The sequence below is a fragment of the Asanoa siamensis genome (genome assembly GCF_016862555.1).
Lineage (GTDB): Bacteria > Actinomycetota > Actinomycetes > Mycobacteriales > Micromonosporaceae > Asanoa > Asanoa siamensis.
This window is the reverse complement of record NZ_BONE01000022.1, coordinates 57,672-112,588: the sequence shown is the minus strand read 5'-3', so window position 1 is coordinate 112,588 and position 54,917 is coordinate 57,672. Positions and strand designations below refer to the sequence as shown.

At 72.8% G+C, this 54,917-nt stretch carries 56 protein-coding genes and 1 pseudogene (2 of these 57 cut by a window edge); 31 read left to right on the top strand and 26 right to left on the bottom strand.

Annotated elements, in window-relative coordinates:
• Positions 1-508, bottom strand: the 5' portion of a protein-coding gene (locus Asi02nite_RS15845; RefSeq protein WP_203713655.1) for a dihydrofolate reductase family protein. 32 nt of this gene lie to the left of the window's left edge; 508 of the gene's 540 nt are visible here — the first part of the coding sequence; it begins with the start codon at positions 506-508; its stop codon lies beyond the left edge, outside the window.
• Positions 509-598: 90 nt separating this feature from the next.
• Between Asi02nite_RS15845 and Asi02nite_RS15840 the strand changes: the two genes are divergently transcribed.
• From Asi02nite_RS15840 to Asi02nite_RS15815, 7 genes are all read left to right on the top strand, one after another.
• Positions 599-925, top strand: a complete 327-nt coding sequence (locus tag Asi02nite_RS15840; protein WP_239126747.1) for a YciI family protein — start codon at positions 599-601, stop codon at positions 923-925.
• Positions 926-928: 3 nt separating this feature from the next.
• On the top strand, positions 929-1,270 hold the full coding sequence (locus Asi02nite_RS42570) for a sigma factor (protein WP_308440158.1): 342 nt from the start codon (positions 929-931) through the stop codon (positions 1,268-1,270).
• Positions 1,258-2,163, top strand: coding sequence for an RNA polymerase sigma factor (locus tag Asi02nite_RS15835; protein WP_308440157.1), 906 nt, complete (start codon positions 1,258-1,260; stop codon positions 2,161-2,163). Before Asi02nite_RS42570 ends, Asi02nite_RS15835 begins: the two co-directional genes overlap by 13 nt.
• Positions 2,164-2,230: 67 nt before the next feature.
• The gene (locus tag Asi02nite_RS15830; protein WP_203713653.1) at positions 2,231-3,460 is read left to right on the top strand and encodes a CehA/McbA family metallohydrolase; all 1,230 of its coding nucleotides are present in this window, start codon (positions 2,231-2,233) and stop codon (positions 3,458-3,460) included.
• 124 nt (positions 3,461-3,584) lie between these two features.
• Positions 3,585-4,223: a hypothetical protein gene (locus Asi02nite_RS15825; RefSeq protein ID WP_203713651.1), complete on the top strand. Its 639-nt coding sequence runs from the start codon at positions 3,585-3,587 to the stop codon at positions 4,221-4,223.
• Positions 4,224-4,381: 158 nt separating this feature from the next.
• The gene (locus tag Asi02nite_RS15820; protein WP_203713649.1) at positions 4,382-4,711 is read left to right on the top strand and encodes an STAS domain-containing protein; all 330 of its coding nucleotides are present in this window, start codon (positions 4,382-4,384) and stop codon (positions 4,709-4,711) included.
• Positions 4,712-4,748: 37 nt separating this feature from the next.
• Entirely contained in the window at positions 4,749-6,236 is a 1,488-nt protein-coding gene (locus Asi02nite_RS15815) for a CYTH and CHAD domain-containing protein (RefSeq protein WP_203713647.1), read from the top strand.
• 219 nt (positions 6,237-6,455) lie between these two features.
• Here the strand turns inward: Asi02nite_RS15815 and Asi02nite_RS15810 are convergent, their stop codons facing one another.
• From Asi02nite_RS15810 to Asi02nite_RS15795, 4 genes are all read right to left on the bottom strand, one after another.
• Positions 6,456-7,361 (bottom strand): class I SAM-dependent methyltransferase, encoded by a 906-nt coding sequence (locus Asi02nite_RS15810; RefSeq protein WP_239126746.1) that lies wholly within the window; start codon positions 7,359-7,361, stop codon positions 6,456-6,458.
• A 194-nt stretch (positions 7,362-7,555) separates the two neighbouring features.
• Positions 7,556-8,833 carry an MFS transporter gene (locus Asi02nite_RS15805; protein WP_203713644.1) on the bottom strand — a complete coding sequence of 426 codons (1,278 nt, stop codon included), beginning with the start codon at positions 8,831-8,833 and terminating at the stop codon, positions 7,556-7,558.
• 37 nt (positions 8,834-8,870) lie between these two features.
• Complete coding sequence (locus Asi02nite_RS15800; protein WP_203713642.1) at positions 8,871-9,443, bottom strand: ArsR/SmtB family transcription factor; 573 nt, start codon at positions 9,441-9,443, stop codon at positions 8,871-8,873.
• Between the two features lie 57 nt (positions 9,444-9,500).
• Positions 9,501-10,328: an SDR family NAD(P)-dependent oxidoreductase gene (locus Asi02nite_RS15795; RefSeq protein ID WP_203713640.1), complete on the bottom strand. Its 828-nt coding sequence runs from the start codon at positions 10,326-10,328 to the stop codon at positions 9,501-9,503.
• A gap of 44 nt (positions 10,329-10,372) precedes the next feature.
• Between Asi02nite_RS15795 and Asi02nite_RS15790 the strand changes: the two genes are divergently transcribed.
• Positions 10,373-11,545: a serine hydrolase domain-containing protein gene (locus tag Asi02nite_RS15790; protein ID WP_203713638.1), complete on the top strand. Its 1,173-nt coding sequence runs from the start codon at positions 10,373-10,375 to the stop codon at positions 11,543-11,545.
• Here the strand turns inward: Asi02nite_RS15790 and Asi02nite_RS15785 are convergent.
• On the bottom strand, positions 11,542-12,585 hold the full coding sequence (locus Asi02nite_RS15785; RefSeq protein ID WP_203713636.1) for an amidohydrolase family protein: 1,044 nt from the start codon (positions 12,583-12,585) through the stop codon (positions 11,542-11,544). The genes Asi02nite_RS15790 and Asi02nite_RS15785 overlap by 4 nt on opposite strands.
• Before the next feature lie 58 nt (positions 12,586-12,643).
• Between Asi02nite_RS15785 and Asi02nite_RS15780 the strand changes: the two genes are divergently transcribed.
• The 6 genes from Asi02nite_RS15780 (at position 12,644) to Asi02nite_RS15755 (ending at position 20,287) form a co-directional block, all read left to right on the top strand.
• Positions 12,644-13,102 (top strand): hypothetical protein, encoded by a 459-nt coding sequence (locus Asi02nite_RS15780; RefSeq protein ID WP_203713629.1) that lies wholly within the window; start codon positions 12,644-12,646, stop codon positions 13,100-13,102.
• A 75-nt stretch (positions 13,103-13,177) separates the two neighbouring features.
• A complete protein-coding gene (locus tag Asi02nite_RS15775) occupies positions 13,178-14,644 on the top strand; it encodes a M28 family peptidase (RefSeq protein ID WP_203713627.1) in 1,467 nt (488 codons plus the stop codon).
• 167 nt (positions 14,645-14,811) lie between these two features.
• Positions 14,812-18,504, top strand: coding sequence for an ABC transporter ATP-binding protein/permease (locus Asi02nite_RS15770; RefSeq protein ID WP_203713625.1), 3,693 nt, complete (start codon positions 14,812-14,814; stop codon positions 18,502-18,504).
• 72 nt (positions 18,505-18,576) lie between these two features.
• Positions 18,577-19,017 carry a hypothetical protein gene (locus Asi02nite_RS15765; RefSeq protein WP_203713623.1) on the top strand — a complete coding sequence of 147 codons (441 nt, stop codon included), beginning with the start codon at positions 18,577-18,579 and terminating at the stop codon, positions 19,015-19,017.
• Positions 19,014-19,889 (top strand): MFS transporter permease, encoded by an 876-nt coding sequence (locus Asi02nite_RS15760; protein WP_203713621.1) that lies wholly within the window; start codon positions 19,014-19,016, stop codon positions 19,887-19,889. The genes Asi02nite_RS15765 and Asi02nite_RS15760 overlap by 4 nt, the downstream gene beginning before the upstream one ends.
• Positions 19,889-20,287 (top strand): thiol-disulfide oxidoreductase DCC family protein, encoded by a 399-nt coding sequence (locus Asi02nite_RS15755; protein ID WP_203713619.1) that lies wholly within the window; start codon positions 19,889-19,891, stop codon positions 20,285-20,287. Before Asi02nite_RS15760 ends, Asi02nite_RS15755 begins: the two co-directional genes overlap by 1 nt.
• Positions 20,288-20,308: 21 nt before the next feature.
• Here Asi02nite_RS15755 and Asi02nite_RS15750 read toward each other — a convergent pair whose 3' ends face one another.
• Positions 20,309-20,683: a RidA family protein gene (locus Asi02nite_RS15750; RefSeq protein WP_203713618.1), complete on the bottom strand. Its 375-nt coding sequence runs from the start codon at positions 20,681-20,683 to the stop codon at positions 20,309-20,311.
• 87 nt (positions 20,684-20,770) lie between these two features.
• Here Asi02nite_RS15750 and Asi02nite_RS15745 point away from each other — a divergent pair, with 87 nt between their 5' ends.
• Both Asi02nite_RS15745 and Asi02nite_RS15740 read left to right on the top strand, forming a co-directional pair.
• The gene (locus Asi02nite_RS15745; protein WP_203713617.1) at positions 20,771-21,136 is read left to right on the top strand and encodes a YciI family protein; all 366 of its coding nucleotides are present in this window, start codon (positions 20,771-20,773) and stop codon (positions 21,134-21,136) included.
• A 21-nt stretch (positions 21,137-21,157) separates the two neighbouring features.
• A complete protein-coding gene (locus Asi02nite_RS15740; RefSeq protein WP_444541771.1) occupies positions 21,158-22,402 on the top strand; it encodes an RNA polymerase sigma factor in 1,245 nt (414 codons plus the stop codon).
• Here Asi02nite_RS15740 and Asi02nite_RS15735 read toward each other — a convergent pair.
• The 4 genes from Asi02nite_RS15735 to Asi02nite_RS15725 all read right to left on the bottom strand — a co-directional run bounded on the left by Asi02nite_RS15735 (position 22,356) and on the right by Asi02nite_RS15725 (position 25,842).
• On the bottom strand, positions 22,356-22,979 hold the full coding sequence (locus Asi02nite_RS15735; protein WP_203713615.1) for a hypothetical protein: 624 nt from the start codon (positions 22,977-22,979) through the stop codon (positions 22,356-22,358). The two genes, Asi02nite_RS15740 and Asi02nite_RS15735, sit on opposite strands and share 47 nt — an antisense overlap.
• Positions 22,976-23,110, bottom strand: a complete 135-nt coding sequence (locus Asi02nite_RS42330) for a hypothetical protein (RefSeq protein ID WP_275410344.1) — start codon at positions 23,108-23,110, stop codon at positions 22,976-22,978. The genes Asi02nite_RS15735 and Asi02nite_RS42330 overlap by 4 nt, the downstream gene beginning before the upstream one ends.
• A 97-nt stretch (positions 23,111-23,207) precedes the next feature.
• A complete protein-coding gene (locus Asi02nite_RS15730; RefSeq protein WP_203713614.1) occupies positions 23,208-24,476 on the bottom strand; it encodes a cytochrome d ubiquinol oxidase subunit II in 1,269 nt (422 codons plus the stop codon).
• A 4-nt stretch (positions 24,477-24,480) separates the two neighbouring features.
• The gene (locus tag Asi02nite_RS15725) at positions 24,481-25,842 is read right to left on the bottom strand and encodes a cytochrome ubiquinol oxidase subunit I (RefSeq protein ID WP_203713613.1); all 1,362 of its coding nucleotides are present in this window, start codon (positions 25,840-25,842) and stop codon (positions 24,481-24,483) included.
• A gap of 94 nt (positions 25,843-25,936) precedes the next feature.
• Here Asi02nite_RS15725 and Asi02nite_RS15720 point away from each other — a divergent pair, with 94 nt between their 5' ends.
• Genes Asi02nite_RS15720 through Asi02nite_RS15710 form a run of 3 tightly spaced genes read left to right on the top strand, consistent with a single transcriptional unit; the run spans position 25,937 to position 28,493 of the window.
• Positions 25,937-26,632, top strand: a complete 696-nt coding sequence (locus Asi02nite_RS15720; protein ID WP_203713612.1) for a response regulator — start codon at positions 25,937-25,939, stop codon at positions 26,630-26,632.
• Positions 26,629-28,041, top strand: a complete 1,413-nt coding sequence (locus Asi02nite_RS15715; protein WP_203713611.1) for an ATP-binding protein — start codon at positions 26,629-26,631, stop codon at positions 28,039-28,041. The genes Asi02nite_RS15720 and Asi02nite_RS15715 overlap by 4 nt, the downstream gene beginning before the upstream one ends.
• Positions 28,038-28,493, top strand: coding sequence for a GerMN domain-containing protein (locus Asi02nite_RS15710; protein ID WP_203713610.1), 456 nt, complete (start codon positions 28,038-28,040; stop codon positions 28,491-28,493). The genes Asi02nite_RS15715 and Asi02nite_RS15710 overlap by 4 nt, the downstream gene beginning before the upstream one ends.
• On the opposite strand, the gene Asi02nite_RS15705 is transcribed toward Asi02nite_RS15710, so the two are convergent.
• The 3 genes from Asi02nite_RS15705 to Asi02nite_RS15695 form a co-directional block, all read right to left on the bottom strand.
• Complete coding sequence (locus Asi02nite_RS15705) at positions 28,444-29,436, bottom strand: D-alanine--D-alanine ligase family protein (protein WP_203713609.1); 993 nt, start codon at positions 29,434-29,436, stop codon at positions 28,444-28,446. The two genes, Asi02nite_RS15710 and Asi02nite_RS15705, sit on opposite strands and share 50 nt — an antisense overlap.
• Entirely contained in the window at positions 29,433-30,590 is a 1,158-nt protein-coding gene (alr, locus tag Asi02nite_RS15700; RefSeq protein ID WP_239126745.1) for an alanine racemase, read from the bottom strand. The genes Asi02nite_RS15705 and alr overlap by 4 nt, the downstream gene beginning before the upstream one ends.
• A gap of 87 nt (positions 30,591-30,677) precedes the next feature.
• Positions 30,678-31,313: a DUF6962 family protein gene (locus tag Asi02nite_RS15695; protein ID WP_203713606.1), complete on the bottom strand. Its 636-nt coding sequence runs from the start codon at positions 31,311-31,313 to the stop codon at positions 30,678-30,680.
• Positions 31,314-31,414: 101 nt separating this feature from the next.
• Between Asi02nite_RS15695 and Asi02nite_RS15690 the strand changes: the two genes are divergently transcribed.
• A complete protein-coding gene (locus Asi02nite_RS15690; RefSeq protein ID WP_203713605.1) occupies positions 31,415-32,392 on the top strand; it encodes a glycosyltransferase family 2 protein in 978 nt (325 codons plus the stop codon).
• On the opposite strand, the gene Asi02nite_RS15685 is transcribed toward Asi02nite_RS15690, so the two are convergent.
• Complete coding sequence (locus tag Asi02nite_RS15685) at positions 32,364-33,896, bottom strand: glycosyltransferase family 2 protein (RefSeq protein WP_203713603.1); 1,533 nt, start codon at positions 33,894-33,896, stop codon at positions 32,364-32,366. The two genes, Asi02nite_RS15690 and Asi02nite_RS15685, sit on opposite strands and share 29 nt — an antisense overlap.
• 139 nt (positions 33,897-34,035) lie before the next feature.
• On the opposite strand from Asi02nite_RS15685, the gene Asi02nite_RS15680 reads away from it, so the two are divergent.
• The 3 genes from Asi02nite_RS15680 to Asi02nite_RS15670 all read left to right on the top strand — a co-directional run bounded on the left by Asi02nite_RS15680 (position 34,036) and on the right by Asi02nite_RS15670 (position 36,533).
• Positions 34,036-34,476: a hypothetical protein gene (locus Asi02nite_RS15680; RefSeq protein WP_239126744.1), complete on the top strand. Its 441-nt coding sequence runs from the start codon at positions 34,036-34,038 to the stop codon at positions 34,474-34,476.
• A 66-nt stretch (positions 34,477-34,542) separates the two neighbouring features.
• Positions 34,543-35,496 (top strand): FUSC family protein, encoded by a 954-nt coding sequence (locus Asi02nite_RS15675; protein ID WP_203713601.1) that lies wholly within the window; start codon positions 34,543-34,545, stop codon positions 35,494-35,496.
• 59 nt (positions 35,497-35,555) lie between these two features.
• Entirely contained in the window at positions 35,556-36,533 is a 978-nt protein-coding gene (locus tag Asi02nite_RS15670; RefSeq protein WP_203713599.1) for a beta-ketoacyl-ACP synthase 3, read from the top strand.
• Positions 36,534-36,592: 59 nt separating this feature from the next.
• Here the strand turns inward: Asi02nite_RS15670 and Asi02nite_RS15665 are convergent.
• Positions 36,593-38,083 (bottom strand): annotated as a pseudogene (locus Asi02nite_RS15665) (glycine hydroxymethyltransferase); the annotation flags it as partial.
• Positions 38,084-38,155: 72 nt separating this feature from the next.
• On the opposite strand from Asi02nite_RS15665, the gene Asi02nite_RS15660 reads away from it, so the two are divergent.
• Positions 38,156-38,545: a TIGR03618 family F420-dependent PPOX class oxidoreductase gene (locus Asi02nite_RS15660; protein ID WP_203713595.1), complete on the top strand. Its 390-nt coding sequence runs from the start codon at positions 38,156-38,158 to the stop codon at positions 38,543-38,545.
• Between the two features lie 23 nt (positions 38,546-38,568).
• Positions 38,569-39,300: a VOC family protein gene (locus Asi02nite_RS15655; protein ID WP_203713593.1), complete on the top strand. Its 732-nt coding sequence runs from the start codon at positions 38,569-38,571 to the stop codon at positions 39,298-39,300.
• An 11-nt stretch (positions 39,301-39,311) separates the two neighbouring features.
• On the opposite strand, the gene Asi02nite_RS41625 is transcribed toward Asi02nite_RS15655, so the two are convergent.
• The 4 genes from Asi02nite_RS41625 to Asi02nite_RS15635 form a co-directional block, all read right to left on the bottom strand.
• Complete coding sequence (locus Asi02nite_RS41625) at positions 39,312-39,482, bottom strand: RICIN domain-containing protein (protein WP_239126743.1); 171 nt, start codon at positions 39,480-39,482, stop codon at positions 39,312-39,314.
• Between the two features lie 312 nt (positions 39,483-39,794).
• Complete coding sequence (locus Asi02nite_RS15645; RefSeq protein ID WP_203713591.1) at positions 39,795-41,243, bottom strand: MFS transporter; 1,449 nt, start codon at positions 41,241-41,243, stop codon at positions 39,795-39,797.
• Between the two features lie 54 nt (positions 41,244-41,297).
• Entirely contained in the window at positions 41,298-41,783 is a 486-nt protein-coding gene (locus Asi02nite_RS15640) for a MarR family winged helix-turn-helix transcriptional regulator (protein ID WP_203713590.1), read from the bottom strand.
• Positions 41,784-41,825: 42 nt separating this feature from the next.
• Positions 41,826-43,670: a M48 family metallopeptidase gene (locus Asi02nite_RS15635; protein WP_203713589.1), complete on the bottom strand. Its 1,845-nt coding sequence runs from the start codon at positions 43,668-43,670 to the stop codon at positions 41,826-41,828.
• A gap of 185 nt (positions 43,671-43,855) precedes the next feature.
• Between Asi02nite_RS15635 and Asi02nite_RS15630 the strand changes: the two genes are divergently transcribed.
• Positions 43,856-46,795 carry a M36 family metallopeptidase gene (locus Asi02nite_RS15630; protein ID WP_239126742.1) on the top strand — a complete coding sequence of 980 codons (2,940 nt, stop codon included), beginning with the start codon at positions 43,856-43,858 and terminating at the stop codon, positions 46,793-46,795.
• A gap of 23 nt (positions 46,796-46,818) precedes the next feature.
• On the opposite strand, the gene Asi02nite_RS15625 is transcribed toward Asi02nite_RS15630, so the two are convergent.
• Genes Asi02nite_RS15625 through Asi02nite_RS15610 form a run of 4 tightly spaced genes read right to left on the bottom strand, consistent with a single transcriptional unit; the run spans position 46,819 to position 48,698 of the window.
• Positions 46,819-47,403 carry a DinB family protein gene (locus Asi02nite_RS15625; protein ID WP_203713587.1) on the bottom strand — a complete coding sequence of 195 codons (585 nt, stop codon included), beginning with the start codon at positions 47,401-47,403 and terminating at the stop codon, positions 46,819-46,821.
• On the bottom strand, positions 47,393-47,689 hold the full coding sequence (locus Asi02nite_RS15620; protein WP_203713586.1) for an alpha/beta fold hydrolase: 297 nt from the start codon (positions 47,687-47,689) through the stop codon (positions 47,393-47,395). The genes Asi02nite_RS15625 and Asi02nite_RS15620 overlap by 11 nt, the downstream gene beginning before the upstream one ends.
• The gene (locus Asi02nite_RS15615) at positions 47,686-48,186 is read right to left on the bottom strand and encodes an alpha/beta fold hydrolase (RefSeq protein ID WP_203713585.1); all 501 of its coding nucleotides are present in this window, start codon (positions 48,184-48,186) and stop codon (positions 47,686-47,688) included. Before Asi02nite_RS15615 ends, Asi02nite_RS15620 begins: the two co-directional genes overlap by 4 nt.
• The gene (locus tag Asi02nite_RS15610; RefSeq protein WP_203713583.1) at positions 48,186-48,698 is read right to left on the bottom strand and encodes a PadR family transcriptional regulator; all 513 of its coding nucleotides are present in this window, start codon (positions 48,696-48,698) and stop codon (positions 48,186-48,188) included. The genes Asi02nite_RS15615 and Asi02nite_RS15610 overlap by 1 nt, the downstream gene beginning before the upstream one ends.
• A 251-nt stretch (positions 48,699-48,949) precedes the next feature.
• Between Asi02nite_RS15610 and Asi02nite_RS15605 the strand changes: the two genes are divergently transcribed.
• Complete coding sequence (locus tag Asi02nite_RS15605) at positions 48,950-49,447, top strand: lamin tail domain-containing protein (RefSeq protein ID WP_203713582.1); 498 nt, start codon at positions 48,950-48,952, stop codon at positions 49,445-49,447.
• A 68-nt stretch (positions 49,448-49,515) separates the two neighbouring features.
• On the opposite strand, the gene Asi02nite_RS15600 is transcribed toward Asi02nite_RS15605, so the two are convergent.
• Both Asi02nite_RS15600 and Asi02nite_RS15595 read right to left on the bottom strand, forming a co-directional pair.
• Positions 49,516-50,127, bottom strand: coding sequence for an alpha/beta fold hydrolase (locus Asi02nite_RS15600; protein WP_239126741.1), 612 nt, complete (start codon positions 50,125-50,127; stop codon positions 49,516-49,518).
• Positions 50,128-50,134: 7 nt separating this feature from the next.
• A complete protein-coding gene (locus tag Asi02nite_RS15595; protein ID WP_203713581.1) occupies positions 50,135-50,947 on the bottom strand; it encodes an SAM-dependent methyltransferase in 813 nt (270 codons plus the stop codon).
• Positions 50,948-51,167: 220 nt separating this feature from the next.
• Between Asi02nite_RS15595 and Asi02nite_RS15590 the strand changes: the two genes are divergently transcribed.
• The 4 genes from Asi02nite_RS15590 to pstA all read left to right on the top strand — a co-directional run.
• Positions 51,168-51,893: a hypothetical protein gene (locus Asi02nite_RS15590; protein WP_203713580.1), complete on the top strand. Its 726-nt coding sequence runs from the start codon at positions 51,168-51,170 to the stop codon at positions 51,891-51,893.
• Between the two features lie 220 nt (positions 51,894-52,113).
• A complete protein-coding gene (gene pstS, locus Asi02nite_RS15585; RefSeq protein ID WP_203713579.1) occupies positions 52,114-53,211 on the top strand; it encodes a phosphate ABC transporter substrate-binding protein PstS in 1,098 nt (365 codons plus the stop codon).
• 33 nt (positions 53,212-53,244) lie between these two features.
• The gene (pstC, locus tag Asi02nite_RS15580) at positions 53,245-54,213 is read left to right on the top strand and encodes a phosphate ABC transporter permease subunit PstC (RefSeq protein WP_239126740.1); all 969 of its coding nucleotides are present in this window, start codon (positions 53,245-53,247) and stop codon (positions 54,211-54,213) included.
• A protein-coding gene (gene pstA / locus Asi02nite_RS15575; protein WP_203713577.1) for a phosphate ABC transporter permease PstA crosses the window boundary here: on the top strand, positions 54,210-54,917 show its 5' portion. Its footprint extends 375 nt past the window's final position; 708 of the gene's 1,083 nt are visible here — the first part of the coding sequence; the start codon lies at positions 54,210-54,212; the stop codon falls past the right edge of the window. Before pstC ends, pstA begins: the two co-directional genes overlap by 4 nt.

The following is a 54,917-nucleotide window of genomic DNA, read 5'->3' as shown; positions in this document are numbered from 1 at the left end:
CCGAGGCGAACACGTCGACCGACGACAGCTTCAGCCGCACCCGCGGGCCGTCGTCGGCGAAGAGCCGGGTGCCGCTGCCCACCACGATCGGGTGCACCAGCAGGCTCAGGCAGTCGATCAGGCCCGCGACCAGCAGGGCGCGGACCAGGGTGATGCTGCCGATCACCGAGATCGGCCCGCCGGGGCCGGCCTTCAGCTCGGCGACCCGCTCCGCCACGTCGCCGGCCGGCAGCAGGCGGGAGTTGCGCCAGTCGAGGGCGCCCAGCGACGCGGACACCACGACCTTCTCCGGGCGGTGCATCGGGCCGGCGACCGGGTCGTCGTCCGGCAGGTGGGCGAAGGCCCCCGCGAAGGTCTCGTAGGTCACCCGCCCCAGCAGCATCGTGTCGGCCGGCTCGGACCAGATGGCGGACATCATCTCGGCGTCCACGTACGGCATGTGCCAGGTTTCCGGCGACGAGACGACGCCGTCCAGTGAGACGAACTGGCCGACCGTGAGCGTGCGCATATCGAAGCCTCCTGAGGCAGTGGGGAACCGTCACCCATGCCGCGAACGGGCCGCCCGGATTTCGACAGACCCCTCGGCTAGATTTCTCGGGTGCGCTTCCTGATGACGCTGAACGCCCCGGTCCGCCCGCCCGACCAGGAGCTCTACGCCGAGATGGGGCGGTTCGTCGAAGAGCTGTCCCGGGCCGGTGTGCTGATCGCCACCGGCGGGCTGGCGCTCGACGGCACCCACGTCAGCTCCAAGGCCGGCAAGGTGACGGTCGTCGACGGGCCCTATCCGGAGACCAAGGAGACGATCATCAGCTTCGCGCTGGTCGACGTCGCCGACAAGGCCGCGGCGGTCGAGCTCGGCCGGCGGTTCTTCGCGATCCAGGGTGACGGCGAGGGCGACCTACGCCAGGTGTACGGGCCGGAGTAGCCCGTGGAAACCGTCGCGGCCGTCTGGAAGGCCGAGTCGGCGCGGATCGTCGCCGCCCTGACCCGGCTGGTCCGTGACGTCGGCCTGGCGGAGGACCTCGCCCAGGACGCTCTGCTCGCCGCCCTGGAGGAATGGCCCGTCAAGGGCGTCCCGGCCAATCCCGGCGGCTGGCTGATGCTGACCGCCAAGCACCGGGCGATCGACCGCCTGCGCCGCGACGACCGGCTGCGCGCCAACCTCGCCGAGCTCGCCCGGCGGCGGAGCAGGAGCAGGCGCAGGCGCAGGAGCGACAGGCCGGCGAGTACGACGACGGCACCGGCATCGACGACGACGTGCTCCGCCTGATCTTCATCGCCTGCCACCCGGTGCTCTCCCGCGAGGCGAGCGTCGCCCTCACGCTGCGGATGATCGGCGGCCTGACCACCGCCGAGATCGCCCGCGCTTTCCTGGTGCCGGAGCCGACGATCGGCCAGCGGATCTCCCGCGCCAAGCGCACCCTCGGCGAGCGGCGGATCCCGTTCGAGGTGCCACCGCCGGAGGACCGCGCGGCCCGGCTCGACGCCGTCCTCGAAACGATCTATCTGATCTTCAACGAGGGGTACGCCGCGACGGCGGGCGGCGACTGGATGCGGCCCGCCCTGGCCACGGAGGCCGTCCGGCTCGGCCGGATGCTGGCCGGGCTGGCGCCCGCCGAGGCCGAGGTCCACGGCCTGGTCGCGCTGATGGAGCTGCACGCCTCGCGGATGGCCGCCCGGCTGGGCCCGGCCGGCGAGCCGGTGCCGCTTCTCGAACAGGACCGCACCCGCTGGGACCAGGATCTCGTCCGTGACGGGTTCGCCGCGCTCCTGCGGGCACAGCGGGACACCACCGAGCCGGGCCCGTACGTCCTGCAGGCCGCCATCGCGGCCACCCACGCCCAGGCCCGCCGGGCCGAGGACACCGACTGGCGGCGCATCGCGGGCCTCTACGAGATCCTGGTGCGCCGCACCCCGACGCCCGTGGTCGAGCTGAACCGCGCGGTCGCCGTGGCGATGGCCTTCGGCCCGGCCCGCGGCCTGGCGATCGTCGACCAACTGCGGGCCCCGCTGCGCGACTATCACCTCCTCCCCGCCGTCCGCGGCGACCTGCTGCGCCGGCTCGGCCGCGAGGACGAGGCCCGGGCCGAGTTCGCCCGCGCGGCCGCGCTCGCCCGCAACACCCGGGAGCGTGACGTGCTGCTCGCACGCGCCGCGATGTAGCCGGAGTTTCCCATCAATCCATCTACACGTATCGACATGTTGTGCGGCATCCGGTCAACTGGTCCTCGTGAGCGGACACCACCACACCCACGCAGATGACCACGGCAGCAGCCTCACCCGGCGCGGCCTCCTCGCCGGAGCCGCCGCGACCGGCGGGCTGATCGTCCTCGGCGCGACGCCGGGCACCGCGCAGGCCGCCAAGGTCCAGGTCGCCCCCGGCCTGGCCGCCGGCGCCGACCGGGCCTCCCGGATCACCACGGGCACGACCCTGGTGCACGGCGACATGCACAACCACTCCCTGATGTCGGACGGCGACGGCAACCCCGACCTCGTCTTCGGCTCGATGCGCGATGCCGGCCTCGACGTCGCCGCCCTCACCGACCACGCGACGCTCTTCGCCATCGAGGGCATCAGCAGGTCGGAGTGGAACCGGGCCGGCGCGCTCGCCGACGCGGCCAACGTGCCGGGCACCTACACCGCGCTGCGCGGCTTCGAGTGGAGCCACCCGCTGCTCGGCCACGCCAACGTCTGGTTCACCAACAACTATGTCGACCTGGGCGGCGCGAGCAGCATGGGCCGGTTCTTCACCTGGCTCACCGGCAACGGCGGCGTCGCCGGCTTCAACCACCCGGGCCGGGAGATCCTGCGCTTCGACAACTTCACCTTCAACAGCGGCGCCCGCGAGCAGATGGTCTCCATGGAGATCTTCAACCGCGGCGACGACTACCTGTTCGACGGTTGGTCCGACACCGGCTCCTCGCCGCTGGTCGCCTGCCTCAACGCGGGCTGGCGGACCGGCCTCATCGGCGTCACCGACGAGCACGGCACCAACTGGGGCTTCCAGGAGGGCCTCGGCCGGGCCGGGCTCTGGGTCACGGGCAACACCCGCAACGAGGTGCTCAACGCGATGCGGGCCCGGCGGTTCTTCGCCACCCGGGTGAGCGGCTTCCGGCTCGACGCCACCGCCGGCGGCGTGCGGATGGGCGGCGTGCTCGGCATCACCGCAGGCGCCGTGCAGTTCCAGGTCGACCTCGACCGTGGCGCCGAGTGGGTCGGCAAGCCGCTGCACATCCAGGTGCTGCGCCCCGACACCCGGGCGCCGCGCGTGGTCGACGTGATCGAGACGACCGCCGGCTCGGTCGCGACGTTCACCGTGCCGCTGAACGTGGCCGACGGCAACTGGGTCGTCCTGCGGGTCTCGGACCCGAGCCGGCCCAACCCGTCGCCGGGCCCGGCCGGCCACCCCTGCAACGACTTCGGCGTGGCCTACTCGAGCCCGTGGTGGCTGCAGCCCTGACGGTCCCACCACTTCGGAGCGCCCGCCTGATCGAGGCGGGCGCTCCGTCGTGTTCACCTGCGCGCCGTCTGGCGCGCGCCTTCGCTATCGCCCGCTGTCGTCGGCGCTGACTAGACCGACGGGTGTGAACCGACACCTTCGCCGCATCGCGTCCGCCGTGGCGGCCGCCGGCGCACTCGCCGTCCCCGCCCTCGTCCTGCCCGCGCCCGCGGCAGCCGCACCGCTCGGTCAGGTCCGGCTGTCGCAGAGCTCCGGCTCGGTCGACGACAACCCGATCTTCGCCACGGCCGAGGCGAGCGGGCCCTGCCCGACCGGGTTCGGGGCCGACACGATGATCCGGATCGGCCCCGTCGGTGGCCCGTACGCGAACGTGGTCAAGCCGTTGACCGCCGGCGGCTACGACCGGAAAGCGCCGTCCGGCAAGCCGAACCGCTCGTTCAGCATGGCCCTCGGCAACGTCAAGCCGGCCGACGGCGAGTGGCAGGTCGTGGTGGAGTGCTACAGCATCACCGACGGCATGCATCCCGAGCGGTTCGTCACCCCCGTCACGGTCTCCGGAACCGTTGGCGCACGGTGCGCGGCGTCGTCGCCGCCGGACGTCAGCGGGCCCGACCAGGCCGAGATCGACGCGCGGCTCGCGGCGAACAATCGGACCGGAAGGCCTCCTTCGGCAACGCGTGGTCGATCGCCGGACTCGTTGTTGTTCTTCGCGGGTTCGGGGTGGTTTCCGTTGACCCGCCGAAGCCTCGGCAAACCCCGCTGAGTTTCCAGCGCGTGCTTCGCGGTCTGTGTCGCCGCCGTGGCGTTCGGCATATACACCCTTGTGTAGCTGAACACCTAGCGAACCGGCGGGTGGTGCGAGCTTGCCGGCACGGATACCGTGAAGGCGCCGAAAAAGCGGGCCGACCCGGAGGTATCCCCGTGGGTACGGTGCTCGTAACGGAGCGCGACAAGCTGGGCGTCGTCGTCATCGAGGTGCGCGGCGACGTGGATCCGACCGGCGCGGCCGAGCTGCGCACGGCGCTGATCCGTGCCCTCCGGCACCTCGACCCGACGCGGGTGGTCGTCGACCTGTCCCGCGCGGGCCACATCGAGTCCGAGGGCATCGGGGCGGTGGTCGCCGGCGCCGACGTGGCCACCGACAGCGGCATCTCGATGTCCGTCCGCGACGCCGCGCCCCTGGTGGCCGAGGAACTGCTCTTCGCCGGCCTGCCCGAGGCCCAGGTCAGCACGGCTGCCGCCCCTGTCTGACCCGCATACCCGCGCCGCCACGGGGTAGGTGTGGGTTATGCGTACGGTCGTGGAACGCGAGCGCAAGTTCGAGAGCCATGGGGATTTCCGGGTGCCGGACCTGGTCGGCGACAGCGTCGCCGCGCTGGGCGAGCCCGACGTGGTCACGCTCGACGCCACCTACTACGACACGCCCGAGCTCTGGCTGACCCGCGGCGCCCTGGCGCTGCGTCGCCGTACCGGCGGGGCCGACGAGGGTTGGCACCTCAAGGTCGGGTCCGCGGGCGGCGCCCGCACCGAGCACCAGCGGCCCCTGACCGCGGCGACCAAGCCCCCGCCCGACCTGATGCGCCTCGTCCGGGCGGCGGCCCGCGGCGGGTCCGTGGAGCCGGTCGCCCGGGTCGAGACCCGGCGCCGCGAGTGGCAGCTGCGGGCCGCGGACGGTGCGGTGCTGGCCACGCTCGCCGACGACGCGGTGGTCGCGCACGACCTGGTCGAGGGGCGCCGGATCGCCTGGCACGAGATCGAGGTGGAGCTCGTCGACGGCGACGAGGAGCTGCTCGACAGCGTCGAGGCGCGGTTGCGCGAGGCCGGCGCGCGGCCCGGCTCACCGGCCAAGATCCGCCGGGTGCTCGACGAGCGGCTCCGCGACCTCACGGCGATCGACGCCGGTGCCGCCACGCCCGTGCTGGCCTACGCCGCCGCGGTGCGGGACAGTCTCGTCGCGCACGACCCGGCCGCGCGCGAGGGCGACGTCGACGGCGTGCACGACATGCGGGTGGCGGTGCGCCGGCTGCGCAGCACGTTCCGTACCTTTCGCGGGCTGTGGGACCGCGAACAGATCGATGGCGTACGGGCGGAGCTCAAGTGGCTCGGCGAGCAGCTCGGCGGAGTCCGCGACGCGCAGGTGATGGGACCGCGGCTGGCGAAGGCCGTGCGCCACCAGCCCGGCGAGCTGGTGCTCGGCCCGGTGGCCGCCGACCTGGCCGAGCGGTTCGCCGCCGACGAGGCCGCCGCGCTCACCCGGCTGCGGCGGGCGTTGAGCTCGCCGCGCTACGTCAAGCTTCTGTCCACACTGGATGAACTGATCGCGGCGCCGCCGGTCACCGAGGTCGGCAAGCGCTGGGTCGACAGCCGGATCCACAAGGCGGTCCGACGGGCCGACGGTCTGCTCGACACCGCGCTCGACCGGCAGGGCGAGGCCGGTGCCAGCGACGACGACCCGGCGCTGCACGAGGCGCGCAAGGCCTACAAGCGCGGCCGGTACGCCGTCGAGGTGCGCAAGGAGGCCGGCGACAAGAACGCCCGGCGGCTCGTCCGCGGCCTCAAGGGTCTGCAGGATTTGCTCGGGGACCACCAGGACTCGGTGATCACCCGGCAGGTGCTGCGCGATCTCGGTGTGCGGGCGTACGGGCGCAAGGCGAACACGTTCACCTACGGCCTGCTCTACGCCGAGCAGGTGGGCCACGGCCGTGCCCTGGTCGACAGGCTGCCGAAGGCGCAGGCCAAGGCCCGCCGCCGAAAGCTGCGCCGCTGGCTGCGGTGACGCCCGTCCCTGGCGTGTCGCCGGCCGAGGGTGGCCGCTGGACCGTCTACGGCTCGCCTCGCCGCCCACGGCCCATGGGCCACCCGGAACTGTCCCGTTGAGGGCGCCGGTCTCGATCGGGCCGGTTGCTGGTCGCGGTCGGCCGGGCATTGGATCCTGGTCTCGGGATCGGGATCGGGATCGGGTGTGGGGCGCGGGAACGTGGGGGCCGACCCCGCGTCAGGTTGTGGTTCTCGTGGCGAGCGCGAGGAAGCGGTGGTCCGCGTCGTCGTAGTGGTCCAGGTGCCAGCCCGCCGCCGCGGTCGTGGCGGTGAGTGGGGCACGGGACAGCGGCTCGTCCGGGCGGACCGGGCGGCCGTGCCGGGCCGCTAGCGCGCGCCGGCCGGACGGGTGGAAGATCACCAGGCGGCCGCCGGGGCGGGTGACGCGGGCCAGTTCGCGGAGGCCCGCGACCGGGTCCGGGAGGTGGGCGACCAGGCCCGCGGCGAAGACCGCGTCGGTCGTGGCGTTCGGCAGCGGCAGGTGGCGGGCGTCGGCGAGCAGCAGCAGGGCGTGCGGCGGCGCCGCGCGTTCCGCGGCCACCGCGAGCATCTCCGGCGTGATGTCGACGCCCAGCACCCGGCCGGTCGGGCCGACGGCGGCGCGGAGCGCGGGCAGCGCCCGGCCCGTGCCGCAGCCCACGTCGACCGCGGTGCCACCGACGGGCAGGTCGGCCTCGGCGACCGCGGCGGCGTACGCCGGCAGGTCGTCGCCGAACTTGGCGTCCCAGGTCGCCGCGCGGACCGCGAAGAAGGCGCGGCTCTCCGACAGGTACCACCGGGTGCGGTCGGCCAGCCGCGGGTCGACGTGCCGGATCACCGGCCACTCGGGATCGTGCAGGTCGATCACCACGTCGGCATGGTGCTCCGGGCTGTCGGGCGTGACCGGCGGCGTACGCAGCCAGACGAGCACGTCCGGGCGCGCGTCGCGCCACCCCGGGCCGGCCGCTACGGAGAACCGCGGGTCCGCCGCCAACCTGTCGGCCACCAGCGCGTTGCGCTCACCGGCCCCGTCGACCGCCACCCGGGCAGGCGCCGCCGGAAGCAGATCGACGAGATTTTCGATCATCTCTTGCCACCTGGTCACCGTTCCATCCTGCGGTTGCCGCGCGGTTCTGACCAGCCTGCGATGAGGCCCGTTGGGTCAGGGGCGTCCCGGCCGCTGCCACCGCGGTCGGTCTGACCGGTTGCCGCAGCGACAGGGCCCACACCGCCAACACCGGCCACGGACCAGACGATCGAACCCGGCGGCGCACCGACCGGCGGCAGACAGGCGCACGCCTATCCCGGCTGGACCGGTAGGTCTCGACTGTGGCGGAGCGGTCCGAACAGGACGATCCAACCCGCCGCGACCACGGCGGCCATCGTGAGCCAAATGGTCGCGCGGAGGCCCACCGTGGCACCGAGCGCACCCCCGATCAACGCACCCAACGGGATCGTGCCGTAGTTGAGCAGTTGCATGCTCACGGTGACGCGGCCCAGCAACCCGTGCGGCACGTACGCCTGTCGGAAGCTGCCCTTCACCACGTTGCCGGCGCTGAGACCGGCCACCAGCACCGCCAGGCCCGCTATGCCGAGGGCGAGCCGCCAGCCGGGCTCCGCCAGCGGCAGCAGCAGGCCGAACGGCGGCGTCAGCAGCGCCGCGGCGAGCAACGTCCGGGCCGTGCCCAGCCGCCGGCCGAGCGCGCTGCCCGTCGCCGCGCCCAGCACGCCGCCCAGGCTCGTCGCCGCGACCAGGCCGCCCACGAGACCCGGTGTCACGCCGACCTCGCGGACGAGGAAGACCACGAGCACCGCTTGGTAGCCCATCAGCGCCAGGTTGCTCGTCGCGCCGTAGACGGTCAGCACCCGCAGGTACGGGTCGCGGACCACGAACCGCAATCCCTCCACCACCTCGGCCCGCAGCGGCCGGCGCGCTCCACGATGGACCGATTCGCGGGTGCGGATGCCGAGCAGGCAGAGCGCGGAGACCAGGAAGCTGGCCGCGTCGACCAGCAGGCCCATGACCGCCCCGAAGACCTGGGTCACGACACCCGCCACGCCGGGCCCCGCCACCTGTGCCGCCGACTCGGTGCTCTGCAGGCGCGCGTTGCCGGCGGGCAACTCGGGTCGGGCCAGCAGGGTGGGCACGAACACCTGGTACGCGGTCTCCAGGAAGACGCCGGCCGTGCCGGTGAGCAGCGCCGCGGTGAACAGGTGCGTCAGCGTGAGCGTGCCGAGCCACCAGGCCACCGGGATGCTGACGAAGACCGCGAGACAGAGCAGGTCGCAGACGATCATCAGGGGTCGGCGGGGGAGGCGGTCGACCCAGGCGCCCGCCGGCAGGCCGATCAGCAGCCAGGGCAGCCACGAGAACGCGGCCAGCAGGGCCACCTGGAACGTGCTCGCGTCCAATGTGGCCACCGCGACCAGCGGCAGGGCCACGGCACTGACGCTGCTGCCGAGCTTGGAGGTCGTCTGGCCGAGCCAGAAGAGCCGGAAGTCGCGCCCTTTCGTGGTGCCGGCCCGCGTCGGTGGGCCGTCGGCGACCGTCGCGGTCGTGCGGTGCGTGACGGTCATGCCGCGGCCGCCCGCCGACCGGAGGAGCGGCGCGCGCTCACGGCTGGGCCGGCACGCCGTGGGCGAACACGAAGACCGGGCGGCGGGCCGGGTCGTCGGGCGTCTCCCGAGCGGACCACCGGTCGAAGACCGCGACCAGGTCGCGGCTCAACTCGACCAACTCCGTGGGGGTGAGGTGCAGCCAGCGGTCGGCGGCGAACGCGGCCTCACCCCAGACGGCCTGCTCGTCGTCGCCCGCCCCGTACCACTCCCGGACCAGACCCACCTGGCGGTCGAGGTTGAGTGACTCGGCCGCCTGCAGGACCGCCGCCTCGCCGGGGTCGTCGGCGAAGTCCTTGCCGGACCAGCGCAGCCCGGCGGAGACCGGGCGCCACCACCGTTCGCGGCGGTCGCGCGCCCGCTCGGGCGCCTCCTCGACCAGGCCGCAGTCGCGGAGCACCTTCATGTGGTGGCTGATGTTGGCCGGCGCCTGGCCGGTGCGCTCGGCCAGCGCGCCGACCGGCTGCGCACCGTAGACCGCCAGCACGTCGAGCAGCCGGCGGCGCAGGGGGTGCGACATCGCCGCGAGCACCCGGGAGTCGGTGACCTGTCGAACCTGACGTTCTGCCATGCGGACAGCGTCGCATGGCAAGAGATGTTGCGCAACAGCTCTTGCGGAATGGTTCTTTCAGAAGTCGGTCGAGCGCGACAGGCCGGCCCAGGCCTCGGTCTCCTCGGCGAGGTCGGCGTTGTGCCGCTGCGCCAGGCCCAGGGCGTCCGAGCCGAGCAGCAGCCGCTGCGGCGGGTCGTCGAGGCCGACGACGTCGACCAGCACCTGGCCGGCCTTGGCCGGGTCGCCCGCGGCCTGCCCGTCGTGCTCCTGCCGGTAGCGCACCATCGCACCCACCGTGTCGGCGTAGTCCGGCCCGCCGTCGTCCATCCGCATCGACGAGCCGGCCCAGTCCGTACGGAAGCTGCCCGGCTCGACGATCGTCATCTTGACGCCGTACGGCGCGAGCTCGCTGGCCAGCACCAGGGAGAAACCCTCCACACCGAACTTCGAGGCCTGGTACGGGGCGATGCCCGGCGTCCCGCCCACCCGGCCGCCGATCGACGAGAACTGGAGGTAGTGGCCGGAGCGTCGAGCCTTGAAATGCGGCAGCGCCGCCTTCGACACGTAGATGACCCCCATCAGGTTGACCTCGATCTGGTCGCGGAACTCGTCGAGCGAGGTGTGCTCGATCGGTGCGGTGTTCGCGTTGCCGGCGTTGTTGACCACCACGTCGTGCCGGCCGAACGCGTCGATCGCCGTCTCCACCGCGTGCTGCGCCGCGGCCGGGTCGCTGACGTCCAACGCGACCGCGCGTACCCGATCGGGGTCCTGCTCCACCAGATCGTCCAGATCGGCCGGCCGGCGGGCGGTGGCCACGACGTTGTCGCCGTTGTCCAGCGCCGCCGTGCAGATCGCCCGCCCGATCCCGCGCGAGCTTCCGGTGACGAGCCAGGTCTTCGTCATGTCGACACCCCCTCGCCCCACCGTAGGCGCGCTACCGTCGGCGCATGTTGTCGACGATGCGGCTGCGACGGCTGCGCGACGTGCTGACCGGATATGTGGAACGGGGCGATGTGCCGGGGGTGGTCGCCCTGGTCAGCCGGCGCGGGCAGGCACACGTCGAGGCGATCGGCACGACGGCGTACGGCGGCGGTCGCCCGATGAGCGCCGACACCGTCTTCCGGGTCAGCTCGATGAGCAAGCCGGTCACCGCGGCCGCGGTCATGATGCTGGTCGAGGAGTGCCGGCTGCGGCTGGACGACCCGGTCGACGCGTTGCTGCCCGAGTTGGCTGACCGCCGGGTGTTGCGCAGCCTGGGCGCGGCGCTGCACGACACCGTGCCCGCCTTCCGCCCGATCACGGTGCGCGACCTGCTGACGTTCACGTGGGGTTTCGGCCAGGTGCTCGCGCCGCCCGACGCGTACCCGGTGCTGAAGGCGGCCGTCGACCTCGGGATCGGCATGGGCGAGCCCCGGCCGCGGGAGATGCCCGACCAGGACGAGTGGCTCAAGCGGCTCGGGTCGCTGCCGCTGATGGCGCAGCCGGGCGAGAGGTGGCTCTACAACACCGGTTCCGACGTGCTCGGGGTGCTGGTCGCCCGGGCGAGCGGACTGTCCTTCTCGGACTTCCTGCAAGAGCGCATGTTTACCGCCCTCGAGATGCGCGACACCGGGTTCTCCGTGCCCGTCGGGTCGATCGACCGGCTTGCCCACGGCTACTGGGGTGACCCGCCCGAGCCGCTGGACACCCAGGAGGAGTGGCTGACCGCGCCGCCGTTCTTCTCGGGCGGCGGTGGACTGGTCTCCACTATGGACGACTTCTTCGCGTTCGGCCGGATGCTGTTGCGGGCGGGCGAGCAGCGGTTGCTCTCGCGGCCGGCGCTGGAGTTGATGATGGCCGACCACCTGACCTCGGGGCAGAAGGTGTTGCCGCACTGGGTGCCCGACGAGTTCGAGGCATCCGGGTGGGGCTTCGGTGGGAAGGTGACCACGCGGCGGCACACGATCGCCGACACACCCGGCCGGTACGGGTGGGACGGCGGCCTGGGCACCTCGTGGCGGGTCGATCCCGCGGAAGAGATGATCACCATTTTGATGACCCAGCGCGCGTGGCTGTCACCGTCGCCGCCGCCGATCCTTCGCGACTTCTGGACTTTGGCCTACCAGGCGATCGACGACTAGCCGACGCGCCGGCCGCGCAGCACGACCGCGCGGGGGTGGTCGAGTTGGCCGAGGTCCGTGCGGGGGTCCGCCGCGTAGACCACCGCGTCCGCGGGGGCGCCGGGTTCGAGGCCGGGCAGGCCGAGGTACGCACGGGCGGTCCACGAGCCCGCCGCCAGTGCCTCGTGCGCGGGCACGCCGGCCGCCGCCAGGGCGCGGATCTCGTCGGCGACCCGGCCGGTCGGGCGCGAGTCGGTGCCGGCGAGCAGCGTCACGCCGGCCTCGGCCGCCGCGGCCACCAGCCCTGGGTGGGCGCTCGCCCCTCCGACGTACCAGCGGCTGCCCGGGGTTTCCGGCTTGGCGCGGATGCGGTCGAGCGACGCGGTCAGGCCCGCCAGCGTCGGCGTCAGCGCCGTGCCCTGGCTCGCCATCTTGTGCAGCAGCAACGGATCCAGCCACATGCCGTGCTCGACCGAGTCGACCCCGGCCGCCACGGCCACCGCGCAGCCGTCCGGGTGCTGGGCGTGCACCGCCACCCGGCCGCCGACCGCGTGAACGGCGTCGACGACGGCCCGGACGACCGACTCGGGGAACGGCGGGTCGCCGGGTCGCCAGTCGCCGATCAGCTTGACCCAGCCGGTCGACGCCGCCTGGGCCGCGGCGAGCATGGGCAGGTCGGTATGGCTCGGGCGGCGGCCCCAACCGTCGAAGAACTGGCCCTGCTGGGCGAACCAGGGGCCGGCGTGCACGGCCCGGGGCAGGTCCGGGTCGGTGCCGAACCAGGCCGGCGGGTGGTCGGCGAGGCCGGGGGAGCGGATCAGCGCCACGCCGCTCTCCGCGTGCCGGCGGAGGTCGGCGCGGAGCAGGTCCTCGTCCAGCGGCCGGCCCGGCTCGTCGGCGCCGGGATGGGTGTGCGCGTCGACCAGGCCGGGCAGCAGCCAGCCCTCGGCGACCAGGTCGGCGCCGGCGACCGGGTCGGTCGTCCACATGTCACCGTCGGCATAGAGGTCGACGGGTTCGCCGTCGGGTAGTGCCCGGCCGCGGATCCGCAGAACGCCCATAGTCGTGGACGCTACTCGATGGACAGAAATTGTCGGAGGGGCGCGCTAGCGTCCTGCCATGCGAAACGACTTCGACTTCTTCGTGGGCTCCTGGACGTCGCACCACCGGCGGTTGCGCGAGATTCTCGCGGGCAGTGACGAGTGGTACGAGTTCGAGGGTGTCAGCCGCAGCTGGAGCGTCTTCGACGGGGCGGGCAACATCGACGAGATCACGTTCCCCACGGAGGGCTGGGGCGGGGTGACGATGCGGCTCTACGACGAGGCCCGCGACGAGTGGTCGCTCTACTGGGCCAGCAGCCGCACCGGCCTGGCCCTGCCGCCGGTGGTCGGCCGCTTCGAGAACGGCGTCGGCACCTTCACGGGCGACGAGGAGTTCGCGGGCCAGCCGATCACCGTGCGCTTCACCTGGTCCGACATCACGGCCGACTCGTGCCGGTGGGAGCAGGCGTTCTCGCCCGACAAGGGCGCGACCTGGGAGACCAACTGGGTCATGGAGTTCACCCGGACCGCGCCCTGATCGACGCCCGATCGGGTCGCGGGCTTCGCGTCCGACGCCTTGCCGTTGCATCGATCACCAACGATGATTTCTCGGATGGGAGACAACCGTGAAAGCCAGGAGCGACCCACGGCCACCCGCCGCGCGTTCCTGTCCACGTCCGCGGTCACGGCCGCGGTCACCGCCGCCGCGACCGTTCCGCTGGTCGGCGCGACACCCGCGCTGGCCGACAGCCGGTGGAGCGACCCGCCGGTCGGTGGGCCGGGCCGCCGGATCGGCCCGCAACGGCCCGGCGCGGCGTTGCGCCGCGCGCTGCGCGAGGTCGACGCCGACCGCATCGAGGCCGACGTGCGCCGGCTGGCCGCGTTCGGCACCCGGCACACGCTGTCGACGCAGACCGACCCGGTGCGGGGCATCGGCGCGGCCCGCGACTGGCTCTTCGACGCGTTCTCGCGGATCGCCGCGGCGTCCGGCGGTCGGATGACCGTCGAGAAGCAGTCCTTCACCCAACCGGTCTCACCCCGCGTCCCCACCCCGACCGTGATCACCAACGTGATCGCCACCCTGCGCGGCACCGTCACGCCCGACCGCGTCTACGTGCTGACCGGGCACTACGACTCGCGCATCACCGACGTCATGAACTTCACCGACGACTCGCCGGGCGCCGACGACGACGCGTCGGGCGTCGCGATCCTGCTGGAACTGGCCAGGGTGCTGGTCGGGCGGCCCCTCGCGTCGACGCTCGTGCTGGGCGCCGTGGCCGGCGAGGAGCAGGGCCTCTACGGCTCGATTCACATGGCCCAGCAGATGAAGGACGCCAACACCGACATCCAGGGCATGTTCTCCAACGACATCGTCGGCGCCAGCCGGGCCGACGACGGCACCCGCGAGCCGCGGGTGATCCGGCTCTTCGCCGAAGGCGTACCCACCGCGGAGACCCCGGCCCAGGGCAACACCCGGCGCGCGGTCGGCGGCGAGAACGACTCGGCGAGCCGACAGCTCGCCCGGTTCGTCGACGCGGTGGCCGACAACGACGAGACCGGCATGCACGTGCGGGTCATCTGGCGGCGCGACCGCTACCTGCGCGGCAGCGACCACATCTCGTTCCTCGAACGCGGCTACCCGGCGGGCCGGTTCACGGAGCCCAACGAGGACTTCGCGCACCAGCACCAGGACGTCCGGGTCGACGAGAACGGCAAGCAGTTCGGCGATCTGCCCGAGTTCTGCGATTTCGACTTCATCGCCCGGGTCGGCCGGGTCAACCTGGCGACGGTCTGGTCGCTCTCGGAGGCGCCCGGCACGCCCAAGGGCGTCGTCATCGTCACCACCAACCTGACCAACGACACCCAGCTCCGCTGGCAGGCCAACACCGAGCCCGACCTGGCCGGCTACGAGATCGTGTGGCGGGAGACCCGGGAGGACGACTGGACCCACGTCATCGACGCGGGCAACGTCACCGAGGCGGTGGTCGACCTCTCCAAGGACAACGTCTTCTTCGGTGTGCGGGCGTACGACCGCGACGGCAACCGCAGCCCGGTCGCCTTCCCGGTGCCCGGCAGCTGACCTCGAGCGTGCCCACCTCGCGCGTGCCGGCCGGGTCCCCGCGACACCGTCGGTGTCGCGGGGCACGGAGCGTGATCATTTTCGCGTTCGGCGGAGGCTAATTGCGTTGAGGGATCGGCGTTTCCGGCGCAGGCTGGAGGTTCGCCAACCCCGGGGGACGCACACCGATGCCTCTGCTTCGCGACCTCTGGTCGACCGCACCGCGACGCGTCGCCGTCGTGGCGGTTCTCGTGATCATCCAGGCCGTCGGCACGGCGGTCGCGGCGGCCCTGTCCGGCGCCGTGCTCGTCGACCGTTCGATGGCGGCGTTCCTGGTGCTGGCCGGCGCCCTGGTCGCCGCGGTGTTCAGCGACACCGCGGTCGGCCTGCTGATGGCGCGGGTCAGCGCCGACTGGACGGCCGACGTCCGGCGGCGGTTGTGCCGGGTGGCGCTCGGTCAGGACATCCCGCGCCTGGAGTCCACGCCGGTCGGCGAGCTGCTCGACCGGATCGACGGCGACGTCTACCAGATCGGCGGTGACCTGCGGGGCAGTGGCATCCGGGTCGTCCAGTCGCTGGCCATAGGCCTCGTCTCGGTGATCACCGCGCTGTTCGTCTGGTGGCCGGCCGGGATCGGCATGGTCGTGCTCGCCACCGTCCTGGTGCTCTGGCTGGCCAAGCCGACCCGCCGCATCGCGCCCGCCCGGATGGCCGAGGAAGAGGCCTGGTCCGACCTCGCCGCCGTGATGGAGGAGTCGATCCACGGCCAGGACGACGTGCGCACCTCGCTGGCCCGGCCCTACGTGCTGCGGCTCTTCGCCACCCAGTCGCGCGAGCTGCTCCGGCGCGCCCGCATCGTCTGGAAGCTCTCGGCCAACGTCACCACCATGGCCGTCGGCGTCATGCGCGTCGGTGTCGCGCTGGCCGTGGTCGGCGGCGTCTGGGCGCTGACCAGCGGGCGCATCGACGGTGCCCGGCTCACCGCGATCTGGCTGCTGGTCATCGGCTTCGCGGGCCTGGTCGAGCACATGAGCCGGATGGTCCCCGAGCTGCAGAACGCGCTCGGCGCGTGGGGCCGCGTGCTGCTGCTGAAGGCCTCGCCGCAGGAGCCGGTCGGCGGCACCCCGCCGCCCGACGCCGACATCGCGGTGCGCGGGCTGACGTTCCGCTACCCGGCGGCCGAGGGCGCGGGCCGGCCGGCCGCGCTGCGCGACGTCGACCTCTCCTTCGTACGCGGCCGCTCCTATGCCGTGGTCGGCCGCACCGGCTCGGGCAAGTCGACGCTGGCCAAGGTGCTGACGCGCTCGGTCGACGTGCCGCGCGGCACGGTCCGGTTCGGCGACACCGACCTGGTCGACATCGACCTCGACGGCCTGCGCCGGTGGGTGGCGATCGTCCCGCAACGCACCGAGATCCTGGCCGGCACGCTCGCCGAGAACGTCGCGCTCTTCGACCCCGACCTGATCGACCGGGCCGGGGCCGCGCTCGACGAGCTGGGCCTGTCGACGTGGGTGGCCGAGCTGCCCGAGGGCCTGGAGACCAGGCTCGGCGAGGGCGGCAACGTCCTGTCGGCCGGCCAGGAGCAGCTCGTCGCGTTCGCCCGGATCCTGGTACGCGACCCACACGTGGTGATCCTCGACGAGGCGACGGCCCGGCTCGACCCGGTCACCGAGGCCCGCGTGCAGCAGGCCACCCAACGCCTCCTCCGCGACCGCATCGGCATCGTGATCGCCCACCGCCTGTCTTCCGTGCGCCGCTGCGACGAGGTGATCGTGCTCGCCGACGGCGCGGTCCTCGAGGCCGGCCCGCTCCGCGAGTCGGAACGCTTCGCGGCCCTGATGGCCCGCAGCCGCGCCACGACCCCGGCGACCGCGGGCGGCGTCGCCCTGGCCGACCGCCCGGGCGACGCCGACGACTGGGACCTCGCCGACGACGACGCCCCGGACCCGACCGCGCAGCCGACCAACCCCACGTCCGCGCCCGCGTCCGCGGCGCGGACGGCGGCTCCGGCCGGCCTCGCGCTCGCCGCCACGGCTGCCGCCCACGCTCCGACCGATTCCGTGTCCGCGGCGGTGGCCGAGGGTGGTGCCGGGTCCGTGCCCGGGACGCGGGCCGGGGATGTGGCCGCGGGCCAGGCCGGGACCGCGACCGCGGTCACCGTCACCGTGCCGCCCAAGGCCGATCCGCCGCCCGTCGTCGAGGCCGCGCGGCCCGGCACACTGCGCGAGATCCTGCGGTTGATGACCAACGATCCGCGGTACGGGATCACGGGCCTCGTCATCTTCTGCTTCATGACCCTGCTCGGCCTCGACGGCTCGGTGCTGCCCTTCCTCTGGGCCGACCTCGTCGACGGCAGCGGCGACCTCCTCTGGCCGACCATCGGCATCATCGCGGGCCTGCTGGTCTACCTGCCGATGCCGTACGTCACCTCGATCTGGTACCCGGAGTGGTGGGTCCGGCAGATGCTGCGGATCAGCCTGCGGCTGCTGCACGGCCAGACCGGCCCCCGCCGGGTCTCCAAGCACACCCCGGCCGAGGTGGTCGCCCAGGCCGGCGACACCGAGCGGGTCGTGCTGCTCGCCGACCACCTCGTCGACCAGACGATCTGCGTGTTCATGCTGGTCTCGATGACGCTGGTCTCCCAGTCGCTGGTGCCGGCCGGCTTCTTCCTCGCCACGATCCTGGTCTCCGGCCTCGTCGCGACCGCGTTCGGTGGCAAGCTCGAGCGGCTCGCCCGCAGCACGGTAGCCGCCCGCGCCGCGTTCGCCACCGCGTTGGTCTCCTCGCTCTCCGCCGCCCGCACCGTCAAGCTCGCCGGTGCCAGCGAGCCCGTGCTCGCCCACCTCGCCCGGCTCGACCTGGTCCGCAGCGACAAGCAGCGGCGCGAGATCGCCACCCAGGTGCTGGCCCGGTCGACACCGTCGATGGTCAGCGGCCTGCTGCCGATCGGCGCCTGGGCGCTCTACCTCGGCGGCGGCCTGTCCGGCGGCGCCGCCCTGGTCACGGTCGCCACGCTCGGCGCGGCCCGCTGGTTCGCCTGGACCACGGCCTCGCTGGTCGCCCAGCTTCCGTCGGCCCGCGTGTGGACCCGGCGCACCGCCGCGATGGCCGGCCGACCCGACTACTCGGTGGAGGTGCCCGGCGTCGACATCTCGCTCGGCATCGCGCCCGCGCCGGTCGCGCCGCCCCGCACGCCGCTGCGCGAGTTGCGACTACGCGGCTTCACCGCGGTGCACGAGGACGGCACGCTCGGCGTCCGCGATGTCGACCTGACGATCGCGCGCGGCCAGCTCGTGCTGGTCGTCGGTCCCGTCGGCGCCGGCAAGTCGTCGCTGCTGCGGGCCATGGCCGGCATCGTGCACCACACCGGCGCGCTGCGCTGGAACGACGAGCTGGTCACCGAGCCGGAGCTGTTCCTGCGGCCCAACCAGGTCGGCTACGTCGGCCAGCTGCCGCGGGTGCTGTCGGGCACCGTCGCCGACAACATCCAGCTCGGCCACCAGGTCGACGCCGAGAACGCGGTGGCCGTCGCCCAGCTCTCGCACGACCTGTCGGCGGCCGGTGGCGGGCTCGGCCTGCTGATCGGGCACAAGGGCACCCGGCTCTCCGGCGGCCAGCTCCAGCGGCTGGCGTTGGCCCGGGCGCTGGCGCCACGCACCGAGTTGCTGATCGCCGACGACGTCTCGTCCGCACTCGACGTGACGACCGAGCTCGACCTGTGGCGCGCCCTGCGGGCCACCGGGGTCACGGTGATCGGGTCGACCTCGAAACAGGCTGCCCTGGCCCAGGCCGACCACGTGATCGTCCTGGTCGAGGGCACGGTCGCGGCGACCGGCTCGTGGCCCGAGCTGGCACCACGGTGGGGTCACCTCGCCGGCTGATGCCCTCGTGTGAACGACGTGGGTTATCTTCATGGCCGGCGGGTTGAACCCGCCGGTCACACGGGGGTCCAGATGGCACAGCTGACGGCCGGCGGCCGCGCCACGCGCGTCGTCGCGACGATCGTCGGCGTCGTGCTGCTGCTCGCCGGCACGCTCTGGGGCTACGACGACAAGTTCCCGTTCGGACCGTTCAGCATGTACGCGGGCGTCAACGGCCCCAACGAGCCCGCGCCCGACACCCGGGTCGAGGGCACCGACCGCACGGGCCGCACGATCGTGCTCAACGAGCGCAACGCGGGCGTGCGGCGGGCCGAGATCGAGGGCCAGGAGGGCGCGTACGTGGCCGACCCGGCGCGGCTGGCCCGGATCGCCGACGGATACCAGGGCCTCAACCCCGGCGCCGCGCCGCTCGACGAGGTCGCGCTGATCGTCCGGCTGCACGAGATCCACAACAGCAGTGCGACCGGCCGGTGGCACGACGACGTCCGCGCGGTCTGGCGACGCGCCTCGTGAGGGCCTGGCTGTTCGAGGCGGCGCCCCGCGGCCGGGTGGCCGCGCTGCGTACCCTCACCTATCTCTTCGTGGTCTTCGACCTGCTGGTCTACAGCTCCTGGGTGCGCACCCGGGGCGACGTGCCGACCGAGCTCTACCAGCCACTGTGGATCGGCCGGACCCTGCACCTGCCCGAGCCGACCACGGCGCTCGTCGCGGTGGTGTTCTGGGCGCTGCTCGTGCTCGCCCCGCTCGCCGCGACCGGCCGGTTCCCGCGGCTGCTCGGCTGGTTGGTCTTCGGGCTCTACTTCGAGTGGCTGATCATCGCGATGAGCTACGGGAAGGTCGACCACGACCGGTTCGCCTTCCTGATCGCGCTGGCCGTGCTGCCCACCGTCGGCCGGGCCCGGCACGGCGACCGCACGCCGAGCGAGGCCGCCGGGTGGGCGCTCCGGATGATCCAGATCGCCGTCGTGGCCACCTACTTCCTGGCGGCCTGGGCGAAGATCCGGTTCGGCGGGCTCGGCTGGATGACCGGCTCGGTCCTGGCCCGCGCGTTCATCCGCCGGGGCTCGGAGTTCGCGGACCTGATCGCGAGCGTGCCCTACCTGATGATCGCGGCCCAGATCGGCATGGTCACCTTCGAGGCGCTGAGCCCGCTGGTCTTCGCGCTCAAGGGCCGCTACCGCTACGCGACCATCGCCTTTTTCTACTCGTTCCACCTGCTCTCGTTCGCCACCATCTCGATCTCGTTCGCGCCGCACCTGATCGCGATGACCTCGTTCCTCCCCCTGGAGCGCGTGCGCCCGATCGAGTGGCTGCGCCGGGCGGTCACCCGCCGTCGCACCGCGGATAGTCTTGATCCGGTACCCGCGGAGATAGGCGGAGGCTGATGACCGAAACCTTTGTGTACGACGGCGACTGCGCGTTCTGCACCATGTGCGCGCGGTTCCTCGAACGCTGGATCCCGACCACCGCGACGGTCGTCCCGTGGCAGTGGGCCGACCTGACCGCGCTGCGCCTGACCCGCGCGCAGTGCGTCGAGGCGGTGCAGTGGGTCCCGGCCGACGGCGGCCCCGCCACCGCGGGCCCGGCGGCCATCGCCGACCTGCTGCGCTCCAGCCGGCAGCCGTGGCGCCTCGCGGGCGCGGTGCTCGGCCTGCGCCCGGTGACGGCCCTGGCCTGGCCGGCCTACCGCTGGGTCGCCCGCAACCGCCACCGCCTCCCCGGCGGCACCGCGGCCTGCGCGATCCCCACCGACTCCCCGGCCAACCGCCAGCCGTCGAGCTGACACACCGCCGCGCCGGACGACCTAGACGGCCGCGACGGCCTCGATCTCGATGAGGAAGTCCGGGTGCACCAGGCCCGCCACCCGCACCAGCGAACTCGTCGGCGGGCGTGCGGTGTCGACGAACTCGTCGCGGACCGCGCGTACGGTCGGCAGTTCCGCGGTGTCCGTGACGTAGATCGTCAGCTTGAAGACGTCGCCCCAGGTCGCGCCGCCGGCGGCCAGCGCCGCGCCGACGTTGCGCAGGACCTGCCGGGTCTGCGCCGCCCAGTCACCCACCGCCACCGTGCCGTCGGTGTCGACGGGCACCTGGCCGCTGGTCCAGACCAGCCGGCGGCCCGGCGGCACAGAGGCGACCTGGCTGTATCCGTTCGGAGTGGGCAAGGCGAGATCGGTCACGCCGAAATCCTCGCACCTGGCTGTCGATCCGGGCCGGGTGCCTTCGTGTAGCTGTTGAATGGCCCGATACGGAGAGGATCCGAGACCATGAGGCACTACCTGTTGGCGGTCCAGCAGCCCGGCGACGGCAGCCGCCTGCCACCGGCGGAACTCGAGCCGATCATCAAGGAGGTCGAGGCGGTCAACGAGGAGTTGCGGGCCTCCGGGGCCTGGGTGTTCGCGGGAGGGCTGCACCCGGTGAGCGCGACCACGGTCGTCCGGCACGACGGCACCGACTTCGTGCTCACCGACGGCCCGTACATCGAGGGCAAGGAGCATCTCGGCGGCCTGACCGTGCTCGCCGCCGACGACCTCGACGAGGCCCTGCGTTGGGCCCGGAAGTTCGCCAAGGCGACCCGGCTGCCCATCGAGGTGCGCCCGTTCCACGGCGATCCCGCCACACACCTTCCCTGACCGCGGAGCACAATGCGGGTCGTGTCCACGGCGGAGGTCGAGCAGGTCTTCCGCGCGGAGTACGGCCGCGCTGTCGCTGTCCTGGTCCGCGTCTTCGGCGACATCGACACCGCCGAGGACGCGGTCCAGGACGCGTTCGCGACCGCGGTGCTGCGCTGGCCCGAGACCGGCCTGCCGCCCAGCCCCGCCGGCTGGATCATCACGACCGCCCGCAATCGCGCGATCGACAAGGCCCGGCGCGAGTCGACGCGGGACGCCCGCCAGGCCGAGGCCACCCTGCTGTACGGCGCGGGCCAGGAGCCGGCGACGCCCGACGCGATCGGCGACGACCGGCTGCGGCTGATCTTCACGTGCTGCCACCCGGCGCTGGCGAAGCCCGCGCGGATCGCGCTGACGCTGCGCCTCCTCGGCGGGCTGAGCACCGCGGAGATCGCGCGGGCCTTCCTCGTGCCCGAGGCGACGATGGCGCAGCGGCTGGTCCGGGCCAAGGGCAAGATCCGGGACGCGGGCATCCCGTACCGGGTGCCGAGCGCGGCCGACCTCCCGGAGCGGCTGCGGGCGGTGCTCGCGGTCGTCTATCTGATCTTCAACGAGGGCTACACCGCGACGTCCGGGGACGCGCTGACCCGCGAGCCGCTGACCAGCGAGGCGATCCGGCTGGGCCGGCTGCTCGCCGGCCTGCTCCCGGACGAGCCCGAGGTGGCCGGCCTGCTCGCGCTGATGTTGCTCACCGACGCCCGCCGGGCCGCGCGCACCGACGCCGACGGTGATCTCGTGCTGCTCAGGGACCAGGACCGCAGCCGCTGGGACGGCCGCCAGATCGCCGAGGGCCGGGCCGTCGTGCGTGCCTGCCTGGCGGGCGGCCGGCCGGGTCCCTACCAGATCCAGGCCGCGATCAGCGCGGTGCACACCGACCCCGGCGGCACCGACTGGCGCCAGGTCGTCGCGTTGTACGACCAGCTGATGGCGATCGCCCCGAGCCCGGTCGCGGCACTGCACCGCGCGGTCGCGGTGGCCGAGGTCGACGGCCCGGCGGCGGCGCTGGACCTGGTGGCCGGGCTCGACCTGGACCGCTACCACCTGTACCACTCGGTGCGGGCCGACCTGCTCCGCCGGCTCGGCCGTGACCCGGAAGCCGCCCGCGCCTACGACGCGGCGATCGCCCGCACCGACAACGCCGCCGAGTTGCGCTTCCTCACGCGTCGCCGGGCGCAGGTGGTCAGCGGGGCAGCAGGCCGCTCACGTCGATCGGGGGGTACGCCTTGACCATCGACGAACGGTCGCCGAACACCTCGACCGACGGGTAGCTGCGGGCGAGCTGGTTCTCCCACTTGCGCGGCGAGCCCAGGTAGAGCACGAGCTCCACGGTCTTCACCACGCGGCCGTCGGGCAGCTCTGTGCGCCGGCGCTCGTCGAAGATGTAGCGCGACTCACCCAACGCCCGGACCAGGTTGGCCTGCGTCGGCATCGCGTACTCCAGCGCGACGATCTTGCTGTGCTGCGCGCGGAAGCCGCGCTCGCCGACCTCGACCCGGCCCCAGGCCTCGACCACGCCGGTCACGACGGCGCCGGGGTGGAGCACCGAGTCGGCCGCGAGCTGGTCGTCGTCGGGGCGGTGGCAGGCGTAGATGCCGCAGGCGCAGTCGGCATGGGGGGCGGTGTGGTCCGTCTGGGGATGACGGCAGATCGCGCGCATGGGGGAGTGCCAGATGTGGTTCTGGGTCACCGCCTTGAGCCTCATGTCGAGGGTGACCTCCCACTGGCGGTAACCACGTAGGGTTCCGGCCACGAAGGTCGACGGTCTGTCCGCGCTGAACTGGTCCTGGAAGGGCGACCGGGTCACGTGGTTGCAGGCTCCTTCACCGGTGCCGGTTCGACCGGGGCGGGGGTGACGGCGGGTTCGACGACAGGTGCGAACGGGTCGCTGTGCAGGGGAGCGAACTCGTACTCGTGCGTCTCCTTGCCAATGTCCATGACGGGCAGACTACAAGGCCCTGAGCTGCGTATTCGCTGCCGGGAGCCGGACTTCCGGAGCAGGCACAGACCGCCCGAGTCGGAAATATCCGAACTGTTACCAGGGACGGCGCAGCAGGTCGCGCAACGACCGGCCCGCGACGGGCTCCGCCGGCCGGGCCGCGAGCTCCGTCGGGCCGACCGCCCGGAAGCCCGCCAGCATCGCGATCAGCAGGAAGATGAGCCCGAAGATGTGCGCCACCGTCGGCTCCGCGATCGTCAGCAGCACGACCCCCGTGATCAGGAAGCCGATCGCCGTCTGCGCCGCGTGCTTGCGCCGCTCCCGCGACACGGTCCCGCCGGGCACCGCCGGCGGACCCTGCGTGGTCGGGTCGAAGCTCCCGGTCAGGGTGAGCCGGAACAGCAGCGCCAGGCTCGGGAACAGCACGACCGCGCCGACGGCCAGCGAGACGATCAGGGCGATCAGCGTGGTGTCGTTGGCCGCCGCGTCCTCGATGGTGACCGTCGTCGGCAGCAGGTAGGGGCGCTGGGCGACCGCCCACCCGACGATCACCGCGGCCACCGCCAGCGCCGCCGCGATCCGCGCCGCGGTGAACCGGCGCACCACCACGAGGCCCATCGCGACCAGCCCGGCGACCCCGCTGACCACCACGGGCACGAGACCCCAGCCCGAGGTCAGCCCGTCGAAGAGCCGCGGCGAGTCGGCCCGCACCACGAACAGGCCGCCGACGGCGAGCCCGCCGGCCACCAGGCCCGCGAGCAGCGCCCGCGACCGGAACGACTCGACCAGGTCGGGCTCCCGCAGCCGGTGCGCGTCGGCCGCGAGGAAGACCGCGGCCAGGAACGCGCCCGTCACCACCGCGAGGAAGCCCGCCAGGATCGACGTGCCGCCGGTCCAGCTCGCCACCTCGGCGCCGAGCGCGTTGCCCGGCGGGACGTGGCCGCTCGCGATGGCGCCGATCACGCTGCCGAGCATGTACGGCGTCATGATCGAGGCGGCCGCGAACGACACGTCGATGTACCGCCGCTGCCGGGCGTTCGCCGCGTTCTGCAGGGCGTACGACATGCCCCGCAGGATGATGCCCAGCGCCGCGAGGAAGATCGGGATCGCCAGCGTCGAGAAGACGGCCCCGAAAACGGTCGGGTACGCCGTCCAGAGCACCGTGATCACCAGGATCAGCCAGACGTGGTTGGCCTCCCAGACCGGCGCGTTCGCGTGGTGGCAGTGGTCCCGGATCCGCCGGCCGTGCGCACCGCCACCGGCGGAGAGCTGCCACACCCCGGCGCCGAAGTCCGCTCCGGCCAGCAGCGTGTAGAGGATCAGGCCGATGACGACGACGGCCGCGGGCAGGGTCTGCAGCACCATGGCGTCAGCGCGCTTGGCTGAGCGGGTGCACGGCGTCGATCTGGTCGTCGGGCGGCTCGGCCATGGGCACCCGGGCCAGCCGGACGAGCACCCAGCCGACCGCGATCACCAGCGCCAGGTAGACGGCCGCCAGCACGCCGTAGCCGACGGGGATGCCGGAGGCGCCCGTGACGGCCTCCTCGGTGCGCATCACCTCGTACACGACCCAGGGTTGCCGACCGACCTCGGTGGTGATCCAGCCGGCGAGCAGCGCGATCACCGAGAGCGGGCCGCAGAGCACGACCGCCCGGTAGAACCACGGGCTCACCGGCAGCCCGCCGCGCCGCCAGCGCAGATAGAGGAAGAGCACCGCCACCAGGGCCATGAACGAGCCGGCGAAGACCATGCTCTGGAAGGCGTAGCGGACCACGTTGACCGGCGGCTGGTCCTCCAGCGGCACGACGTCGAGGCCCTGCACGGTGGAGTTGATGTCGTGGAAGGCCAGCAGCGAGAGCAGCTTGGGGATGCCGAGGCCCCAGATCACGTCGCCGTTCTGGTACCAGCCGAAGATGTGCAGCGCCGCGCCCTTGGTGGTCTGGCCTAGCCCTTCCATCGCCGCCAGCTTCACCGGCTGGTTCTTGGCCACCTCCCGGGCCACCCAGTCGCCGACCAGCAACTGCACCGGCGACGCGACCGCGGCCGCGGTCATCGGCACGGCGAACGCGGTGCGCTCGTAGCGCCCCCACCGGCCGCGCAGGGCATAGGTGGCGTACGCGGCGGCGACCAGGAACCCGGTGACGATGAAGCCGGCGACGTACATGTGCACGAACTCATGCCAGAAGTACGAGTTGGCGAACAGCGCCTTGGCCGCGTTGGACTCCACCACCTGCCCGTTCTCGTACGTGAAGCCCTTCGGGTGGTTCATCCAGCCGTTGACCGCGATCACCATGAACGAGCCGACCACGCCGGCGACCACGATGGGCAGCCCGGCGTAGAAGTGGGTGCGCGGGGCGAGCCGGTCCCACCCGTACACGTAGATCCCGATGAAGATGGCCTCGAGGAAGAACGAGAAGCCCTCGATCGCGAAACCGAGTCCGAAGACCTCGCCGAACGTCGCGGTGAAGTTCGGCCACAGCAGCCCGAGCTCGAAGCTGAGGATCGTGCCGGTGACCACGCCCGCGGCGAACAGCGCCACCATGACCTTCGACCAGCGGCGGGCCAGGGTCCGGTACATCTCGTCGCCGGTGCGCAGGTAGCGCCACTCGACGAAGAGCACCAGCGCGGGAAAGGCGATCCCGAAGCAGACCAGCGGGATGTGCACCACGAACGACAGCGCCTGCATCTGGCGGGCTTCGAGCAGGTAGTCCTGCGCCAGCAACTCAGTCATCGACACGTCACGCTACGCGTTGGTAACTGGCCGGGGTGGCCAAACGCACAACGTGAGCGGCGGTCACCTCGACGCCAAATGCGATAGTTGTGCCATGTCACGGGTGCTGCTGATCGAAGACCATCACACCGTACGGGAAGGTCTGCGAATCGCGCTCACCCGGCAGGGCCACGCCGTGGACGCCGTCGACAGCGGCGAGCGGGCCCTGGAGATCCTGGCCGCCGCGCCCGCCGACGTCGTGGTGCTCGACCTGATGCTGCCCGGCATGGACGGTTTCGAGGTCTGCCGGCGCATCCGCGCCGACCAGGACCTGCCGATCATCATGCTGACCGCCCGCGACGACGACATGGACGTGGTGGCCGGCCTGGAGGCCGGCGCCGACGACTACGTGGTCAAGCCCGTGCAGGCCCGGGTGCTGGAGGCGCGGATCCGGGCGGTGCTGCGGCGCACCAACGGGCGGTCGCCGTCGCCGTCGCCCGGGGCGGCGGCGACGGAGAAGCACGGCGACCTGACCATCGACCGGGCCGCGCTGGTGGTCCGCAAGGCCGGCGAGCCGGTCGGTCTCGCGCCCACCGAGCTGCGGCTGCTGCTGGAGCTGTCCGCGACGCCGGGCCGGGTGCACAGCCGCCAGCAGCTCCTCGAGGCCGTCTGGGACCAGGGCTACCTGGGCGACTCGCGGCTGGTCGACGCGTGCGTCCAGCGGCTCCGGGCCAAGATCGAGGACGACACCACGGCACCGGCGTACGTGCAGACGGTCCGCGGGTTCGGATATCGGTTCGGGCCCCTGTGACGGGATTCGCCCTCGGCCTGCGCGGTCGCCTGCTGCTCGCGTTCGCGGTGCTCGGGCTGACCACGACCGCGCTGGTCGCGGGCGTCAGCTACGGGCAGGCCCGCACGGTGATCCTGCAGAAGGCCCAGGACGCGGCGGTGCTCTCGCTGGTCGACGAGGTCAAGCGGCTCCCGCCGGTACGCGAGCTGCCGCCGAGCCAGGACCAGCTCGACGCGATCGCGCGGGTGGTCAGCGCCGGACCCGATCCGTCCGTGGTGGCCTACCGCGGCGCCGGCGCCTCGTCGATCGGGATCACGCTCGGCGACATCCCCGCCGACCTGCGCTCCGCCGTGCCGGGCGGCCGGGTGGTCTGGCAGCGGGTGTCCGACGGTGGCACGCCCGTGCTGGCCATCGGCACGCAGCTGCTGGCCGAACGGCCGGACGGCGGCACCGAGCCCACCGGGATCGAGGTCTACCGGCTCCACCCGCTCGGCGAGGAACAGCACAGCATCGACCAGCTCGCCGCGCTGGCCTGGTCGACCGGCGCCGCGTCGCTGGTGCTGGCCGTGCTGCTCGCCCTGCTCGCCGCGCGCGGCGTGCTGCGCCCGGTGCGCGAGCTGGGTCGCGCCGCCCGCCGGCTCGGCGAGGGTCACCTGACGACCCGGGCGACGGTGCGGGGCAGCGACGAGCTGGCCGGCGTGGCGCAGATCTTCAACCAGACCGCCGAGCGGCTCGAGCACCAGGTAGGCGAGCTGCGCCGGATGGAGGCCGACGCCCGGCGCTTCGTGGCCGACGTGTCGCACGAGCTGCGTACGCCGCTCGCCGCGATGACCGCGGTGACCGACGTGCTCGACGAGGAGGCGGCGCGGCTGCCCGGCGACGCGGGCAAGGCCGCGCGGCTGGTCAGCCAGGAGACGCAGAACCTGGCGCACCTCGTCGAGGACCTCATCGAGATCAGCCGGTTCGACGCCGGGACCGCCGCGCTCTCCCTCGACGAGATCGACGTCGGCGCCGCGATCCGGGCGACGCTGCGCGCCCGCGGCTGGGCGGAGCAGGTCGACACCGAGCTGCCCGCCGGCATCGTCGCGCGGCTCGACCCGCGCCGGCTCGACGTCGTCGTCGCCAACCTGGTCGGCAACGCGCTGCGGCACGGCGCGACCCCGGTCTCGGTGCGGCTGCGGGCGGCCCCGGGCTGGGTCGAGGTGACCGTCGCCGACCACGGGCCGGGCCTGCCCCCCGAGGTGCTGGCGCGCGCCTTCGACCGCTTCTACAAGGCCGACAGCGCCCGGTCGCGCTCCGACGGCGCCGGGCTGGGCCTCGCCATCGCACTCGAGAACGCCCGGCTGCACGGCGGCACGCTCGTCGCCGGCAACGGGTCACCGCGGGGGGCCGTCTTCACCCTGCGCCTGCCGTCCGGAGGTGAGGCATGAGGCGCGCGGCCGCCGCCGGCCTGCTGCTGGTGTTCCTGCTCGCCGGGTGCGGCGTACGGCCGAGCGACGTGATCATCGGTGGCCCGGCGCCGGTCGGCACGGTCGGCGGCGCGCGGATCTACCTGCTCGTCGGCGACGAACCCAGCGTGGTGCTGCGCGGCCCGCGCACCGCCCTGCCGGCCGACGTGCTGACCGAGCTCGCCGACGGGCCGACCCCGGCCGAACGGCAGCAGGGCTTCAACACCGAGGTGCCGCCGGAGATCGCACCGGCGAAGCTCGGCTTCTCGGGCGACGGCACGGTCGTCTCGCTGTCGGCGGACGTCGACGCGCTCTCGGTGCTCGGGGTGGTGCAGATCGTCTGCACCGTGCAGGCGGTGACCTCCGCCGCGCCGGTGACGCTGGTCAGAGGTGAGCAGCGTCGCGGACCGCTGACCTGCCCGAAGGATCTTTGACCGCACCGGCGATCAGGATGTCCAGCAGCTCCGGGTAGCTGATGCCGGCCCGCTGCCAGATCTGCGGGTACTGCGACGCGCTGGTGAAGCCGGGGAACGTGTTGACCTCGTTGACCACCGGCTCCCCGTCGACCTCGGGGAGGAAGAAGTCGACGCGGATCAGCCCGCGGCAGCCGAGCGCGTGGAACGCCCGGATCGCCCGGTCCCGCAGGATCGCGGTGGTCGCCGGGGGCAGGTCGGCCGGGATCTGGAAGCGCGCCCCGCCCGCGTACTTGGCGTCGTAGTCGAAGAAGCCCGCGCCGGTCACGGTGATCTCCAGCGGCGGGCCGGCCTCGACCCGGCCGTCCGGGTGCTCCAGCACGGCCACGTCGACCTCGCGGCCGATCACGGCCGGCTCGACCAGCACCTTGTCGTCGAACATCCGGGCCAGGGCGAGGGCCTTGGGCAGCTGCCACCATTCGGTCACGCGGGAGACGCCTAGGCTCGAACCGGCCCGGGCCGGCTTGACGAACACCGGCAGGTTCAGCCGCTCCTGGTTGTTCGGCTCGAGGTGGGCGCCGGCACGCAACGTTACACCACCGGCGACGCGCAGCCCGTCGGCGGCGAGCAGCGTCTTGGTGACCGCCTTGTCCATGCCGGCCGCGCTGGCCAGCACCCCGTTGCCGACGTACGGGACGTTGAGCCACTCCAGCACGGCCTGGACCGTGCCGTCCTCGCCGTACGGGCCGTGCAGGGCGGGAAAGACCACGTCCTGCGCGGCGAGCACGTCGAGGGCGGCGCCGAACGAGACCGGCACCTGGTCGACGTGCCACTGCCCGTCACGACCGATCAACACCTCGGTCACCGTGTACGCGTCGCCCAGGTTGGCGATGATGCTGGCCGCCGAGTTGCGGGAGACCTCGTGCTCCCCGCTCCGGCCGCCGAACAGCACAGCGATCTTCATGCCGTAACCCCTGTGTACCGCCGGGCCACCCGGGCACCGATGCCGGTCAGAATGTCGTTCGGATTGGTGCCCGCCCAGCGCGCCCAGTCGGCCGCGGTGGGCTCGCCCGCCGTCCCGGGCCCGAAGAGCGTGACGGTGTCGCCGAGCCGCACCGGGCGGTCGCCGACGTCGACCACGACCTGATCCATGGTGATCCGGCCGACGACCGGGCAGCGCCCGCCGCCGACCAGCACCTCGGCCCGCCCCTCGGCGGAGCGGGGCAAACCGTCGGCGAAGCCGACCGGCACGAGCGCCAGCGTGGTCGGCGCACCCGTGACGTGGTCGGGGCCGTACGAGACGCCGGTGCCGGCGGGCACCCGCTTGAGGTTGACGACGCTGGACCGCAGCGTCATCGCGGGCCGCAGCCCGAAGTTGGCGTGGCCCACCGGCTCGACGCCGTAGACCGCCAGCCCGACCCGGCAGATGTCGAACCGGGTCGCCGGCGCGGTGAGCGCGGCGGCGGAGTTGGCGAGATGCAGCAGCACGGGATCGAGCCCGGCGGCGCGGGCGACCCGCACAGCGGCCCGGAACGCGCTGACCTGCCGGCGGACCAGCGGCGAGCCGGGCTGGTCGGCGTCCTGGAGGTGCGACCAGACGCCCCGGACCCGGACGCTCCCCGCCGTCTCGTAGGCGCGGGCCAGGGCGACCAGGTCGCCCCACTCGTCCGCGCGGGCCCCGTTGCGGGACAGGCCGGTGTCGACCTTGAGCTGCACCATCGCGGTCTGCCCGCAACGGGCGGCGGCCGCGGCGACCGATCGCAGGTGCGGCACGGTCGAGACACTGACGTCGACGCCGGCCGCGAGCAGGGGCCCGAAATCCTCGTCGGGGCGGTGCAGCCAGCTCAGGATGGGGGCGGTGATGCCGCCGGCGCGCAACGCGAGCGCCTCGGCGGACGAGGTGACGCCGAGCCAGGTGGCACCGCCGTCGAGCGCGGCGCGGGCGGCCGCGGCGGCGCCGTGCCCGAACCCGTCGGCCTTCACGACGGCCATCACGTCGGTCCGGGTGACCGCCCCGATGGTGCGGACGTTGGCGGCGATCGCACCGAGATCGATCACGGCCTCGGCGAGCGCGGCCGACGTACCGGCGACGGGCGAGGTGGTCGCGTGGCTGATCACCCGGGAGACGGTGCCAGCACGATGTCCGGGCGCCATCCCCGGAATGTCACGAACGAGTAATAACCAAGGTCACGGCCGTGACCGCGGCTACGTGGCCACCTGCGGCGTGGGGCGGCGGCGGGTCGGGGCGATCGCGCGGTAGAGCAGCACGATGCCGACGATCTGGGCCAGGTGGTAGAGCGAGTCGCCGTCCAGGGGCGAGAGGTCCGCGGAGATCACCTTCGTCCCGGCGGCCGCGCCGCTGGCCACGATGGCGATCAGCACCGGCAGCGCCAGCGGGTGGCGGTGCCGGGCCGCCCAGGCCCACAGGCCGACGATGCAGGCGAACGTGATCGACTCGCAGAGGATCAGGGCGCCGACGCCGGCCCCGGTCGTGATCGCCAGGCCGAGGTAGGCGCCGAGCCCGGCCGCCCGCAGGGCCCAGAAGACCCGCCGGTGGCCCGGGCCGAGCACCTCCTCCACCGTGGCGGCGAGCAGGTAGGAGACGCCGAGCACGATCATGACGCTGATCAGCGTCCAGCTCACCGTCGCCACCGCCGGCCACCGGACGAGGAAGCCGTGATGGACGAAACCGCCCAGCGCGGACAGGGCGATCCAGCCGAGGGCGATCTCCCAGTACCGGTGCCGCGGCGCGACCCGGTGCCGGAGGAGGGCGACCACCAGCGCGCACACGACCAGGCCGAGGAGCAGGTCGGTGAGGGACTGCGCCGGTTGCGCCAACATCACTCCACGCTACGCGCCGTGCCGGACCAGCCACGGATCGGACACCCCTGGCCCACGCCGTGTTCATCTTCCCGTTGGGTGGCGTCGATAGCTTCCGCCGCATGTCGGCGATCCCGGAAGTCAGCGTCGTGATCCCCACGCGCTCCCGTCCGGCCCTGGTCACCCGCGCGGTGCGCGGCGTGCTGGGGCAGACCTTCGACAACCTCGAGGTGATCGTGGTGGTCGACGGCCCGGACGAGGAGACGGTGGCGGCGCTCGCCGCGATCCCGGACCCCCGGCTACGGACGGTCGTGCTGCCCAGCAGCGGCGGGGCGCCCAACGCCCGCAACGCCGGCGTCGCGGCGGCCCAGGGCTCCTTCGTCGCCATGCTCGACGACGACGACGAGTGGATGCCCGAGAAGCTGGCGGTGCAACTCGACGAGGCGAAGTCGGCGAACGTACCCCTGCCGATCGTGACCTGCCGCCTGATCAACCGCACGCCCCGGGCCGACTTCGTCATGCCGCGGCGGCTGCCGGAGTTCGGCGAGAACCGCAGCGAGTACCTGACGGTCCGGCGCGGGCTGTTCCACGGCGACGGCTTCGTGCAGACCTCGATGATCCTGGCGCCGGCCGAGCTGTTCCGCCGGGTGCCGTTCACCGTGGGCCTGCCCCGCCTGCAGGAGCTCGACTGGACCCTGCGCGCGCTGGCCGTCGACGGGGTCGACCTGTTCGTCGCGCCCGAGCCGCTGGTCGTCTGGCACACCGACGAGGACCGCCCGCGGCTCAGCCTCGCCTCGCCGTGGGAGCGGATGTTCGCCTGGTCCAAGGCCAACCGGTCGCTGTTCACCCCGCGGGCGTACGCGGCGGTGACGCTGAGCGTGATCAGCTCGATGGCGGTGGCCAGCGGCAGCTTCCGGGTGTTCCGCGAGGTGCTCGGCGAGGCGGTCCGGCATGGCCGCCCGGGTCTCCTCGACTACGTCACGTTCCTGCAGGTCTGGCTGCTGCCGCCGAAGCTGCGGGCCAAGCTGCGCGACGTGGTGCTGCGCCGCCGGCGACCGGCGGGCGAGCCGCTCAACGTCGCCGGATCAACCTCACCCTGAGCTGACGGGCGGTCAGCCGCCCGACCACCATCGTCGCCCTCGCCAGCGAGCGCACCCCACCGACCTCGACGGTGGACGGCAACGGCCGCTTCCGCCGGCCCGCCGCCACGGGCGCGCCCTCGTCGTCGGGGGTGATCCCGACCGCGGCGGGCGTCTCGTCGCGGCTGCCCCAGACGGCGGTCACCACGTCCCGCAGCGCCTCGCCGGGGGCGCGCACCTGCTCGGCCCGGCGCACGGCGGCGGTGCGCCAGAGCGCTACCTCGCCGGCCCGGACCAGCCCGACCTGGTGGTGGTCGGCCAGCTCGACCAGGTGGCGCAGGGTGTCCGGCGCGAGCCGGTGCGCCGGCGGCAGATCGAGCAGGAACGGCGCGGGGAAGGCGTCGACCGGTTCGGTGACCAGGCGGACGCGCGGCTCGCCGCGGTAGGTCGCGGCGATCAACCGCAGGTCGAGGTGCGGGTCCGCGATCGGCGACACGCGCCCGTCCTCGAGCTTGTCCCACGGGCCCAGCAGGTTGACCCGCACGTCGAGGTCGGTGCCGTGGAGCACGGCGTCGGTCGCGGCCCGGACCCGCTCCAGCGGCTCGTCGCCGACCGGAACGACCACCTCGGCCAGGGGCACGGTCCAGACCGTCCCGCCGGACGTGCGGGTATGCCGGGGGTACGGGATGCGGTCGGCGAAGAACGCCTGGTTGTAGCGGGCCACCTGGGCGCGGGCCTTCATCACCTGGGTGCGGCCGAGGTGCCAGGCGCGGGCGGCCGGCTCCGGCACGAACACCGCACCCGCCTGGGCGAGCCGGTAGCCGAACTCGGTGTCCTCGCCGAGCCGCAGGCCGGTGTCGAATCCGGCGGCCGCCTCGTAGAGGTCGCGGGTCAGCGCGGCGGTGGCACCGACGTGGATCCGGAACGCCAGGTGGTCGGCGGTGCGGAGCTGGTCTGTCTGGGTGATGTAGCGCTCGACGTAGCTGTGCGGCTCGCCGGCCGCGCCCCCGAACAGGCCCTCGGGCACGCCCCGCCGCCACGCGTCGTCGACCACCTCGGGCGCGGGCCACGGGCCGTGCTCGGCCGCGTCGACGAAGCGCTTGTAGCCCAGGGTCACCGCGTACGGCAGCACGTGCTGCCAGCGGACCTGCGCCGCCACGTGGTCGGGGTAGACCACCATGTCGGCGTCCAGCCAGTGCAGGATCTCGCCGGTGCTGTGCCGGACGCCCCAGGCGAGCGCGTTGGCCCGTCCCCAGCCCTGTTCGACGCGGACCAGCGTCGTGCGGGCCGGGCGGAGGGGCGGCAGCCGCAGCGCGGGCTCCGACCCGTCGTCGGCGACGACCACCTCGAGCAGCTCGGCCGGGTACGTCTGCCGGCTCAGCGAGGCCAGCGTCAGGTCGAGGGTCTCCTGGCACCGGTAGGCCGGGATGATCACGCTGACCGTGCGCGTCGGTCGCCAGCCGGCCAGGTCGGGCACGGTGACGGTGGACCAGTCGTTGCGGACGACCCGCGGGACGGCGTTCATATGGCCCGGGAGGATAGCCGGTCCGCGTTACGGGCCGGTGGACGCGAGGTGGCGGCCAGTTTGAGCCAGGCGCCAACGGGTACGGGCGTGCATGATCCCCCCTGTCCGCATCATGTTGTCGCGAACAAGGAGGAGTCACGTGTTGCTGCTGCGAGATCTCGCCCACCAGGCGCCGCTGCGGCTGGCCGCCGGAGCCTTCGTGCTCAACTCGGGCCTGGAGAAGCGGGGAGCCGACGAGGTGACCGCGAAGGCGTATCACGGTCAGGCGTCCACGGCGTACCCGTTCCTGGGCGAGATGGAGCCGAAGCAGTTCCTCCGGCTGCTCTCCACGGCCGAGATCGCGATCGGCTCGGTGCTGCTGTTCCCGCTGGTGCCGGAGGGAGTCGCCGGGCTGGCGTTGACCGGCTTCGCGGCGGGGCTCGTGGGCTTCTACCTCCGCACACCCGGCCTACGCCGCGACGGCAGCCTGCGGCCGACGGAGGCGGGCGTGCCGCTGGCCAAGGACACCTGGCTGCTGGGCATCGGCCTGTCCCTGCTCGCGGACGACGTGGTCCGCGGCTTCCTCCGCATGCGCAGGTGACGCCCGGCCGGCTTCGCGCGCGCCTACGGGCGACCTGGGCCGACCGGTGGGTGGTGCTGCAGATCGGTGTCGCGGCGGGGCTGGCCTGGTTCCTCGCGGAGATGGCGCTCGGCGCGACCAACGCGTTTCTTCGCGCCGGCGGCCGCGGTCCTCGTCGTCGGCGGCTCGATCGGCCGGCAGGTACGGCAGACCGTCGAGCTGATCCTCGGCGTGACGGTCGGGCTGATCCTGGCCGACGGCCTGGTCCACCTGATCGGCCGCGGCCCGCTGCAGCTCGCCGTGGTGGTGGTGCTGGCCGCCGGGCTCGCGCTGCTGGTCAGCGGCGGCAAGATGCTGCTCAACCAGGCGACGACCACGGCCGTGCTGATCGTGGCCCTCTATCCGTCGGCCGGCGCCGGGATCTACTACGAGCGCTGGATCGACGCGCTGATCGGGGCCGGGGTGGCGCTCGGCGTACGGGCCGTGATCGTGCCCCTGGCGCCGCTGTTCACGCTGCGCCGGTCGACGGCCGAGGTGCGGTCCTGGCTCGCCGACGCGTTCGAGGAGGGGCGCGACGGGCTCCGTGCCGCCGATCGGGTGGCGACCCGCGACGCGGCGGAGCGGATCGACTCGGCCCGGCACCTGCTGCGTGAGCTGGTCGCCGAGGCCGAGCGGGTGGGCCGGCTGGTCTCGGTAGCCCTGCTGCACCGCGACACCCGGAGGCTCCTGCGGCGCTTCCCGGTCGCGGTCCCGCACGTGGGCGGGGCGCTGGGGCACGCGCACCGCGCGCTGCGCACCGAGGCCGACGCGCTCGCCGCGCCCGCCCCGCCGGACCTGGTCGCCGCCGTGGCCGCGCTGGGCCGGGCCGGCGACGAGCTGTTGCACGCGCTGGTGCACCCCACCGCCGGGCGGCCGGGGGCGGCGTCGGCGCAGCGGGCGGTGGCTTGGGCGAGTCGTCCGGTGGGCGTGTCGCCGACCGTCGCGCGGCACGTGCGAGCCTCGGCGAACGAGTTGCTGGAAGCGTCCCGGAGTGGCTCCTGAGGTTCGCCAATCCGGCCCGGCCCCCGGGCCGCGCTGGCTGTAATTGCTAGGGGGTGTCGATGCGCACGGACCGGGGCAGTCGATTGATCAGCGTTGGTGCGTACCGCCCCGCGCGGGTGGTGTCCAACGCCGAGATCTGCACGCGGATCGACTCGACCGACGAGTGGATCCGGCGGCGGTCCGGCATCGTGAGCCGGCGCTTCGGCGGCCCCGACGAGACGGTGATCAGCATGGCGGCGGCGGCCGGCCGGCAGGCGGTCTGCCGCGCGGGCCTGGACCCGTCCGCGGTCGACACCGTGCTGGTGGCATCCATGTCCTTCACGCACCAGTCGCCGCCGGCGGCACCGCAGGTGGCCGATCTGGTCGGTGCGACCGGGGCCGCCGCCATCGACCTCGGGGTGGCCTGCGCCGGGTTCTCGCACGCGGTCGCGGTCGCGGACGCGCTGGTTCGGGCCGGCAGCGCGCGGCACGTGCTGGTGATCGGCTCCGAGAAGATGACCGACATCGTCGACCCGACGGACCGGTCGCTCGCGTTCCTGTTCGCCGACGGCGCCGGGGCCGTCGTCGTCGGGCCGGCGCCGGAGCCGGGGATCGGGCCGGTGGTCTGGGGCGCAGACGGGTCGCGGTTCAAGCTGATCGGGCACGAGGTGCCGTGGACCAACCTGCGCGAGCACCCGGACGTCTGGCCGACGATGTCGATGTCGGGGCCCGAGGTGTTCCGGTGGGCGGTCGGCGAGGTCATCGGGACGGCCCGCGACGCGGTGAAGGCGGCCGGCCTCGAACCGGAGAACCTGGCGGCGTTCGTACCCCATCAGGCGAACGCCCGGATCACCGACAAGATGGCCGCGGCCCTGGGGCTGCCGGACTCCTGCGTGATCGCCCGCGACATCGAGACGGCCGGCAACACGTCGGCGGCCTCGATCCCGCTCGCCCTGGACGCGCTGCTCGCGGCCCCCGACGCCCCGCGCGGCCCGGCCCTGCTCGTGGGCTTCGGCGCGGGGCTGTCCTACTCCGCGGTCGTGGTCGACCTCCCTTAGGCGGCCGCGCCCCGGTGTTCGAAGGCCGTCAGGCCGAAGTCGCTCGGGTGCACGTGGTCGAGGTCGAGGTTCGGGTAGAGCACGTGCTGCGCGAGCAACGCGTGCACCCGCTTGCCGGCCTCGTCGACCGCGTCCGGTGTCGTCGTGAACTTGGCCTTGCTCGCCGGCTTGCCGCCCTCGCCGGCGGCCGGCGTGGTGGCCGCCAGCACGCGGGCGATGATGTCGGCGATCTCGTCCATCTCCCCGGTGCCCATGCCGAGCGTGGTCAGGGCCGGCGTGCCCAGGCGCAGGCCGCTCGTGTACCAGGCGCCGTTGGGGTCGCCCGGCAGGCTGTTGCGGTTGAGCGTCATGCCGCAGTCGCGCAGGGCCTGCTCCGCCTGGCGGCCCGTCAGGCCGAAGCCCTCCTCGACGTCGACCAGCAGCAGGTGGTTGTCGGTGCCGCCGGTGAGCACCGGGACGCCCCGCTTCAGCAGGCCCTCCGCCAGCGCCTGCGAGTTGGCGACGATCCGGGCGGCGTAGTCGGCGAACTCGGGCTGCGACGCCTCGCGCAGCGCGACCGCCTTCGCGGCCATCACGTGCGAGAGCGGGCCGCCGAGGATCGCGGGGCAGCCCTTGTCGAGGGCCTCCGCGTATTCACCCGTCGACAGCACCATGCCGCCGCGCGGGCCGCGCAGCGTCTTGTGCGTGGTCGTGGTGACGACGTGCGCGTGGGCCACCGGGTCGAAGTCGCCGGTGAACACCTTGCCCGCCACCAGGCCGGCGAAGTGCGCCATGTCGACCATCAGGGTCGCGCCGACCTCGTCGGCGATCTCCCGGAGCTTCGCGAAATTGATCTTCCGGGAGTACGCGGAGTAGCCGGCGAGCAGGATCAGCGGCCGGACCTCCTTGGCCTTGGCCCGCACGGCCGCGAGGTCCAGCAGCTTGGTCTCCGGATCCACGGAGTACGAGTGCGCGTCGAACATGCGGCTCGAGATGTTGAACCGGTATCCGTGCGTCAGGTGCCCGCCGGAGTAGTAGTCCATCGCCAGCAGCCGCTGGTCGTTGACCTCGCGCCGGAGCTGCGCGAACTGCTCGACGGTCAGCTGCGGCAGCCGGGCCGGGGCGTCGGCGGTGCCGAACCGGGTCAGCACGTCGGCCTCGACCCGGGTGGCCAGGATCGCCAGGAACGCGACGAGGTTGGCGTCGGCGCCGGAGTGCGGCTGCACGTACGCGTGGTCGGCGCCGAACAGGTCGGTGGCCAGCTTGGCCGCCCGCGCCTCGATCGTGTCCACGTTGTCGCAGCCGGCGTAGAACCGGTGACCCGGGAAACCCTCCGCGTATTTGTCGGTGAGCAGGGAGCCCTGCGCCGCCTGCGTCGCCAGCGAGCTGAAGTTCTCGGACGCGATCAGCTTGAGGTGTGACCGCTGGTCGAGCAACTCCTGCACGGTAGCGGCGGCGATGCCCGGCTCGACGGCCCGCACCGCGTCGAGCATCGCGTAGAACCCGATGGCGGACGGGTCCACCTGGGTCGGGCCCACCGCGCCGAGATACCTGCCGACGATCGTCTCCATGTGGCTCATTCTGGTCCAGCCGCCGTGGCGCCGGGGCAGCGGGTGTCCGAATGGCGGCGTACCGTCGAGATCATGAGTGACCTGCCCAGCGACGTGGTCCGGCTGCTCGACACGCCGTGCACGGCACACCTCGCGACCCTGCTCCCTGACGGCGCGCCGCACAGCGTGCCGGTCTGGGTGAGCCGCGAGGGGCCGCACGTGGCGTTCCTGACCTCGCCCGGGTCGCGCAAGGCCCGCAACATCGCACGCGACCCGCGGGTGGCGATCTCGCTGACCGGGCGGGACGCCCCCAACGAGATGGCCCACCTGCGCGGCCGGGTGGTCGAGGTGGTCGACGGCGACCGGGGCTGGGAGATCATCGACCGGCTGGCGCAGAAATACCTGGGTGGCCCGTACCCGTTGCGCACCGACCGGGTGGCCTTCCTCGTCGAGGTCGACCATGCCGGTGCGATGAGCTTCTAGGGCACCGCGCTAGCGTCGTGCGCATGGCGACGCGGCTCGTACACATCACGATGAAGGCCCGGGACGAGGCTCTGCTGGGCCGTTTCTGGGCGGCGGCGCTCGGTTGGGAGGTCTCGGTCGAGGCACCCGGCGTGCTCAACATCGAGCCCGCGGGCTTCGACTATCCCGACCCTACCGCCGTCTCCATCGACCTCGTCGCCTCCCCGGACCCGAAGACCGTGAAGAACCGCGTGCACGTCGACCTCGCCACGACCTCCGCGGCCCATCAGGCGGAACTCGTCGCGCGCCTGACGGCCCTCGGTGCGACGCGCGCCGACGTGGGCCAGGGCGAGGCCGAGGACTGGGTGGTGCTGGCCGATCCGGAGGGCAACGAGTTCTGCGTCCTGGCCCCCGGCCCGCTGATCCGCGACACCGGCCCGATCGCCTCGGTGGTGGTCGACTGCGCGGATCCGGCGGCGATGGCCCGCTTCTGGGGCGCGGCGACGGACTGGACGCTCGTCCGGACGACCGACCACAACGCGGTCTTCCGCTCGGCGACGGGCGTCGGCCCGTACCTGCAGTTCCTGCGCACACCCGACGCGAAGACGGTGTGGAACAGGGTGCACCTCGACATCCGCCCGTACCCGAACGACGACGCGGCGACCGAGGTGGCCAGACTGCGCACCCTCGGCGCCACGCCGATCGACCTGGACGTCCCGTGGACGGTCATGACGGACCCGGAGGGCAACGAGTTCTGCCTGCTCTCTCCGCGCTGACGCCCGCGGGATCAGGGCTCCATGTACCAGATCTGCTCGGGGTTGGCGGCGCTGCCGCAGTCCCAGGTGACCAGCCAGGTGCCGTTGGCGGTCTGGCCTCCGGGGATCGCCAGGCAGCGGCCGGTCGCGACGTTCTTCAGCAGGACACCGCCGGGGAGCGGGCTGCCACCCGGCACCGCCACCTCCTGCCACCTCGCGGCCGTCCGGCCGACCCCGCATTCCTCCTGTGTGACCTGTGACCCCCTGGCCCAGCCTTGGAGGCAGAGCCCACTCCCGGCGTTCATCAGTCCGAAGTGCCCGCCGGCGGGGGTCGACCGGTAGAAGTACTGGTTGGTTCGGACGGGGTCGTGGCACGACCAGGTCTGGATCTTCTTTCCGACCACTGTGGACGAAGCGCCGCGAAGAGCCGCACGAGTACGCGCTTCGTCGGTTCTCCGTTCGGGAAAAGGCGGCGGGCCGGCGCCCGCCGCTCATGTCCCGACCATCGCAGCCGTCTAGACGGTCCTCAACGCAATGGGCTGTTCGAGGTCGTTCGGGTCCGTTCGGAGCGCGGTCGTCGTCCGCGGGGCGGACGGCCGGAGCAGAGTGAGAGCGACGACGAAGGCCACCGCGACCAGCCCCGCGCCGACCGCGAAGGCCAGCCGGTAACCACCGGTCAACGCGTCCGCGGCCGGCCTGCCCGCGGCGAGCAGCCCGTCGGTGCGGGCGGCGGCCAATGTGGACAGCACCGCCACGCCCAGGGCCATGCCGATCTGCTGTGTCGTGTTGAACACCCCCGACACCAGGCCCGCGTCGTCAGGCCGGGCGCCGGACATCGCCAGGGTCGCCAGTGCCGGGAGCACCAGGCCGAAGCCGGAGGCCAGCAGCATCACCGGGAGCACGTCGACGACGTAGTTCGCGTGCACCGGCAGGCGGACCAGCAGGGCGAGCGTGCCGAACAGCAGCACCAGGCCGACCAGCAGCATCCGGCGCTCGCCGAAGCGGGCGTTGAGGCGCGCCGCCAGCCCTAGCGAGACGGCGCCGATCGCCACCGCCGCCGGCAGCATCGCGAGTCCGGTGTGGAGCGCGTCGTAACCCAGCACGTTCTGCAGGTAGAGCGTCACCAGCACCTGGAACGCGAAGCAGGCCGCCAGCGTGAGGATCTGCACCAGGTTGGCCACCGCGACACCCGGTGCGCGCAGCACCCGCGGCGGCACCAGCGGGGTGCGGGCCGTGGCCTGCCGCACCGCGAAGCCCGCCAGCAAAGCCGCGGCGACCGCGAGCAGGCCGAGCATCCGCGCCACGCCGCCCGACGAGGCCACCGCGTAGATCGCCACCACCAGGCCCGCGGTGACGAGCAGGGCCCCTGCGACATCCGCGCCGGAGCGCAACCCGAGGCCGCGGTCCGCCGGCAGCGTCCGGCGGCCCAGCAGCACCGTCGCGAGGCCGATCGGCAGGTTGATGAGGAAGATCCAGTGCCAGTTCAGCGCGTCGGTGAGCACGCCGCCGAGCACCTGGCCGACGGCCGCGCCCGCGGCGCCCGTGAAGCTGAAGACGGCGATCGCCGTGGCCCGCTCGGCGGGGCGGGTGAAGAGCGTGACCAGGATGCCGAGGCTGACCGCCACGGCCATCGCGCTGCCCGCGCCCTGCAGGAACCGCGCCGCGATCAGCATCGCCGGTGTGGTCGCCGCACCGGCCAGCAGCGACGCCGCCGTGAACACCGCCGTCCCGGCCAGGAACATCCACGTGCGACCGAGCAGGTCACCGAGCCGGCCCGCGAGCAGCAGCAGGCTGCCGAAGGCGATCAGGTAGGCGTTGACGACCCAGCTCAGGGCCGGCGGCGCGAAGCCGAGGTCGGTCGCGATGGCGGGCATCGCGACGGTGACGATGCTGCCGTCGAGGACGGTCATCAGGGAGCCGGTCGCGAGCACGCCGAGGGCGGTCCACCGGGCGGAGATAGCCATACCCAAGGACCGTAGCGGATAGTTCCGTTACAGACAATCTTTCAAGGGACTACTTCAGCCGCGCTCCCGGGCGCGGCGGACCGGGCGGGGTGCTTCGACCGGCGCGGCGAGGTGGTCGCCGACCAGCCGCTCGAGGGCGTGCAGGAACGCCTTGCGCTCGGTCGCGGGCAGCGCGCCCAGCGCGTCGGCGTGCACCCGGTCGACGATCTCCTGGCTCCGGTGGGCCACCTCAGCCCCCGACGGCGTCACCGCGACGATCCGGGCCCGGCGGTCGGTGCTCGACGGCCGCCGCTCGGCCAGGCCGGCCGACTCCAGCGCGTCGACGGTGACCACCATCGTCGTCTTGTCCATGTCGCCGATCTCGGCGAGTTGGATCTGCGTGCGCTCCGCCCCCAGCGCGTGCACGAGCACGCAGTGCATCCGCGGCGTCAGGCCGATCTCGGCCAGCGCCGCGGTCATCCGCGAGCGCAGCGCGTGGCTGGTGTGGTCGAGCAGGAACGACAGGTCGGGGCTGTCGCGCCGGGGTGCCATGGCGGTCATGAAACCCAGCTTACGACCCGTAACGGATAATCCGTCGAAGTCCTAACTCCCGAGCTGGGCGAGCACCTCGTGCATGGTCTCCCGGCTGTCCTTCTCGAGGTCCTCGCTGCCCCATTTCTCCTGGAGCGCGATGGTCGTCCCGTCGTGCAGGGTCAGCGTCGCCCGGATCGGCGTCCGCTTCTCGACCCGCGCCGAAGCGACCTCCTCGTAGGGCAGGAACCGGTGGGTACGCGCCAGCTCCTCGGCCGGTCCGGACCCCGCCAGCGCGCGCAGCCGCGTGCGGCCCTTGTCGACGTCGCCCGGGTCGGCCACGAAGACGAACCCGTTGTTGAGCAGCAGGATGTCGTGCCCGACGCCGTCGACCTTGACGTTGGCCATCCCGGCGATGATGTGCGCACCCCGCGCGGTGGCCCGTTCCTCCACGATCGCGGCGGCGGCCGGGTCGATGCCCAGGTCGGCCAGGCGCTTGCGGGCCTCGTCGAGCGTCGCCGGCGCCACGGCCAGCTCGGCGATCTCCCGCAGCGGCAGGGCCCGCCCGTCGACGCCCGCGAACTCCGCCGGCTCGGACCACGAGTGCACCCACCGCCCGGCGCCGGAGCGCACGGCCGCCACCCGCAGCAGCAGCGTCATGGGCCCGGCGAACCGGGCCGCCGCCTCGCGCCGGGTCGCGTTCTCGAAGAACGGCGCCGCGAACTCGCCCAGCTTGTCGTCGGCGACGAGCCCGAACACGGTCTCCAGGCTGACCACCTGCGCGCCGGTGGCGCGGGCCGCCGCGCGCAGCACGGAGTCGGCGCCGTGCTGGTCGCCGGAGGCGATCGCGGCGGCGGTGAACTCCGGCCACGGCAGCACCTGCCGGTCACCGACGTCGATCAGCACCTGCTGCATCCGCCGGCCCGTCGCCGCCAGGTAGGGCAGCAGCGCGCCGGCCGGGCGGTCGTCCGCCACGCGGTCGACCTCGGGGGCACCCGCCATCGCGGCCACGCGTACGCCGAGAGCGGGGTGGGTGTCCCAGGCCGACGACGTCGCCTCGGGCTCGCGCTCGCGCAGCTTCGCCAACTCGTCCGTGCGCGCCGCGAGCAGCGCGCCGAAGCCGCCGAACAGGTCGTCGGGCGCGAACCGGGCCGTCCAGCCCAGCTCCACGTACCGGGAGAAGAAGAAGTCCCACGCCGCGTCCAGGCCGGGCAGCTCGCGCAGCGCGGAGATGGCGGCCGTCCGGCCCGCGACGCGCACGGCGGCGCGGTCGGCCTCGAGCTCCTGCCGCCGCGACACCACGTTGTCGACCAGCCGGTAGAGGCGCCCGTAACCGCGGAAGACCCAACCCGTCGGGTTGTACGGCGGCAGCGCGCCGACCGTGCCGGCGATGGAGAGCCGGCCGCGGTAGGCGATCCCGGCGAGCCGGGTATGCAGGCCCGAGTAGTGGCCGAGCTCGTGCGCCAGCACCGCCCGGAGCTGGTCGACGGTCATCGCCTGGAGCAGCGGGAGTCCGATGTAGAGGTAGCGCCGGCCGCCGACCAGGCCGAGCAGGCGGGCGTCCTCGCTGACCCCGGCGTTGACGTCGGGCATGAGCCGGATCTCGTCGGGCATCCTGGTGCGTACCTCGGCGGCCAGCTCGCGGACCGTCGCCCAGAGCGCGGGCGCCTCGGCCTCCGTGACCGGCACGCCCACCGCCGGGTCGGGCCGGTGCCTGATCGCCCGCCACATCGACACCGCCAGCGCGCCGATCGCGGCGATCAGCACCGGCACCACGATCTTGACCGCGACCAGCCCGGTGGTCCAGTCCGCGATCAGGAAGCCGACGGCGACCAGCGCGACGAGTTGCAGCAGCGCCACGACGTAGAAGCCGGCCAGCATGACGACCGAGACGAGTGCGCGCACGGCGCCGATCATGTGTTGCCTCCCCATGGCTGCCCGTCGCCGCGCGACGTGGCGGAGGGCAACCTATGCGGTCGGCGGCTGGAGATCAAGACCCTCAGGATCAGATCGATTCACGTCCATCCAGGGGATTCCCGGAGATCAATATCATCCGTAGATTCCTCTCCGACGGCAACGCAGCCGTCCGGAGAGGAGGGGCCGTGCAAAGACGACTTCTTGGCCGGCGAGGGTCCACCGTCCTGCTGACCGCAGCGGTGCTGGTTCTCGCGTCCGGTGCGGCCGGCGGCGCCGCGGGCTCGGCACCACAGCAGCAGCGTGGGCCGGCCGGCGGCAGTGTGGTGCAGGGCGACCACGCCGGTTCGGGCGACAAGGACAACCGCCGGGGCGCCATCGCGCCGACCGGCGCGCAGCGCGACCGGGCGAGCCGGGCGCAGGCGCGGGTGAGCTACAACAACCTCGGCACCGTCGCCACGGTGGCGCCGACCGGCCGCGCGCTGGCCACCGGGCTGTCCGCCGACCCGGCGACGGCGGCCCGCGAATACGTGACCGCCAACCGCGAGCTGCTGGGGCTGTCCGAGTCCGGCGTCGCCGCGCTCGAGCTGCTCACGGTGCGGCCGCTGGGCGAAGGCGCCGCCGTCATCATGCGGCAGCGGTTCGGCGACCTGCCCGCCGGGCAGGACGGCATCCTCAGCGTGGGCGTACGCGGCGGCGCGGTCTGGCACGTCAGCTCCTCGCTGGCCCGCGACGGCGGCGCGCCGGAGCCGGCGACGCTCTCGGCGGCCGAGGCGGAACGCGTCGCGATCGCCGACGCCGCGGCCTCGGGTGCCCGGGTCCTGCGCACCGACCTCGTCGCGGTGCCCACCGCCGACCGGGGCGCCCGCGCGGCGTACCAGGTGGTGCTCGTCGCCGACGGGGACGTCGGTTACTCCACCTATGTGGACGCTCGCGACGGCGGCGTGCTGCTCCGCGAGGACCTGGTGGACCATCACGACTCCGACAACCCACAATGGAACGTCTTCCCGCACAGCCCGCGGGTCGACTACAGCTCGCGGGACACCCGCGTCGACTGGTGCTGGACCAGCGCGCGCGGCTGCGAAGAGGTCGTCGGCACGCCGGCCTCACCGAACGCCTGGGACGTCGACCCGGCGACCGGCCTGTCCACCAACACGACCCGCGGCAACAACGCGATCGCCGTGCACAACTGGAACAGCGCCGACCCGTTCACCGTCGGCACGGAGACCGCGACCCCGCGGCCGGACCGCGACTACCACTACCCCTGGACCAACCAGTGGTACGAGCGGGGCTGCGACCCGACGGTGTTCACCTCCCCGGAGCGCAACGACATCGACGCCGCCCGGGCCAACCTGTTCGCGATGCACAACCGGATGCACGACTGGACCTACCACCTCGGGTTCACCGAGCAGGCCTGGAACATGCAGGGCGACAACTACGGCAAGGGCGGGCTCGGGCTCGACTACGAGCAGGGCAACGCGCAGGCCGGTGGCATCGCCGGCGGGTTCCCCACCTTCGCCGCCCGCGACAACGCCAACCAGATCACGCCGCCGGAAGGCACCGCGCCGATCACCAACATGTACCTGTGGCAGGCGATCCCCGGCAGCTTCTACGCACCGTGCGTCGACGGCGACTACGACATGTCGGTGATCGCCCACGAGTACGGGCACGCCGTCACCAACCGCATGATCGCCGGGCCGAACGCCGGCCTGAGCAGCCCGCAGGGCATGAGCGAGAGCTGGTCCGACCAGCTCGCGATCGAGTACGCGTACGAGCACGGCTACGCGCCCCCGGGGATCCGCGGCACGACGATCGGCCAGTACGTGACGTCGGACCCGATCGCCGGCATCCGCAACTACAACATGGCCGACAGCCCGCTCAACTACAGCTCCGTCGACTACGACTTCGTCGGGCTCCAGGTGCACGCCTCGGGCGAGGTCTGGACGGCGGCCAACTACGACATCCGGGCCGCGATGATGAAGCGGTACGGGTCCGGCAACGCCGCGATCCAGAAGGCGTGCGCCAACGGTTCGCGGCCCGTCACCGCGTGCCCGGGCAACCGCCGCTGGATCCAACTCGTCTTCGACTCGTACCTGCTGCTGGGTGTGAGCGGGATCAGCATGGTCGACTCCCGCGACGCGCTGCTGGCGGCCGACCAGATCCGGTTCGGCGGTGCCAACCAGGACCTGCTCTGGAACGCGTTCGCCAAGCGCGGTCTGGGCGAGGGTGCCAGCAGCGCCGGGCCGGCCGACGTCGACCCGGTGCCGAGCTTCGCGTCACCGCACGCCAACGAGGCACGGGTGCTGTTCAAGCCCGTCGCGCTCGGCGGCGGCACCGGCGCGCTGGCCGGCGCCAAGCTCTACGTGGGTCGCTACCAGGCCCGCGCGGTGCCGGTCGCCGACACCGACGCGGCGACGCCGCTGGGCAGCGAGGTGGCCCTGGTGCCGGGCACCTACGAGTTCCTGGTGCAGGCACCGGGCCGAGGCATGGTCCGGGTCGGCCCGGTCACCGTCAAGGCCGGCCAGACCGTGCCGCTGCCGGTGATCATGCTGCAGAACGTCGCCTCGGCCGCGGCCGGCGCCACCGCCACCGGCGACGGCGTCAACCAGGCCAGGCTGATCGACGACGACGAGGCCACCAACTGGGCGTCGCTGAACAGCCCGGTCGCCGGCAAGCAGGTCACGGTCGACCTGGCCGGCGGCGCGCAGCTCGTCAGCCGGGTGCAGGTGAGCGCCATGCTGCGGCCGGCGATCACGGGTGACCCCGATGCGGGCGGGCAGAACAGGTTCACCGCGCTGCGGCAGTTCAAGGTGTCCGCGTGTGTCGCGCGGGGCGCGGTGACGTGCGCGAACCCGGCCGACTTCCGGGCCGTCTACACGAGCCCGGCCGACGCGTTCCCGTCGGTCGCGCCGCGGCCGAGGGCTCCGGAGCTGCTGCTGGAGGGCTTCCGGATCAAGCCGACGCTGGCGACCCACCTGCGCTTCGAGGTCGTCACCAACCAGTGCACCGGCGCGCCCGACTACGCCGGTGAGCAGGACCAGGACCCGCAGTACACGACCGACTGCGCGGCGGGCAGCGTCCAGGACGACTTCGTCCGGGCCGCCGAGTTCCAGGCCTTCCTGGCCTGAGTTCCGCGTGAGGAGGGAGCCCGTTACCGCGGGCTCCCTCCGTCCGCCGCCGCTCTGGCGGCCTGCTCGATCGTCGCGCGGCGGGCGGACCAGTCGCGCCGCTCGGGTGCGTACTCGGCGGTCGTCCCGGTGGACCCGTCGAGCTGCTCACGCAGGATGTCGGCGTGCCCGGCGTGCCGGCTGGTCTCGTTGACCAGGTGGGCGAGGATGTTGAACAGCATGACGTCGGGCCGCGGCCACCAGGGCACGTGACCGGGTGCGTCGATCTGGAGCGCGTTGATCGTCGCGTCGGCGTGGGCCCAGACCCGCTGGTAGCGGTCGACGACGTCCGCGCGCGTCTCGTCGGCGGTCGCCCACATGTCGGTGCCCCGGGCGTCGAGGTCGTCCCAGGCGGGCATGGCCTCGGGGAAGGGCCGGCCGAAGACCAGCCCGAAGTAGCGGGCCTCGGTCAGGGCCAGGTGCTTGACCAGACCGAGCAGGTTGGTGCCGGTCGTGGTGAGCGGGCGGCGGATGTCGTACTCGGACAGCCCGTCGAGCTTCCACAGCATCGTCTCGCGGTTGTGGCGAAGCTGCCGGTGCAGGTAGTCCTTCGCGAACTCATCGATCATGACGAGCGATCCTGCCAGGCGGCAGCAACCCCGGTGCCGGCTCGCGGGTGGTCAGCCAGTGCAGGAGGACGCGGCGGAACAGGTGTGGGTCCTCGGCGGTCCAGACGTGGTGCATCCGCGGCACCAGCCGGGCGGTCGCGTGCGGTGCGCGCGACGTGATCTCGGTCAGCGCGCGGTGCACCGTCTTCGGCTCGCGGGCGCCCGCCAGCGCCAGCATCGGCGTGCCGACCCGGCGCAACAGGTCGAGGGTCGCGGCCGGCACGCCCGCGTAGACCTGGGTCATCATCCGGTGGGCCGACGGGCGGTCGATGGCCAGGCCCGTCGCGACGAACTCGGCGACCGCGTCGGCGGGCAACCGGTAGCCGCCGGCCAGCAGGCGCCAGTACGCCCGCGAACCCAGCACCGGAGTTGCACCAGACCCGCCGCGCGGGTCGCGCGGCCCACGCCACGCAGCGGCGCTCCGGTGAGCAGCGCGCTGGCGGCCACGTCGGGGTGGCGGGCGAGGAGGACGGTGCCCACCACGGCGCCGAGCGACAGGCCGACGACATGTGCGCGTCCGTCGTGTGCGCGGGCACGGACGATCTCCGCCACCGCGTCCGCCACCGCTTCGAGGGTCGTCCAGGGTCGCGTGCGGGACGCGCCGAAGCCGGGCAGGTCGGGGATCAGGCAGTGGTGGTCCGGCAGCGTGGCCGCCAGGTCGCGCCACATCCAGCCCGCCACGTTGCCGCCGTGCAGGAACAGGACGGTCTCGTCGGCGTGTGGGTGGTGCTCGGCGACGAACATCAGAGTGCCGCCTCGACCTCGTCGAGCCAGCGCAGTTCCGTTTCGAGGTGCAGGATGCCGGCGCGCAGGGTCAGCGCCCGCAACCGTCCCGCGAAGGTGTCCGTGTGAGCGGTCAACGCCCGCAGCTCGTCGAGCCGCTCGTGGGCCAGCGCGCGCCGCTCGCCCGCCAGCGTGCGCACGACCTCGGGATCGTCGGCCTGACCGGCGAAGAAGATCCTGGCCAGGAACGCCTCGCGCGACGGCTCCACGGGGGCGGGGGAGCGCAGCCAGCGCTGGAGCTCGGCGCGGCCGTCGTCGGTCAGCCGGTATTCGTGCCTGTCGGGGCGGGAGCGTTGGGCGATCACGCGCTCCTCGAGCAAACCGTCGGCGTGCAGGCCGGCGAGGGTGCGGTAGATCTGCGACCGGTCCGCCGCCCAGAAGTGCCGGGCCGTGTCGTCGAAGGCCTTCTTGAGGTCGTAGCCCGTCCTGGGCCGGAGGTCCAGCAGACCGAGGATGGCGTGCTTGAGGGACATGTCCCATAGTCTACAGCGCACATATCAAATGGCGCTGGTGCGCTGCCGGTTGACGGCCGGGTTGAGCCGCCGTTGGCCGAACGGCTGACGGGGGGTGCCGACCGGGCAGGGGCCCTCGACCGCTGCGGCGACCGCATTGGGATGAAACCGACGATTCGGACACCGAGACACGTATTGCCTGATGACAGGGCGCCGGATGTCCTGTTTTATCTAGACATCCCTGTTGGAACAGTGATTCACCGGAGGAAATCGTGCGAAAGCTTCTTGGCCTCACCTGCGCCGCCGCCATCGCGTTCGGGGCCGTTCTCGCCGGCGCCGCGTCCGCTTCGGCAGACCCGGGCGACCGTGGCCGTGGCCCCGGCCGGGCCCCGCAGGCGAACGTCCAGATCTCGGGCATCCAGTACGACGCACCGGGCCGCGACAGCCGCGCCAACTCGAGCCTGAACGGCGAGTGGATCTCGATCGTCAACAACGGCCGGCGGGCCGTGAACCTCCGGGGTTACACGATCAAGGACCGGGCCAACCACGTGTTCCGCTTCAACAACAACACCTGGCTCGGCGGCGGGGAGCGGATCCGGGTGCACACCGGGTTCGGTCGGGCCAACGACAACCAGGCCTTCTGGGGCAGCCGTACCCACATCTGGAACAACGAGGGCGACGTGGCCACGCTGAGCGGCCCGCGCGGCGCGCGGCTCGACACCTGCGCGTACCGCGGGAGCGTGCGCGGCAACGGCTTCGTCCGCTGCTGACCCATCGCACCGAGCCGCGAGGGCTCCCGCCGGCACCACGCCGGTCGGGAGCCCTCGCGGCGTTGTCGCTAGGAAGCGAACGCGGCCACCGTGGCGGTGAACGCCGCGAGGTGTCCGGCGAACTCCGGCCGCGGCGGCTCCGGGCAGCCGGGCAACTCCCGCGCTCCCGGCACGAGCCGCAGCAGGGCGTCGACCGTACGCCGCTGGTGCGTCGGGTTGTCCGGCACCGACGGCAGCACGCCGACCGGAAGCGTCAGCCCGGCCAACTCCTCGTCGTCGACGCCGCGCAGCGTGCCGCCCGCGAGCAGTGCGTCCACCGTCGACGGCGGCGCGCCCGACCCGGCAAGGCCCGACCGGGTGCGCCCGTCGACCTCGGCGTCACCGGCGGTGGCCGGCCAGGCGAGCAGCAGCCGCGCCACCCGGCCGGGCCGGGACAGCACCAGCCGCACCGCGGCGGAGCAGCCGTTGGAACCGGCCACCACCGTGACGGGCCCGTCGGGCAACGCGCGCGCGAGGTGTGCGGCCTCGTCGGCCCACCTCCGCGCGCGGGCCAGGCGCTCCGCGACGATCACCTCGAAGCCGTGTCCGCGCAACGACGGGGCCACACCTGGCCGTTCCCAGAAGAGCGCGCCGTCCATCCCGTCCCAGAACCCGCCGGGGACGAGCAGCAGGGGCCGCACGGGAGCGTCAGGGCTTGCGGGCGATGCCCGCCCAGTAATAGGCCGCGTTCGGGTCCTCGGGCGGCGGGCCGTCGGGGCGCCACGACAGGACCGGGACCACGCCCGGGTCGACCGGCTCCGCGCCGTCGAGGAAGCGGGTCACCGCGGCGCGGTCGCGCGGCACGAGGGTCAGCCCGCCCTGCGTCGCGGCCGCGACGACCGCCGCCATCGCCGCCGGGTCGAAATCCTGGCCGGGGTGGGTGATCGCGACGTAACTGCCGGAGGGCAGGGCGTCGAAGAGCGTGCGGACCACGGCGTACGGGTCGTCCTCGTCGGACAGCAGCATCAGCACCGCGATCAGCAGCAGCCCGACCGGCTGGTCGAGGTCGAGCGTCCCGCGCAACTCCGGGTGGGCCAGGATCTTGTCGGGCTCGCGCAGGTCGGCGTCGATGTAGGCGGTGCGCCCGTGCTCGCCGCTGACCTGCAACGCGCGCGCGTGGGCCAGCACGATCGGGTCGTTGTCCACGTAGACCACCCGGGTCGGCGCGCCGGTCTCCTCGGCGATCTGGTGGACGTTGGGCTGCGTCGGGATGCCCGTGCCGATGTCGAGGAACTGCCGCACCCCGGCCGCGGCCAGGTGACGGACCGCGCGGTGCATGAACGCCCGGTTGGCCCGCGCCATCGTGCGGATGCTCGGGATCGCCTCCGCGAACGCCGCGCCCATCGCCCGGTCGGCGGCGAAGTTGTCCTTACCGCCGATCCACCAGTCGTACATGCGGGCGGAGTGCGGGACCGTCACGTCGATCCCCGGTGGTGCCCACTCCGCGGGCTCCTGCGACATGACCACGCCTCCCCTTCTCGGCAACGACGCCCACCAATCTAGTCATTCGCGACGGGACGCCGCACATCTGGCGTACCGGCTGAACGTGAACTGGATTTGTGCTGTGAACCCCGCGCGCCCTAGCCTGCGCGCGCACGCACCATCCAGAGACGTTCGAGACGTGGTCCCGAACGGGGGTAGAAGGGCACAGGCTCTGATGAGGACCGTTCCGATCAAATGGGTGATTCCGGTCGCTGTGGCGGCCGCGCTGCTCGCGGGCTGTGGCGCCAAGGACGACGGCGGGGCCACCCCGGCGGCGGCCGCGACCTCCGCGTCGCCGACCGCGGCCGCGGGCATCGCCGACAAGCCGGCCGACGAGATCCTGGCGGACTCGCGCGCGGCGATCAAGGAAGCGAAGTCGTACCGGCTCAAGGGCAGCCTCGTCGAAGAGGGCGAGACCATCACGATGGACCTCAAGCTCAACGGCAACGAGGTGATGGGCAAGGTCTCGGTGGGCAAGGACCAGGGCACGGTCGAGATCCTCGCCGTCGACGGCCTGCAGTTCATCCGCCCCGACGCGAAGTTCTGGACCGTGAACGCGGGCGGTGAGGCCGGTAAGACGCTCGTCCAGATGATGGGCAAGAAGTGGGCCAAGATCTCCGCCAAGGACCAGGACCTGTCGGACCTGTTCGCGCTGGCCAACCTCGACGAACTGCTCGACGCCGGCGGCACCGTGACCAAGGGTGAGACCAAGCAGGTCAACGGCGTCGAGGCGATCGCCCTGCTGGACGGCGGCAGCACCAAGGACAAGCTCTGGATCGCGACGACGGGCGAGCCGTACCCGGTGCTCCTGGAGAGCGAGACCGAGGGCGGCTCGCTGGCGTTCAGCGACTTCGGCAAGGACCAGGGCATCAAGGCCCCGGCCGCGAAGGACGTCGTCGACTTCGACAAGCTGACCGGCAACTGACGCACCAGCACACGGCCGCCGGGCACCCTGCCCCGGCGGCCGTCGCGTATCCGGGGCGCGTGATCTGATGCGGGCCTTCCGGTCAGTCTAGGCCGGTTTCGGCAATCAAATGTGTTTTGTCGGATCTTCCCGCGGACTCCGGTAGAGCTGTTCTTAACTCTGCTTGGCGGCGAAAACTCGTCCGCCAGCAGGAGCAACAGCTTCGAAGGGATCCTGTCAGGTGAAGGTCCAGCGGCACGGCACCGTCGCCTGTGTCGCGCTGACGGCGGCTCTCGCCCTCAGCGCGTGCGGAGTGGACAGCAACGACACCGGCGCGACCGTGGCGGCGGTCTGGAAGATCAACTGTGCGACCGGCACGCTCAACGCCCAGGGTTCCTCCGCGCAGAAGAACGCCATGGACGAGTGGCGCAAGAACTACCAGCAGCAATGCAGCGGCGCGACCATCAACTACGAGCCGTCCGGCTCCGGCGCGGGCGTGCAGGCGTTCATCTCCGGCACGGCCGACTTCGCCGGCTCGGACACGGCGCTGACCTCCGCGCAGCAGCCCCAGGCGAACGCCCGGTGCGGTGGCAACCCCGCGATCAACCTGCCCATGGTGGTCGGCCCGATCGCCGTCGCGTACAACCTCTCGGGTGTCGACAATCTGCAGCTCAAGCCGCAGACGCTGGCCGGGATCTTCGGTGGCTCCATCACGCAGTGGGACGACGACGCCATCAAGGCCGACAACCCCGGCGCCTCGTTGCCGTCCGAGACGATCCAGACCGTGCACCGCTCCGACGAGTCGGGTACGACCGGCAACTTCACCAACTACCTGACCGCCGCCGCCGGGTCGAGTTGGACCTTCGGTGCGGGCCAGGCGTGGAAGGCGCCCGGTGGCACCGGCTCGAAGGGCTCCGACGGCGTCGCGCAGTCGGTGAGCTCCACCGACGGGTCCATCGGCTACATGGAACTGTCGTTCGCCGAGAACGCCGGCCTCAACATGGCGAAGATCCAGAACGGTGCCGGACAGTTCCAGGAGCTGACCCCGGAGGCCGCGAGCAAGACCATCGAGGGCGCCCAGGTCACCGGCTCGGGCAACAACCTCCCGCTCACGATCAACTACACGACCAACACCGCGGGTGCGTACCCGATCGTGCTGGTCACCTACGAGATCGCCTGCAGCGCGGGCGGCCCGGCGGGGAAGACCCCGCTGATCAAGGGCTTCCTGGACTACACGGCGAGCGGTGAGGGCCAGGGCGTGCTCAACGGCCTCGGCTACGCGCCGCTGCCGGGCAGCCTGCAGCCGCGGGTCCAGGCCGCCGCCAACAGCATCTCCTGACCCCGGGCCGGCACCCAGATGTCCGACCCGGGCGTGGACACGCCCGCCCCGTCCGGCGGTGGGCAACTGCCGCGGCGCAAGGGTTTCGGTGCGGAGACCGTCTTCCGCACCGGAACCCTCGCCGCGGGCACGCTGGTGCTCGTGATCATCGTCGCGATCACGGCCTTCCTGATCAACGAAGCGGTGCCGGCGCTGCGGGCCGACACCGCCAACTTCATCACCGAGACCGAATGGTTCCCGAACCAGACCCCGCCGGTCTTCGGCATCGCCGCGATCGCCTGGGGCACCCTGGTCACCTCGGTGATCGCGCTGGTCGTCGCGGTGCCGATCGCGCTCGGGATCGCGCTCTACCTGTCGCACTACGCCCACCGCCGCGTCGCCACGACGTTCGGGTTCCTGATCGACCTGCTGGCGGCCGTGCCGAGCGTGGTCTTCGGGCTGTGGGGGTTCACCGTCTTCATCCGGCCGGTCCGGACCTTCTCGATCTGGCTCAACGACTACTTCAGTTGGCTGCCGTTCTTCGGCGGCGACGGGCCGTTCGGCCGGTCGTTCCTGCTCGGCGGCCTCGTGCTGGCCATCATGGTCCTGCCGATCATCACGTCGCTGTCGCGCGAGGTCTTCCTGCAGACCCCGGTTCCCGACCAGGAGGCGGCGCTCTCGCTCGGCGCGACGCGGTGGGAGATGATCCGGACCTCGGTGCTGCCGTACGGGCGGGCCGGCGTGATCGCCTCGATCATGCTGGGCCTGGGCCGCGCGCTGGGCGAGACGATCGCGCTCGCGCTGACGCTCGGCTTCATCAACGAGATCACCTTCAACATCATCGAGAACGGCGGCAACTCGATCGCCGCCAACATCGCCAACGGCTTCGGTGAGGCGGGCGAGATCGGCCGCGGCGCGTTGATCGCGTCGGGCCTGGTGCTGTTCGCCATCACGCTCGTGGTCAACATGGCGGCCCGCGTGATCATCTATCGGCGCCGCGAGTTCACCGAGTCGGCGGCATGAGCACGGTGACGTCGCCGTCGTTCGCGCCGGGTCAGGACCCCATGCTGCGCCGGCGGCGTACGCCCCTCGTCGCGCTCGTCGGCGTCGCCGCTGTCGCGCTCGGGGTGGCGGCCGCCGTCTGCTACGGCGCCGGCATCGGCGGCTGGGTCCTGATGCTGGTCATGGCCGCGTTCCTCTACCTCGTCGGGGCCTTCGCGGTGGTCAACCGGATCGAGGGGCGCCGGGCGGCCCGGGACCGCACCTGGAGCACGCTGATCGCATCGGCGTTCATCCTCGCCCTGGTGCCGCTGGTCTCGGTCGTCTGGACCCTGATCTCCAAGGGCGCCGAGCGGTTCGACGCGAACTTCTTCTCCACCTCGCTCAACAACATCGGTGCCCGGGACCCGGACGGCGGCGCCGTGCACGCGATCATCGGCACGCTGGAGCAGGTGGCCATCGCCGCGGCGATCACCATCCCGCTCGGTGTGGCGGCGGCCATCTATATCGTCGAGTACGGCCGCGGCAAGTTCACGACCCTGATCCGGTTCTTCGTCGACGTCATGACCGGCATCCCGTCGATCGTCGCCGGCCTGTTCATCCTGTCGTTCTGGGTCCTGCTGGTCTCGCCGATCTACAACAACGGCCAGCCGCAGTTCTCCGGCTTCGCGGCGGCGCTCGCGCTAAGCGTGCTGATGCTGCCGACGATCGTGCGGTCGACCGAGGAG

Excerpts from the sequence above, each read along its gene's own strand:
- Asi02nite_RS15640 (WP_203713590.1), bottom strand. The coding sequence starts at position 41,783 with ATGACCGCCATGGCACCCCGGCGCGACAGCCCCGACCTGTCGTTCCTG.
- Asi02nite_RS15695 (WP_203713606.1), bottom strand. The coding sequence starts at position 31,313 with ATGTTGGCGCAACCGGCGCAGTCCCTCACCGACCTGCTCCTCGGCCTG.
- Asi02nite_RS15720 (WP_203713612.1), top strand. The coding sequence starts at position 25,937 with ATGTCACGGGTGCTGCTGATCGAAGACCATCACACCGTACGGGAAGGT.
- Asi02nite_RS15660 (WP_203713595.1), top strand. The coding sequence starts at position 38,156 with ATGAGTGACCTGCCCAGCGACGTGGTCCGGCTGCTCGACACGCCGTGC.
- Asi02nite_RS15805 (WP_203713644.1), bottom strand. The coding sequence starts at position 8,833 with ATGACCGTCACGCACCGCACGACCGCGACGGTCGCCGACGGCCCACCG.
- Asi02nite_RS15670 (WP_203713599.1), top strand. The coding sequence starts at position 35,556 with ATGCGCACGGACCGGGGCAGTCGATTGATCAGCGTTGGTGCGTACCGC.
- Asi02nite_RS15620 (WP_203713586.1), bottom strand. The coding sequence starts at position 47,689 with ATGATGACCCAGGTCTACGCGGGCGTGCCGGCCGCGACCCTCGACCTG.
- Asi02nite_RS15780 (WP_203713629.1), top strand. The coding sequence starts at position 12,644 with ATGCGAAACGACTTCGACTTCTTCGTGGGCTCCTGGACGTCGCACCAC.
- Asi02nite_RS15775 (WP_203713627.1), top strand. The coding sequence starts at position 13,178 with ATGGGAGACAACCGTGAAAGCCAGGAGCGACCCACGGCCACCCGCCGC.
- Asi02nite_RS15765 (WP_203713623.1), top strand. The coding sequence starts at position 18,577 with ATGGCACAGCTGACGGCCGGCGGCCGCGCCACGCGCGTCGTCGCGACG.
- Asi02nite_RS15625 (WP_203713587.1), bottom strand. The coding sequence starts at position 47,403 with ATGATCGATGAGTTCGCGAAGGACTACCTGCACCGGCAGCTTCGCCAC.
- Asi02nite_RS15790 (WP_203713638.1), top strand. The coding sequence starts at position 10,373 with ATGTTGTCGACGATGCGGCTGCGACGGCTGCGCGACGTGCTGACCGGA.
- Asi02nite_RS15690 (WP_203713605.1), top strand. The coding sequence starts at position 31,415 with ATGTCGGCGATCCCGGAAGTCAGCGTCGTGATCCCCACGCGCTCCCGT.
- Asi02nite_RS15800 (WP_203713642.1), bottom strand. The coding sequence starts at position 9,443 with ATGGCAGAACGTCAGGTTCGACAGGTCACCGACTCCCGGGTGCTCGCG.
- Asi02nite_RS15755 (WP_203713619.1), top strand. The coding sequence starts at position 19,889 with ATGACCGAAACCTTTGTGTACGACGGCGACTGCGCGTTCTGCACCATG.
- Asi02nite_RS15645 (WP_203713591.1), bottom strand. The coding sequence starts at position 41,243 with ATGGCTATCTCCGCCCGGTGGACCGCCCTCGGCGTGCTCGCGACCGGC.
- Asi02nite_RS15795 (WP_203713640.1), bottom strand. The coding sequence starts at position 10,328 with ATGACGAAGACCTGGCTCGTCACCGGAAGCTCGCGCGGGATCGGGCGG.
- Asi02nite_RS15725 (WP_203713613.1), bottom strand. The coding sequence starts at position 25,842 with ATGACTGAGTTGCTGGCGCAGGACTACCTGCTCGAAGCCCGCCAGATG.
- Asi02nite_RS15635 (WP_203713589.1), bottom strand. The coding sequence starts at position 43,670 with ATGATCGGCGCCGTGCGCGCACTCGTCTCGGTCGTCATGCTGGCCGGC.
- Asi02nite_RS15655 (WP_203713593.1), top strand. The coding sequence starts at position 38,569 with ATGGCGACGCGGCTCGTACACATCACGATGAAGGCCCGGGACGAGGCT.
- Asi02nite_RS15785 (WP_203713636.1), bottom strand. The coding sequence starts at position 12,585 with ATGGGCGTTCTGCGGATCCGCGGCCGGGCACTACCCGACGGCGAACCC.
- Asi02nite_RS15705 (WP_203713609.1), bottom strand. The coding sequence starts at position 29,436 with ATGAAGATCGCTGTGCTGTTCGGCGGCCGGAGCGGGGAGCACGAGGTC.
- Asi02nite_RS15745 (WP_203713617.1), top strand. The coding sequence starts at position 20,771 with ATGAGGCACTACCTGTTGGCGGTCCAGCAGCCCGGCGACGGCAGCCGC.
- Asi02nite_RS15770 (WP_203713625.1), top strand. The coding sequence starts at position 14,812 with ATGCCTCTGCTTCGCGACCTCTGGTCGACCGCACCGCGACGCGTCGCC.
- Asi02nite_RS15815 (WP_203713647.1), top strand. The coding sequence starts at position 4,749 with ATGCGTACGGTCGTGGAACGCGAGCGCAAGTTCGAGAGCCATGGGGAT.
- Asi02nite_RS15610 (WP_203713583.1), bottom strand. The coding sequence starts at position 48,698 with ATGTCCCTCAAGCACGCCATCCTCGGTCTGCTGGACCTCCGGCCCAGG.
- Asi02nite_RS42330 (WP_275410344.1), bottom strand. The coding sequence starts at position 23,110 with ATGGACATTGGCAAGGAGACGCACGAGTACGAGTTCGCTCCCCTGCAC.
- Asi02nite_RS15595 (WP_203713581.1), bottom strand. The coding sequence starts at position 50,947 with ATGTCGCAGGAGCCCGCGGAGTGGGCACCACCGGGGATCGACGTGACG.
- Asi02nite_RS15730 (WP_203713614.1), bottom strand. The coding sequence starts at position 24,476 with ATGGTGCTGCAGACCCTGCCCGCGGCCGTCGTCGTCATCGGCCTGATC.
- Asi02nite_RS15685 (WP_203713603.1), bottom strand. The coding sequence starts at position 33,896 with ATGAACGCCGTCCCGCGGGTCGTCCGCAACGACTGGTCCACCGTCACC.
- Asi02nite_RS15710 (WP_203713610.1), top strand. The coding sequence starts at position 28,038 with ATGAGGCGCGCGGCCGCCGCCGGCCTGCTGCTGGTGTTCCTGCTCGCC.
- Asi02nite_RS15615 (WP_203713585.1), bottom strand. The coding sequence starts at position 48,186 with ATGTTCGTCGCCGAGCACCACCCACACGCCGACGAGACCGTCCTGTTC.